Consider the following 57,671-nt stretch of genomic DNA (forward strand, 5'->3'; position numbering starts at 1 on the left):
TTCGGAACGTTGGCACGTTCCTCATGATCCCAGGTGGGGGTCCTTGCAAAGAAAACCGGATCTTGCATGGCAAGACCCTCTGTTTTTTTATGCCCAATCTTTCGCTGAAGCTAGCTTCGCTCAGGAATGGGCATAAAAAAACCGGAACGTTGCCGTTCCGGTTTTCTTTGCGGAGAAAGAGGGATTCGAACCCCCGGAGGTGTGACCCTCAACAGTTTTCAAGACTGCCGCATTCGACCACTCTGCCATTTCTCCTTTGCGGTTGCAAATATAAAAACCTTTTTTATTTCTCAAAAGTAAAAATACACCTTTTTTTAAATCAATTTGTATGTGTCTTTGGATCAGTTTTATACAATTCAAAAAAAATTATAATAGGAAGAGTTTTGACTAATAATGTACATTTGCATGCAAATAATATTTATGTCACCTTTATTAGAAGCAGGCTTACTGATAGCAATAGGTTTTATTGTCGGGATTATAAATACCATTTCGGGTGGAGGTTCGACACTTACCCTTCCTATACTTATATTTTTAGGTTTAGATGCTCCTACGGCTAACGGAACGAACCGGATTGCCATATTAACACAAAATATCACTGCAATAGCCGGCTTTAAGAGCAAAGGAATTAAAGTCAGTAAAATTAGTTGGTGGCTCGGAGTGTCAGCTTTGATAGGATCTTTGATCGGTGCTAAAATAGCAATTGACGTTAAAGATGAAACCTTCAATAGAATACTTGCCGTGGTGATGATTTTTATTGTTGGTCTAATGGTTTTTAAACCCAAAAGAAGCCTTGATGAAATTGCGGAGCGCTTAACCGGGAAATATTTTTGGATGTCGCTTGTTGCCTTCTTTTTTATAGGGATATATGGAGGTTTTATCCAGGCGGGTACCGGAATACTAATGATGTTAGCACTTTCTTTTATCAATAATATGAGTTTGGTAAAAACCAATGTCGTAAAGGCCGTAACCATGCTGATCTATACGATAGCCACACTCATGGTATTTTGGTTAACCGATAATCTAAACTTTAAATACGGACTTCTCATGGCTATTGGTCAAGCCACCGGTGGGTGGTTGAGCAGTAGATGGTCTGTAGACAAAGGTGATGGATTTGTGAAGCTTTTTCTTATCTTAATGGTGATTGTAATGGCTGTTAAACTTTGGTTTTTCTAATAGCCGGATAACAAAAACCTATTTATTAAATTAGTTATATTCTCGGCGAAGCCCTTATTTTGTTTTAAATAAAGAGAAGTCATTTCGAGGGAGAAAACATTAAAGAGACTTCAGCAGAACATTTAATATTGAACACTATATCATGGATATCTTAAATAAATTACAATGGCGTTATGCTGTTAAAAAATTTGATTCGGATAAAAAGTTACCGGCAGAGAAACTGGAAGTACTAAAGCAGGCTTTCAATCTAACAGCCACTTCCTATGGTTTACAACCTGTTAAATTATTAATTATTGAAAACCAGAAACTAAAAGATCAACTGGTAGCTCATTCCTGGAACCAGCCTCAGGTGGCGGATGCCTCGCATTTGTTGGTGTTTTGCATTCATAATGATGTTGATGAAAACTATATCAAAACGTATTTTAACAGGGTTAAACAGGTAAGAGAAACTCCGGATGATGTTTTAGAGCCTTTTAGAAATTTCCTGATAGATGACTTTGGAAGTAAAACACAAGAGGAGATTGATACATGGGCGATTAAACAGGCCTATTTAAGCATGGGTAATCTGTTAACCGTTTGTGCAGCTGAAGACATTGACTCTTGTCCAATGGAAGGATTTGTTTCAGAAAAATATGATGAAATTCTGGAGCTTCAAGCAAAGAATTTAAAATCGGTCTTAGTAATGCCTGTTGGTTATAGAGCTGCAGATGATATGTTTGCAGATTTTAAGAAAGTAAGGAAGGAACTTTCAGAAGCTATTGAGGAGATTATTTAAGTAATATTGTCGAATATTTCCTCAGATTGATTTTTTTTAGTTATTTAGGTGGGTAAATCAGAACAGACCAATACCCAAATAATACATCAATGAAAAAATCAATCTCCTACCTTTTGTTTTTTCTATTCATTAGTTTATCGCTTCATGCCCAGGTTAAACCGAATAAGTTCTGGGATGCCATACTACAAAACAATAGAGATCAGGCCGAAAAACATATAAATTCTTTAGGGAAATCAGATATAGAAAAGGCACTTCAAAAGCAATTATTAAGTATTGAAAAAGGAAATATACTTCCGGAAAATACTTTTTATAAAGATATTGCTAAGTACGATCTGGAAGAATTGGAGTATTATTTATACGCCCTCTGGAACCAGCCATACTTCTTTGACAATTATCTCGAACAGGGCTTTTCTAAATATAATGCCAATGCCGTAATTACCCTGAGTAAATTGAACTTCCCGGCAGGAACGGTTAAAGAGGCATTGAAGTATTTGAATGCAATCATTCATCGTAATAATAATGAATGGGAGGCTTATTACGCATCAAATAATAGTGTAAATGCTATTAGAGGATGGCAATATTGTGGAGTTTTTGAGAACCTTAATCAAAGTGGTCATGAGGTGGTGTATCCTCCGGAATCCATAGCACATACCACCACAGATTTTAATGCGAACAGCAATGGATTTATAAATTGGTATGATGCTAAAACCGACCCAAGAGAAGCATATCAGTTTTTTATTAATCACAATGAGTATGGAGCTGGCGTAAGTTATGCCCAGACATTTATCACTTCGAATGAAACTAAAAGAGTGACCTTGCGATTGGGAAGTGGATCGAGTTATAAAGTATGGGTGAATGATGTATTATTATTGGAGAATAATAAAGATGTTCAGCGAGAGATGGATGATGCTCAGGTAGCTTTTGAGTTACCATCAGGAACCAACCGTTTACTCATAAAGTTATCTGAAAGTAACGATCAAACTTATTTTATCGCCCGTTTAACTGATACTTCGGGAAATCCGGTTTCAGGAATAACATCTGCTCCTACATACAAGGAATATAATAAGAGTACACAATCTTCCCTCGAGGCAAAAGTGTTACCAAATAAGTACCATGCTTTTTTTGAAAACAAATTAGCTGAAGATCCCAATAATATGTTCTATGCATTTTGCCTGGCAAATGCTTACTTAAGGGTTTCGAAATATGAAGATGCAAAAAGGGTGATCAAGCCATTTATTGAGGTGTATCCACGAAGTTCATTCCTCAGAAAAACACTTATAAACTGCTATACGATAGAAGGCGATGCTTCTTCAGTAAATAAGATCAAAGAGAATTTGGATAAAGATGATCCGAATTATTATTTGCCACTACTGTTCAAGTTTACAGACCAAGGGGAGTTAACCAGGATGGATGTGAACGAATTGGAAGATTTTTTAGTGCGTTTTCAGAATAGCTGTAAATCTCCCATTATTGCAAAGACTGCCGAATTTATGCTAAACGCCAAGAGACTTGATAAATCGGCAATGAAAAAGAATCTTGATGATCTGCTTGAAATAACCAAAGACAGAATAAGTTTAAGGGTAACATTTGCTCCTGCGTACGAACAGGTGTTTAATGATAAAGAGCGGGCCATTGGAATTTTAGAAGAAGTGAATCGTAATTATTTTGACTATAGTGCATTACTCAGTCTTTCTAATTATTATCAAAAGGAGAATAAAAAGGATAAAGCACTGCAGCTGTTTGAAGATAAATACGAATACTTTAAAACCGATAATACTATTATTTCAGACTATGTAGCACGCCTGTTGAAGTATGAAATGTATGAGGAGGCCATACCTTATCTGGAACGATCCCTATATAACTTTCCCTATGCGTTTACCGCCATGGAAGAACTTGGCGATGCCTACCTGCAACTGGGCAAAAAGGAGGAGGCAATCAAATGGTTTCAAAAATCACTTTCCCATAATAGTAGCAGCGCTGCATTACGAACGAAAATAAATAACATTAAAAAAGTTGGGGATCCAATCAACGACCTGGTAAGTGAAGGGGTATATGAGCTTTTAGCGGAAGAAAGAAATAAGATATCAGAGAATCATTACGGGTATAATATTTTATTAGATGAAGTCGCAGTTCACCTGTTTGAGGAAGGAGGCGGAAAGTATCGATTTAGAATGGCTTATGAGATTACGGGTCAAAATGGGATCGATACCTTTAAAGAGTATAATATAGGACTAACCGGCAGCTTTACGGTGCATAATTCAGAAATTGTTAAAAAAGACGGATCTTTAGTGCCAGCCGATAGGAGTGGAGCTAATTTAGTCTTTCAAGGTTTGGGTATAGGTGACGTAGTGTATATAGATTGTGAATATATCTTCAGTGAGTATGGTAGGTTTTATAAAGATTTTATTGATACTTTTCAAATAGATGCTTCACACCCGGTAGTAAAACAATCATATAAAATCCTTGTTCCTAATTCCATCTCGTTAGGTTATAAAGTTGTGAACGGTAGCTTGAAGGAACATACCAAAAAGTATGGCGATTATAAACTGATTGAATGGACCCTCGAAAATAATGAAAGTAAGCCCCGCGAAGAATCGTATATGCCACCTTCATCAGATGTGTATCGAACATTGCATCTAAGCACCGTAAAAGATTGGAGTGTTATTGCTAACTGGTATTCGGACCTGGTAAGGTCTACAATGGAAATTAATGATGTCGTTTCCCAGACCTTTAAAGAGATCTTCCCGAACGGATATAAAGGACTCACAGAAAAGGAGAGAGCTGAGAGGATATATGCATATATGACTACTAATTTAAATTATAGTCATGTGAGCTTCAGACAAAGTGGATATGTACCCCAAACCCCGTCCAAAACCTTAAAAACCAAATTAGGAGACTGTAAAGACTTTTCGTCTTTATTTGTTACGTTGGGGGAGATGGCAGAACTCGAGAGTATAATGGTGCTGATCCTTACCTCCGATTATGGTAAAAGAGCTATGGTGTTACCGAATAAAAACTTCAATCATTGTATCGTCAAAGTTAAATTCGATGGGGCATATCAATATTTGGAGTTGACGGACAAAAACCTGCCGTTTCAAGCCCTTCCAAACTCTTTAATAGGTGCTAGTGCTCTTGATATACCAAGAAAGTCGGAAGCGGGTAAAGAGAGTGAATTGTATAACCTCGGGGATGTTAAGCGCGCAGCAACTGTTTTTTATAATGCGGCTGATATTAAGATCGCAGAAGATCAAAAAACATATGATATCACAACGGAAGTTTCCGGGAGCTTGAAATCCAGTTATGCCGATTTATTTGCCTCAAATGGTGATGAAATTGTAAAACAGCACATTCAATCAGATTTCAAAAAGCGAATGGGGATAGACCTTGTTTTAAATGAGATTACGAATGTTCAGAACGAAAGTAAGTCAGCATCCTTGAGCTTTGATTCTAATATAACAGTTAATGAAACAGATAATAAGATAGGAGAAGTTAAAATATTTAAATTACCTACCCTGGCCAATGCGTATACTACCAGTATTGTAGACGAAAAGGAGAGGCAATATCCAATCGATTATATACAATATGAAAACACGGATGAATACATCACCGAATATCATATAAGTCTGCCGCAAGACGGTCAATTTGTGGAGATTCCTGAAAACAAATCATTTCAATTTCAGGATCACCGTTTTAATATTACTTATAAGCGAATCTCAGATGCAGTCCTCGAAGTGAAAATGGTGGCCAAGGTAGATCGCAAAGAAATAGCTACCGATGATTATTTAGCCTTTAAAGAGTACGTAAAGGGCATATTGGAGGCTAAGGAAACGTTTATTGGGTATAAGTTGAAGTAGGTCAGAGAAGGGATGATTATGAGTTTTTTTGATTATGGATTCCGCAATAAATGCGGAATGACAGATTGGAAAAATCAATTTATCCAAATCATCCAATGCGCCAGCTCGCCCCTTCACTAAATTAGTCCACTGGACTAATTTTAAACGCTTGGTCGCCCCTTTAGGGGTGCATGAGGCAAGGAATTTTTTTGTATAACGTCACTGCGAGGAGGATAATAATCCGACTTGGCAGTCTCATCAATTGTAGTTGACAGCCTTCAAATGGATTCCGAAACAAGTGCGGAATGACAAAGGTGGAGTATTCGTGTTCATTTTGACATGGATTCCGCAACGAGTGCGGAATGACAGTGGAATGATAATAGGTATAAAAAAAGGCAGCGATAAGCTGCCTTTTTTATTTCTAATATGAAGTATTAATAATTTTTATAGTCAACAATCTCTAAGCCATACCCAATCATACCCACACGTTTTGTGTGTTCTGAATTACTCATTAAAATAATTTTAGAGATATCAATATCGTGTAAGATCTGAGCACCTATACCAAAATCTTTACTATCCATTTTAATTTTAGGAGCTTTCATTTCACCTTCGGCTTGAAGCGACTTTAATTCTTTTAAACGTCTTAACAAGTCTAATGCACGAACTTCCTGGTTAATAAATAAGATGGCTCCTTTGCCTTCTTCATTTATTTGCTTAAACATGCTGTCTAACTTCTTGTCAGCATCATTGGTTAGCGTTCCTAAAATATCATTGTTTACAAGCGTAGAGTTAATACGTGTAAGTATCGGGTCTCCAAGCTTCCAGCTACCCTTCGTTAGAGCGATGTGTATGTGTCTGTTGGTGGTTTGTTGGTAAGCTCTTAGTCTGTATGTACCGAAACGTGTTTCAATGTCGAAGTCTTCCTTTTTGTCGATCAGACTGTCGTGTTGCATTCTATAACCTACCAGGTCTTCGATAGAAACCAGTTTAAGGTCAAACTTTTTAGCCACCTCTACTAATTCCGGCAAGCGGGCCATGGTACCATCTTCATTCATGATTTCGCAGATAACTCCAGCTGGTTGAAACCCTGCAAGACGAGCAAAATCAATGGCTGCTTCCGTGTGCCCGGTTCTACGTAAAACACCACCTTCTTTGGCAGTAAGTGGAAATATATGCCCCGGACGTGTAAGTGCGTGCGGTTTGGTTTCCTTGTTTACTAAGGCTTTTATGGTTTTAGCACGGTCAGAAGCCGAGATCCCGGTAGTAACACCTTCACCTTTTAAGTCGACAGATATGGTAAAAGCAGTTTCCATGGCATCTGTATTATGCTGTACCATGGGTTGTAATTCGAGCTCACGACATCTTTTTTCGGTGAGCGGAGCACAAATTAATCCCCGGCCATGAGTAGCCATGAAATTGATCATTTCCGGAGAAATCTTATCAGCTGCAGCAACAAAATCACCCTCATTCTCGCGATCTTCATCATCTACAACAATAATCACTTTTCCATTTCTTATATCCTCAATAGCTTCTTCTATCGTATTGAGTTTTATCGTATTTTCAGAAATTGTAGTTGCCATAACAAATTTTGTACAAAATTAAGTATTACTGCAATATTAGGCAGTATCCTTTTTAAAGAAGTTTTTCGTGGCATTAAAAAAGCCAACTATTTTTAGAAATATTTTATTAGAGAAAAGCCTGTCCATACTCATAACTGCTTTATCAGCCGTTGCTCTTCGGGTAAACAAGATGCCTAACGGAAGCATTATAGCGGTTGCTAACCACGAACCAACAAAAGGAGGGATGCTTCCATCCTCAGCATAGTTCTTGGCAAAAATGCCGATAAAGTGATAAGCCAAAAATAGCAGGATGGCAACCACCATAGGCAAGCCGATACCTCCTTTACGGATGATAGCACCTAAAGGGGCTCCAACAAAGAATAAAATAATACACCCTAATGCCAACGCGAATTTATCGTTGATCGCAATCCGGTGTAGCATATAAATTTTATTTCTTCTGTTCAGATCAAATTTTTTATTACTAATGGTGGTAACGGAATTGGAGATATTATTCAAGGCGTACTCAAATAATTGTACTCTCCTGTAGTCTTCGTATTGATTGACAATATCTTCTACTGAATTAATCGCTACCGTATCTTTTATTTCCTCCTTAGGTAGGGAAATATTTAAATTTAAACTGTCCTTTTCCTCCACCGGAGCAGCATTCACAGATTTGTTCAGGTATATGATTCCCGATCTTTTATAGATATTGTCACCAAATTTGGTAATAATTTTATTGTTTTGATCCTTAAGGGAGTCTATAGCCTTTCTAAGTTCAGGAACCGTAAGCATTTTATGGGTGTTATTCACATCACCCTCCTCCAGATCTTCATTGTTTAATTCAGAAAGGTCTACATTAATGGTGTAGGTTTCAAAATGCGCCTTGGCATGCGGATAGTTTGTACTTCTATTATTCTTGGGTTTGATGTCTTCGTAATAGTTTCCATCCTTTAAAACCAATTGTAGGATATCCGATTTTTCACTACTCACCAATTCCCCTTCTTTTGCTTTAATCACGTTAATATTATCACCGGAATTATTCCGTTTATGGATAATGATGGATTTTAGCATTCGGTCATCCTCACCGTATTTATCATCCACTTTGATGTTCATGTTTGATTCACCAATATCCGAGAAGACACCTTCGGTGATGGCCAAAGCAGGTTTTACTTTCGCAATATTCCGTCTCAGGTTATACGACTTGTATTCCGCTGCAGGAATGACATTGTTCGCAAAGAAGAAAGTTCCGACCGCTAAAAATAATATAAATATAATAAGAGGTTTCATGGCTCGTTGTAAAGAGATCCCTGAAGCCTTCATGGCAGCAAATTCATAGTTTTCAGCTAAGGCTCCGAAGGTCATTATAGAAGCCAATAACACCGTTAGTGGAAGTACTTGCGGTACCAAATTAGGCATGAAATAGAATAAGAACTTGCCAATAATGACAAGATCAAGCCCTTTACCAGCCAGTTCATCAATAAACATCCATATGGTCTGGAAGACGAATATGAACATCAGGATAACAAACGAACTAGTAAAGTTGAATAAAAACCTCGCTAGAATATAACGGTCTAATATTTTCATTTAAAACAATCCTAAACTATGGTTGAGTGCTATATAAATATAACTCAACAGCGCTGCTAAATAATTAGTTCTTTATGATATAATATCCTTCATCCTCATATTTAGCCTCGTTAAAGGTAAATAACGATTTTGAAAGAGGCTGGTTCGTTTTAAAAGAATTAACAGTTATCGTTGTTTCCGTTCCGTTTTTACCAGTCTCAATAAGGTTGTAGATGTGCTTAGTCTGTGCGTCTATACCTAAAAGGATTGTTTGTGTTTCCGAGTTTGAATCAATAGGGGTAAGTTTTACGTATTGAATTTGTCTTCCCTTCACATTTTTTGCAGCATCCCAGGCATAGCGATAGCCATCTCTGTAAAAAGTAAGCATCTTCGAAGGAGTAATGGTTCCTTCTTCTTCAGCATCCTTACTTTCGATAACTACCTCTTCATTTTCAGGAATAACGGTATAAATCTTTTGTCCATCGAACATTTTTGTTGCTCCCAGGTAATTAAAAAGATATTTATCACCCGCGATGGTTACATTGCCACGAGTTTCCTGGTGTATACTTTCCTTTTTATTTTCGAGTACGTATTTAAAGTCCACGTATATATTATCGTAACTTTTCACCTTATTGTATACTTCATCCAAAAGCGATTTAGCTTTACCACTGTTCTGAGCAAACCCTGTTAATGTAAACATTACTATCGATACAAAAAGTGCAATTTTCTTCATTGTCATTTAATTATTATTTTGTTCGTTTTCTAATAATTCTTGCAAAGATACAATATCTGGCACTAATACCTGACGAGCTTTGCTTCCTTCGAACGGACCAACGATACCGGCAGCTTCCAATTGATCGATAATTCTACCGGCGCGATTATAGCCTAGTTTTAGTTTACGCTGTAGCAAAGAAGCAGAACCCTGCTGTGCAGTTACAATTACTTCGGCCGCCTCATTAAATAGTTTGTCGCGATCAGAGATATCTACATCAATCCCCGTGCCAGAATCTTCCCCAACATACTCAGGAAGTAAAAGGGCTTCAGGGTAAGCACGTTGCGATCCGATATAATCTGTTATTTTTTCTACTTCAGGCGTGTCGACGAAGGCACATTGTAAACGAACGATATCATTCCCCTGGGTGTAAAGCATGTCTCCACGACCGATTAATTGATCGGCCCCAGGTGAATCTAAAATGGTTCTTGAGTCTATTTTCGAAGTTACTCTAAAGGCCACCCTCGCAGGGAAGTTAGCTTTAATTATACCGGTAATAACATTTACTGACGGACGTTGGGTTGCAATAATCAGGTGAATACCGATAGCCCTTGCTAACTGTGCAAGTCGCGCAATAGGAGTTTCAACCTCTTTTCCCGCGGTCATAATTAAATCAGCAAATTCATCTACCACCAAAACGATATAAGGCAAGAATTTATGTCCATCATTAGGGTTGAGTTTTCGAGCCTTGAATTTGGCGTTGTATTCTTTAATGTTACGAACCATGGCATTTTTCAAGAGCTCGTAACGGTTATCCATTTCAATACACAGAGAGTTTAGTGTATTTATAACCTTGGTATTGTCGGTGATAATGGCATCTTCACTATCCGGTAGTTTGGCCAGAAAATGTCTTTCGATCTTATTGAATAAGGTAAGTTCTACTTTCTTAGGATCTACCAGTACGAATTTAATTTCGGCAGGGTGTTTTTTGTATAGGAGGGAGGTTAGGATGGCATTCAAACCAACCGATTTACCTTGTCCTGTAGCACCAGCCATCAGTAAGTGAGGCATTTTAGCCAGATCGACCACGAAAGTTTCGTTACTCACATTTTTACCAAATGCAATCGGAAGTTCCATTTCTGCCTTTTGGTATCTGGAGGAAGCGATCACCGAACGCATTGATACAATAGATGGATTCTTATTCGGTACTTCGATCCCTATGGTTCCTTTACCCGGGATAGGAGCAATAATACGAATTCCTAAAGCTGCTAAAGACAATGCAATATCGTCTTCGAGGTTTTTGATTTTAGAGATTCGCACTCCGGCCGAAGGTACAATTTCATATAAAGTAACCGTAGGCCCGATAGTAGCCTTTATCTGCGAAATCTCAATTTTATAATCCTTTAGGGTGCGTACAATCGTATTTTTATTTTCTTCCAGTTCTTCCTGGTTGATGGTAATACCGGTATTACCCCCATAATCTTTCAGGAGTTCCAGCGTCGGAAATTTGTAATGACTTAGATCCAGTTTAGGATCAAACTCACCAAAATCTTTTACCAGCCTGTCAGAAAGAATATCAGTTTCTTCTTTTTCTTCTTCTACTTTTTCTACCTGTATTTGAATCTCATCGCTTGACGCTGTCGCCGGTTCAGGTTTAGCGGTAGCAACAGGAGCATCGTCTTTAGCAAGTTTAACCTCAAAAGAGTTTTCGATGTCTACATCCGAAATTTCAGAGGCTTTGGTATCATTCACAATGGAAGTGGTGCCAGCAATTTCGTTGTCTTCATCAGTATCTGCCGGTTCCGTATCTGTATTTTCACCAACATCCTCGTTATTGGACGATGGTTTTTTACTGGCCAATTCCGAGGCAAGGTCCTTTTTGGCAGACTTAAAGAAATTGAGCACTTTTTCCGGCGTTGCTCCCCAGCGTGTTACTGCGTAAATTACAAAGGTGAAGGTCAGTAGGAGAACAATACCTAACTTACCGATATATGACTGTAAGAAGTCATTGAGTTCATATCCGATGACACCACCTAATAAGGGTTCCTGTTGGGCAAAGAATCCAAGAAGGATAGAGAACCATAAAATGATTAAGATGCCCCAGAACCATCGGTTGTATAGTTTTTTCTTCTCTAGGTTTAAAAAATAGAAGCCGCCTGTAATAAACATGAGTACAGGGATTACAATGGCAGTAATACCAAAACCTTTATAGATGAAAAGGTGACTGATAGAAGCGCCAAATTTGCTCAGCCAGTTTTTGGCTTCGGCATTCCTGTTACTAAACTCAGAGAGTATGCTTTGATCTTGCTGCCATGTAAAAAAATAAGAAACAAAAGCCATGAGGAAGGCTATACTCAACAGCATGAGAAGGCTACCAAAAATAATTTTTTGCTTATTAGAGAATGTAAATTTGGGAAGCGTAGTAGTAGTAGCTTTTTTAGTCTTTGGTTTCGATTTTTTTCTAGCCATTAGCAAAGTTAGGTTTGTAACAAAAATACAAATTACAAACGTATAGAATCAATTTATATTTTTAAAATATTTTAGGGAGGTAGATGATCAGTCCTACAACAATAGCGGCAATGGCAGTCATGAAAACCGCTCCGGCAGCTATGTCTTTTATAAAACCGATTTTTTTATGGTGCTCAGGATGTACAAAATCAGCCATTTTCTCAATCGACGTATTCACTCCTTCTACACCCATGATAAGACCAATGGTTAAAATTTGAATGGCCCATTCAGAGGCTGAAATTTCAAAAAAGAATCCGGCTATAGTTACGATAATGGCAATGCCTGTTTGTATTTGAATACTGGATTCGGTTTTAACTAAAAGATACGCCCCGCGAAAGGCGTATCCAATACTTTTTATCCGATCTTTTATAAAGTGATTCATGAATTCTTTAAAGCTTCAATCGCACTGTCATAGTCAGGTTCTTCAGTAACTTCCTGAACTTGTTCGGTATACGTCACTTTACCATTTTCATCGATAATAACAATAGCCCTGGCCAATAGTCCTTTAATAATGCCATCCGTATAGGTCAGCTTGTAGTTTTGCCCGAATCCATTTCTGAAATCAGAAAGGGTAATCACATTGTTCAAACCTTCAGCGGCACAAAATCGAGACATCGCAAATGGGAGGTCTTTGGAGATGCATAGCACTTTTGTGTTGTCTGATTCACTTGCTATTTTATTAAATCGGTGCATGGAAGCCGCGCAAGTGCCTGTGTCAAGACTGTGGAAAATGTTTAAGACCACTTTAGAGCCTTTATAAGTATCCAGGGTTACTTCCTCAAGATCTCCGTTAACCAGGCTGAAGTTCGGAGCTGTTTCTCCTTTTTTCGGCAATTCACCTTCTGTATGTATAGGCGAACCTTTAAAGTATACTGATGCCATAATTTTCATTTTTTTTAATTCCCTTTAAAGGTAGAAATTAATACGAAGGAAATAAATTTTATGGAAAGAAAAATCCCCGAATGTTTCCATTCGGGGATTTTCTTTTTCTATAGCATTTTTCCCTTATTTGTCTATCGACCCAAGTACACGTTCCATAAAAGTATTAAGAGCTTCTTTTTGTGACATACCATCTTTCTTCATTCTATCTACTTCGATGGCTCCGTACATGTTTGAGATAAGTTCGCCAATTACGTCGAGCTCCTCATCTTTTAAAGAAGATACTTCAGTGATCGACTCTAACGTTTCAATTGCTTCGATGACAAAATCTTCGTCGTTTTCCTCAATAAAATTAGTGAGGTGTTTAATTATTGGCAGCTTCATCTACAAAGGCTTTTAATACGTCTGTTTTATTTGTTTGTACCTGGTTTACCAATTCACCACCTTTAAAAGCAGCAAACGTTGGTAAGTTGTCAACTTTAGCCAGTTTTCTGGACTCCGGAAACTTCTCCGCATCAACGATAACAAATGCAGCATTTTCGTGCTCCTGTGAAAACTTTTTAAATTTGGGCTTCATAATACGGCAGTTACCGCACCACCCGGCAGAGAACTGCACTAATACGTTATCGTTTTCAGCTACTATATCCTGCAAGTTGTCTTGCGATAATTCCTGTATCATGATCTTTTTCTTTTTTTAGTTTAAACTTAGGTAATCAGCAACACCTTTTCTGTCCGCAGTCATAGCAGTTTTACCTTCTTCCCAGTTTGCAGGACATACTTCACCGTTTTTCTGAACGTGAGCGTAAGCGTCAATTAATCTTAGGTATTCGTTTACGTTTCTACCTAATGGCATATGGTTGATGCTTTCGTGGAATACAGTTCCTTCCTCGTCAATAAGGTAAGTAGCTCTGTAAGTTACGTTGTCACCTTCGTAAAGGTAAGTGTTTGTTTCCTCGTCAAAAGTCTCATTGGTAAGATCTAAAATACCAAGTACGTTGGCAAGGTTACGGTTACTGTCAGCTAATAGTGGGTAAGTAACACCTTCGATACCACCATTGTCTTTTTCTGTGTTTAACCATGCAAAGTGAACTTCTGCAGTATCACAAGAAGCACCGATAACGATTGTATCTCTCTTTTCAAATTCGCTTAAAGCTTCCTGAAATGCATGTAACTCAGTAGGACAAACAAAAGTGAAGTCTTTTGGGTACCAGAAAAGCAATACTTTTTTGTTGTTCTTTTTTGCTTCTTCTAATACGTTTAGTTTAAAAGTGTCTCCCATTTCGTTCATAGCGTTAACAGCTATGTTTGGGAATTTTTTACCTACGAATGCCATATTCTTTTGTTGTTTTTATGGGTTAATAATTCGAGGGCAAAATTAAAAAGGTTTTCGTTATTGAAAACCTTTTTGAATTGTATTCGCTTATTTAATTATAAGTTTTGTATATGGAGTCTGAAAATCAGATAGTTTACAGTTATGAAAGCACATCTTCGAGTTTAGCCTCTTTTTGTCCAGCCAGCCTTCTTATTTTAATATTCAAAGCCGCATAGAGTAAGGTCATAAACGGACTCAGGTAGTTGAAGAAGGCATAACCTGCAAAGGCGAAGGTGTCAACCCCTAAAACTTTACTATGGTAGGCTCCGCAAGTATTCCAGGGTATTAATACTGACGTTACGGTTCCTGAATCTTCAAGCGTTCTACTTAAGTTTTCAGGCGCCAGTCCTTTGTCTTTATAGGCCTGTGCAAACATTTTACCAGGTACTACAATAGCCAGATACTGATCAGAGGCAGTGGCATTTAGAGCAAGACAAGAGGTTACTGTACTTGCAAACAATCCAAAAGTGGTATGAAATAATTTCAATAATGCCTCTGTTATTTTGCTTAGTGCTCCAATTGCTTCCATGACACCACCAAAAACCATGGCACATATAATAAGCCAGATGGTGCCCAGCATACCATACATTCCACCTGCCGAGAACAAATCGTTCAGATCTGCATTGGTAGTTTCGATAGCGGTATCTACCGTCATGGAATTCATGATCCCAACATAAGCACTTCTAAAGTTTAACTGATCACCACCTCCAATTGTAGCCACTACGTCCGGTTGGAAAATGATAGCAAAAAGGCCTCCTAACAAAGTACCAATGAGTAAGGCTATCAGTGGTTGCGTTTTTCTTATAATCATAAAGATGACCAGTACGGGTACCAGAAATAGCCATGGGGTTATATAAAAAGATTCTTCTATAGAACTTAGTATCCCTGCCGTGTCCGGTGCACCCGATGTATCAATGGTGAATCCAAGTATAATGAATATGATAATTGTAACGGTAATGGTGGGAACAGTGGTAAGTGACATATAACGGATGTGGGTAAATAAGTCCGTTCCGGCCATAGCAGGTGCCAGGTTAGTCGTATCACTTAAAGGCGACATCTTATCCCCGAAATAAGCACCCGATAGTACAGCACCGGCAGTCATACCTAAAGAGATTCCCAAAGCATCTCCAATTCCGATCAGTGCAATACCCACGGTAGCAGAGGTGGTCCAGCTGCTTCCTGTTGCGATCGAAATGATCGCACAAATGATTACGCAGGCTGCAAGGAAAATAGTCGGATTTAATATCTGAAGGCCGTAATAGATCATCGATGGAATAATACCGCTGATAAGCCAGGTTCCGGAAAGGGCTCCAACAAAGAGTAAAATGAGGATGGCTCCGGTGGTAGACTTCACATTTTGCGCCACCTCTTCGATCATGGTGTCATAAGGAACCTTATTAAAGAACCCCACAATGGCAGCCACAGCACCTCCCATCAATAAAATAAATTGGTTCGAACCACTCAATGCATCGTCTCCATAGACAAAAACATTATAGGCCAGCATTCCGATAAGTGCAAAGACAGGAATTAACGCTTCCCATATATTTAATTCCTTATTCGTGATAACTTCCTCGTCTTGAGGTTTTTGGGGTTTTATGTCTTTGCTTTCCATGTATGTTTCGAAATTATAAAGCCGTAATTATACAATAATATTTGATGTTCTGCAAATAGAAAAAAGCCTGAAGATTTCTTCAGGCTCTTGGTTTTTAGTGTGTGTTAAACTAAAGAATATTCAACTCAATCATGCATTGTTTCATGAGTGAATATGTACGTTCTATATCGTTATCTAAGCCGATAGAAAATCTGATCAACCCATCGGTAAGTCCCATTTCTACTTGCTCTTCCTCTGGTATTTCAGAAGAAGTTGAAGTTCCGGGTGCACTGAACAAAGTCTTATAGAAACCTAAACTTACAGCAAGGTAGCCCAGGTTTCTGTCTTGCATAAGTTCCATGAGGTCATTAGCTTTTTCTAATGAGCCAACATCTATGGTGACCATTCCTCCATAGCCATATTCTTTGTTCACTTGTTTCTCCATGAGGGTATGCCCCGGATGAGAGCTCAAACCGGGATAGCTTACTTTTAAACCGTCTTGTTCGAATCGCTCTGCCAGGTAATGAGCATTTTCACTATGCTTTTTGACACGAATGTGTAGCGTACGCATGTTTTTCAAAATAGAAGCTGCTCTGTAGCTGTCCATAGTACTTCCGAGTAACATACCTGCTCCGTCATTTACGTCTTTTAAGCTTAAACAGAATTCGGTAGTACCACAAACCACACCACCGACACAATCACTACTTCCGTTAATAAATTTTGTTAAGCTATGGATTACTACATCTGCCCCAAGTTTTGCCGGAGAGATATTAAGCGGTGAAAAGGTATTGTCTACAACCAGTGGAATATTATGTTTTTTAGCAATTTCAGAAAGTCCTTGAATGTCTGCTACTTCCAAAAGCGGATTACTGATGGCTTCGCAGTACAAGACTTTTGTTTCCTGGGTAATAGCCGCCTCAACGGTGTCAAGTTTAGTGATATCAACAAAGGAGGTGTTAATGTTCAGCTTTGGCAGGAAGTTTTTCATAAAGGCATAAGTTCCCCCATATATAGTTCGACTGGTAACGATATGATCACCTGTGCCGCATAGCTGCATGATCACGGCAGTAATAGCTCCCATACCACTGGCGGTAACATTGGCTGTTTCGGTACCTTCCATGGCCGCAAGAGCCTCACCCAGGTATAGGTTAGAAGGCGAGGAGTGACGAGAATATAGGTAACAACCTTCCGTATTTCCTTCAAAGGTATCGAACATGGTTTTTGCCGATAGAAAGGTATAGGTGGAAGAATCGGAAATCGATGGATTGACCCCTCCGAATTCACCAAAATATTGTAAGTCTTGTATTTTATCTGCCGGTTTGAATTTCATATGTGTGTGTTTAAAATGATCAATAATTAGGTCTTATAATGCGGAGGCCAATTATGATGAGCTAACGCATCTATTTTTCATCAAATTGAATTAAAATCGGTTAAATAATCAATAGTATGTGTGTTATTTAGAAAATAAATCTTTAAATTATTAATATGGTAGATATATATTCATATTTTTGATAAAAGTGTTTTGAAACGATTAAAATATTTCAGCTATGTTGGATGCCACCGATAAAAAATTATTGAAGTTGCTGCAAACCGATGCTAAAAAAACAAACAAAGAGCTGTCTGTTAAGTTAGGATTGTCGGTTACTGCGATCTATGAGCGGATACGTAAGCTGGAGCGTAACGGGGTGATAGATCGCTATGTGGCGCTGGTAGACAGAGCCAAGGTTCGCAAGGGGTTTTCCGTTTTTTGTCATATTAAGCTCATTCAGCATTCACGTGACTATATAAAAGTATTTGAAGCAAAGGTGGCAAAGCTTACCGAGGTGCTGGAGTGTTATCACGTAAGTGGTGATTATGACTATATACTGAAAATTGTTGTCGACGATATGGATGCCTATCGGGAGTTCATGATCAATAAATTAACCACGATAGAGTACATTGGAAGTACCCACAGCATCTTCACGATTGGAGAGGTTAAGAATACGACCATTGTGGAGGTATAGCCTAAAACTATGTTAAGGAATCGGGAGCTTGTTCATTAATAGCGTAACTTAAGAGTTTAAGTAAATCGTTATGAATAGAAAACAATTTATGAGAACCGGTATTGTTACGGCTTTATTTCCGGCTATGACCTTGCGGGCGGGTACTCAGAAGGGTACTGATGAAAAGTTAGATCCGTTATTGGTGAAAGAATTTGTTGGGAAGGCTCATACCGATATCGATCGGGTTAAAGTCTTGTTAGCAAACCATCCTACCTTGTTAAACGCTGCTCATGACTGGAAAAGAGGTGATTTTGAAACCGCTTTGGGGGCAGCTTCTCATGTAGGAAACAAAGAGATTGTGAGTTTTTTAATAGCTAGTGGCGCCCAGACCAATATATTTACCGCATGCCTGTTCGGACAGTTAGATGTGGTAAAGTCATTGATTCAATTATTTCCCGACACCCTTCATGCTTTGGGACCTCATGGATTTACCCTATTGCATCATGCAGAGCGGGGAGGAGATGAAAATCAGGAGCTTGTTAAATATCTTAAAGGTTTAGGGTTAACCAGGACAAAAGTAACTTTATACTAAGAAAATGTAAACATTATGGCTGTCCCGTAAAACATTTGTATTTTTGTTTCCGGTTTGAACTCGTTTGATCTTTGCTAATAAAGATGAGATGAGTTCTTTAAATGTTTAAAACTTACAACAAAATATATTATGAACCAATACGATGTGGCCATAATTGGCTCAGGTCCGGGTGGGTATGTAGCAGCAATTCGTTGCGCTCAATTAGGAATGAAAACTGCTATCATTGAAAAATATTCAACCCTTGGAGGTACATGTTTAAATGTTGGATGTATTCCTTCTAAAGCACTATTAGACTCTTCTCATCATTATCACGATGCTGTTAAACACTTTGAAGAGCACGGTATTGAAATTCCGGGTGAGGTAAAAGTGAACCTTGAAAAAATGATCGCTCGTAAGCAATCAGTTGTGGAGCAGACATCATCAGGGGTGAAGTTTTTAATGGATAAAAACAAGATTGATGTGTACGAAGGTCTGGGGAGTTTTGCAGATGCTACGCACATTGACATCAATAAAAATGATGGTTCTACGGAGCAGATAGAAGCTAAGAATATCATCATTGCTACCGGTTCGAAGCCGTCGACCCTTCCATTTATTGAAATCGATAAGGAACGTATCATAACATCAACGGAAGCTTTAAAGTTAAAAGAGATCCCTAAGCACCTTGTAGTAATTGGTGGAGGGGTAATCGGATTAGAGCTTGGTCAGGTGTATCGTCGTTTAGGTTCTGAGGTAACTGTGGTAGAATTTATGGATCGAATTATCCCTACCATGGATGCAGACCTTTCTAAAGAATTGAATAAGGTTCTTAAAAAGCAAGGCTTTAAGATCAATGCCAGTCATAAGGTAAAAGAGGTGACCAGAGACGGAGATAAGGTGATCGTAAAAGCAGACGACAAAAAAGGTAAAGAAGTAGTGTTTGAAGCTGATTACTGTTTGGTTTCTGTTGGTAGACGTCCGTATACAGATGGTTTGAAGGCAGATAAAGCAGGCGTGAAGCTTAATGAAAGAGGACAAGTAGAAGTAAATGATCATTTACAGACCAATGTTTCTAATATCTATGCGATCGGAGATGTGGTAAAAGGAGCAATGTTGGCACATAAAGCGGAAGAAGAAGGAGTAATGGTTGCTGAGATCTTAGCAGGACAAAAACCACATATCGATTACAACCTGATTCCTGGAGTAGTTTATACCTGGCCGGAAGTAGCAGCAGTAGGGAAAACCGAGGCTGAGCTTAAAGAAGCAGGGGTGAAGTACAAGGCAGGGAAATTCCCGATGCGTGCCTTAGGACGTGCAAGAGCCAGTATGGATATCGATGGATTTGTAAAGATCCTTGCCGACGCTGAAACTGATGAAGTATTAGGTGTACACATGGTAGGCGCTCGTGTAGCTGATTTAATTGCAGAAGCGGTAACCGCTATGGAATTCCGTGCAAGTGCTGAAGATATATCACGTATGAGTCATGCGCATCCAACCTATGCTGAAGCGGTAAAAGAAGCTGCTTTAATGGCAACAGACAACAGACCATTGCATGTTTAAAAGCATTGATGTATAACATAAATAAAAAAGGAGGTGAATATTCACCTCCTTTTTTTATAAGGTTCTTATAATTGAGTCTTAAAACTCAAAATCACGTTTCGTATTGATGACTGCACGCTCTAAATAAGGAATCAGTTTCTTAGAAACCTTCAACTCTTTTAATTGTTTAAGGTGACGTTCGTGGTGTGCATCGGTAGCAATATAATCGATCATGCCGTTCGAAAGCAATTGCTCTGCTTTTTTCTGCACTCCCGATCCGTAATTTCCGCTTAGCGAAAGTATGTTCAGTTGAAAGGCACATCCTCTTTCTTTAATGCGCTCATAACTTTTTAGTCCGCTGATATACATATAGCGTTCCGGGTGAGCAAAGACCATTTCATATCCCTGGTTCCCCATTTCAAAAAGCATATCGTCGAATTGCATCGGTTTTGAAATAAATCCCGTTTCAACCAAAACGGTATTTCCTTTCAGTGGTAACAAGGTTTTGTTGGCTGTCATATTCATGAATTGCTGATCCATTAAATGTTCGGCAGCAGCCATCACTTGAATGCCATGGTCATCAAAGTTTTTGTCCGATGAAAGTGTTTCCAGGGCATTATTGATCTTATGAGCATCCAACTTATAGTAGTCCTCCATCATATGAGGGGTAGCAATAATATTCTTAAAACCAAGCGATTTATAGAGCTCGAGCATTTTGAGGCTTACATTCACGTCCTTGGCACCATCATCAAGAGATGGTAACAGGTGACAATGGATATCTGTAAAATCCTCAAGCAGGTCTGCAACAAAATGTTTTGAAGAAAATATCGATAGCATAAAATGTTTGTTTTGTTGTTTTAAAATATAGATTTGGGGAAATCTTCATTCAAAGTTTCGCAAAGATAATTGGAAAAAATGGAACGATTAAGGAATTAACATAGAATCCTTACGCATGAACTATCCGACACAAATAAACCAAGTTATAGTGAAATCAGCTCGCCATGGCTTAGGGTATTTGGCTTCCTGATTGTTAATAACATATAGGAGCTTTGAACATGTTAAAGTTATAAATATGGGTTTGCTTTTAAATTAAGTGCGTATCTTGAACGCAACCTTTAGATAGAAGTGGCATCTAAATAAAAAAGAGGTGATGTGCTCACCTCCTTTTCAATCTAAACTAACTAACTCAAATTCCGGTAAACGGCTAGGTTTACCAAATGTTTTTAAAAATCAAACTGGGCATGATGTGTGAGAACATTTTTTTGTTTAGTGGATCTAAAAATATGTATACATGTCCAGTTTGATTTACTCTTCTCATACGCTTTATTATTAATAATTTTTATTTATTGATACTCGCAAGTTTTCTTCGAGTGGTTTATTTTATTCTTGATGTTGTTATCGTAATATCGGCAGTGGACCAGCTATCTGCTAATAATTTTTCAAGCTCCGACACTTTATCTTTATTGTTCATTTTTTCATACGCCAGTTTCATCCCCTGTTGCGCCCAACCATTTCTAGGGAGTACCTTCAAGTCCTCTTCATAAGTAGCTATGGCATCTTCATAAGCCCCCGCCTCAATTTGCACAGCCCCCAGGTGATGGCGAACAGAAAAGAACCAATCAGGCGGTTCCTGGTAATTCAGGGCATCTTCGATAGCTACCGCTTCTTTAAGCAGGGCGATACTTTCATCGTATTTTTCTTCACTAGCTAAAAGTTCAGCCTCCAAAACCTTTTCAGCAATTTGAACTATGTTAGACATAGAGTTGATGCCCCAGATGGTCATATCTTCCAGCGATTCATCCTGTGCTTTCAGCTTAAGAGCGGCCAGTTCTTTCTTAGCCTCATCCAAATTCCCTTTTCCTAAATAAGCCATTCCTCTGGCGTAATTTTGTACTGCATTAGGGTATTTCAGGGTATCTGTAACCAATTCCATGGCGAGGATATCATCCCATTTTCCTAATTTCACGGCCACATAATACGGTATCATATAAAAGTGTTGCAGCGTGAACCATTCCGGTTGTTTCATAATATCCGGATGAATTTGTTCAGCCAGTTTTTGAGCACCTACCATGGCCCAATGACTATTCCCTTCAAGGGTAGCCGTAGCAGCCAGGAAGTGATAATTATGCGGGTAGTAGGCTAGCGGATAAATTCCCTGGGCGTGACAAGCCGTTACATAGGCGCTGTCTACCGCTACCGCATTAATATTAGCCACTGTTCCCTTATGGTAATGCCCCGTGCGAATGTAGGTATGCGAAGGCATATGGGTCAGGTGTCCGGATCCTGGCACAAGTCCGTTATCGAACATAGCAGCACTTTTAAGCGATCTTTCTGGGTTGGTAGAGGCCTCGACGGCATGAATATAAAAGTGATGTGCGCCAGGATGGTTTGGGTTTTTTGTCATTATATCTTCGAGCAATGCCACTATTTCCGGGGTCCACGATTTAGGAGACCCGTCTTTGGTATATAGATCCCACGGATGCAGATCCATAACCGACTCTGCATAGAGTGCGGCGATCTCAGGATCTTCCGGGTATTTACTGTATAGTTCCTTCATGGCGTCCGAATAGGCGATATCCAGGTGACTACGATCATCAATAGGTTCAGCTACATATCTTTCGGCTAGGGCAGCAATGAGATCTTTTTCTTTGGCAGAGGCATTAGCCGCTAGTTCTTTAGCTTTTTGAATGGCCTTATAAGCACGTTCGTAATTATCCGGCTCCATCCCGGCATTGTAATTCGGTCCAAGCACATAGGCATAGCCCCAATAGCACATGGCGCAATCCGGATCGAGTTGGGTAGCATAGTAGAACGATCGTGCAGCTTCGGCATGATTGAATCCATAAGCTAATACCAATCCCTGGTTAAAGTATTGTTGAGCTTTTTCGTTTTTGGTGGTAATCGGGTAATTTAAAACATCAAGGCCTTCAATAAGTGGAGCTTTGTTGTTAGTAGTATACCAATCCGCATCCGTAGTTTTAGGCGCACAACCGTATTTGGAAGTAACCTGTTCTTCGACGGTGGCTACGTCTTCACTACTCTTGGATTCTTTTTTACAGGAAAGTAAAAAGAAAAGTACACCTATAATATATAGGGGCGTTCTTTTCATAGTGGTTTAGTTGGATTGGTTAGGTCTTTTAAATTTACAAAAAAATATTTATTAACAAGTTATAAACAATTGATTTTTAAATTTTTATATCAAAAATTTTTTGTTTCAAACGGGGTGTAGATTGTAATAATGCCTAAAATAAAGGGTTCCGGCCGGTTATAATAAGGGGTGAAAAATAAAATAGGTATGATATCTCAAGCCTGTTAGTTATATTTGTTAATAGCCATTAACCAACTTTGGAAACGACAACCATGATAAAAATCTTAGCTTTTGCCGGAAGTAATTCTTCCACCTCCAAGAATTTTCAATTGATCCAGCATACGGTTTCTTTAATAGAAGGGTATGATGTCCAGGTACTTAATATGAGTAAGATGCCTTTTCCGTTATTCAGTGAAGATCTGGAGCGGGAGGAAGGTTATAAGAATTCATTATTGGAATTAAAGGATGAAATTCAGAAAGCCGATGCCTTGATTTTATCAGTAAACGAACACAACGGAAATCCGTCCGCGTATTTCAAAAACCTTATCGATTGGTTATCGAGGGTAGACAGAGATTTTCTGGAAGATACAAGGGTCTTTTTAATGAGTACCTCTCCGGGCAGAAGAGGTGGTGCCGGTTCACTGGCGGTCACCAAAGATCTCTTACCCCGTTTTGGCGCAGAAATTATAACCACCTTTTCGCTACCTTCCTTCAATCATTTTTTCTCTAAAGAAGAGGGCATAACCGAAGAACCATATAAAACAGATCACCACGAGCGATTACAAGACTTTCTTTTCGCCCTGGAGTTCTAGTCATTCCTGTCATTCCGTGTTTATTACGGAATCCATAACCAGAGGAATTAGAATCAGAAAAAAAACATACTTATGTCATAAATATTTTTAAACGGCCTACGAAGGTTTTCCGTTAAATTGGCGGTAAGATAAACGTAAAATTTTAGGCTGTTTGAGCGTAGCGAGTTCCTAAAATTTAGTGTTCGAACAAACAATTTAGGTAAACTTTCGTCAGCCTAGATTTTTTTTGATCCTTTTTTTTATCAATGAAAAAAAAGGATGAATAATAATAATTGATATCAATGTCAATATTATTATGTCTTGTTCATTCTTTATCAGGGAACTATTTAACACATCATGAGAACCTATTAAAAAAATGGAATAGCTGTCGAATAAAAAAATGAATAAAGATTTTTTAGTTTGATGAGTCATTCCCCACTTGTTGCGGAATCCACGAGAAGGAGAAGTCAGAATTTGAAAATGCGATCTTATGTCATTCCGTATTTATTACGAAATCCATTTGTAATGGCGCAAACAATTCCTTGCCCCCTGCACCCCTAAAGGGCCGACCAAGCGTTTAAAATTAGTCCAGTGGACTGATTTAGCGATGGGGCGAGCTGGCGCATTGGATGATTTGGATAAATTGATTTTTTAGTTTGTCATTCCGAATTTGTCTGTCATTCCGCATTTATTGCGGAATCCATGTCTAAATGAACCCGAATGCTCCTCCTATGTCATTCCGTGCTTGTTACGGAATCCATGCTTATTGAGGAATCCCTGGACTTTAAGTTTACAAATATTAAAAACGGTTTTATCAACAGTACAAAACCGAAAACTTATTCACTAACTTATTAACTTTAAGCCTAAAACCATAAAAAAAGGAACTTTTGCTCTGCGTCACGTAAGAAAATAACCTATACGCCGTTATTGATTTTTAAAAGCATTCTTTATATTTGCCGAAATTTAATTCAAATGATCAAAAGCAATACGATGAAAATTGGTGTGATTTGTGGTTTAGTCGCATTAATTTTATCTTCCTGCGTATCGCGACAGAAACTGGCCTATTTCCAGAATATGGAGCGTATCGACGGGAATACCACCCCAAATTATTACACAACCGTTATTGAGAACAACGACCTTTTAAACATAACGGTGTCTCCATCAGGTGCTACAGAGATGGATCTAAAACTGGTACAGCCTTTTAATTTACCGGTTACAGCTGCTCCGAATATGACTGGAAGTATTAATGGTCAACAACGTTTGCAATCTTATTTAGTCGATAACAAAGGGAATATTGATTTCCCGGTCTTGGGACAATTACATGTGGCAGGGTTGACCCGTCAGGAGTTGATTGAGTTATTGAAGACCCGTATTTCTGAATATGTGAACAACCCGATCATTAATGTACGGATTGATAATTTTAAAATATCTGTCTTAGGTGAGGTAAAAATGCCCAGTTCGTATCAAATCGAAGACGAACGAATTACTTTGCCGGAGGCTTTGGCGTTAGCTGGGGATATGACAATCTATGGCCGTCGTGATAATGTTTTGGTCATCAGAGAAACAGAAGGAATAAAAAAATATGCCTACCTTGATCTAACTAAAAGTGATTTTATCGATTCGCCCTATTATTATTTACAACAGAATGATGTTGTGTATATAGAACCCAACAAGGCGCAGATGCAGGCATCCGCTTATAACCGTAACATCCCCATTTTTATTTCGGTAGCTTCGGTATTGATTTCCATAGCTATTTTAATTACCAAGTAAAGAACTTATGAGTAAAGAACCTGTTTATTTAGACGATCAGTTCGAAGACGATATCCATTTAAGAGACCTGGTAGAAAAATACCTGCGTCATTGGAAATGGTTTGCTATGGGTGTATTTGTATCTGTAGTGGTGGCTTTCTTTTACTTAAAATATGCGACCCCAGTGTTCCGTACAGAGGCCAGTATTGTAATCAAAGAAGAAGATAAAGGCGGCATGGGCTCCCAATTATCAGCGCTCCAGGATATAGGTGTTTTAGGCGGTATGGGAGGTGCCAGCGTAGAGAATGAGATTGAGATCATGAAGTCGAAACGCTTGCTGCAAAAAGTAGTAGAAGAGTTAGGTCTTAATGTGAGTTATTATGTGGAAGATGGTATTAAGACGAATGAGGTTTATAACAATATCCCTTTCTATGTTAAGGTGTTGAGATATAATGATCAGGTAAACCTGGCGGAGGTGATGCCTGAGGAGCCTTATGTGTTCAGCTTGATCAATGATAAGGAGGTAAATATAGATAATGGAGAACAAGAGCAAACCTACCAGTTAGGTTCTAAAATTATCTTGCCTTTTGCTGAGATCATGGTAGTGCCTAATATTGTCAAGAAAAAACAATTAATGGTGGAATCGAATCGCTTTTTAGTTAATTTCTCTACCATTGAAGGCGCAGCGATTAGTTTGGAAGAATCGATTCAAGTGAGTTTGGCAGATAAAAATGCGACAGTGATCAATTTAGCCTTGGAGCATCCATTGAAGCGAAAGGCACAGGATATTCTCAATGAGTTGGTAAACCAGTACAATGAAGACGCTATTATTGATAACAATCTGGTGTCTAAGAATACCGCTGAGTTTATAGATGAGCGTTTAAAGATTATAGGGAGTGAGTTGGATTCGGTGGAAACGGATAAGGTAGCCTTTAAAACTGAAAATAAACTTACTAATATAGAGGCTGAATCGGAGTTATTTTTGGAGAATGTGAATGAAGTTACCAAGCAACACCTGGAATTGGCTACCCAGATGGAGGTGACAAATACCATGATTGCCTATTTAAAAGAAGGAGATAATTCAAAACTCTTACCGACCAATCTAAGCGGACAAGAAAGTAAGGGTATGGCAGAGCTCATCAATACCTATAATACCTTGGTGATTGAGCATAATGAAATGCTGAAGAACTCTTCCGAGAAAAACCCGGTAGTTAAGAATATTAACAGTCAGATCGATCAGTTACGTTCCACGGTGTTAAATGGCTTGGAAACCCAAAAGACTGGCTTGCGCATTGCGATGAGCGACTTAAGACGTCAGGAAGCGGTGATGGATAATAAGATTGCCAAAGTTCCAGGTAAGGAAAAGGAATTCCGAGGAATTGAAAGACAGCAGAGTATTAAGGAAGCTCTGTATTTATATTTATTGCAAAAGCGTGAAGAGGCATCCATTAACATGGCAGTAACCGCTCCGAAAGCGAAGATCGTAGACTATGCCAATAGCACCATTAAACCGGTAGCGCCAAAGAAAATGATTGTGTTGGGTGGAGCCTTCTTAATGGGCCTGTTAATACCGTTCTTGGTGATCTATGTGGGAGATGTGTTGAATAATAAGATCGTAACCCGTAAAGATATTGAACGTGCCTTACCTAGCTTACCGATTATTGGAGAGTTGCCAAGTTTAGGAGATAAAGAAGATAAAACGATTGCAGAAGACGATCGTTCCGTTTTGGCGGAAGCTTTCCGTATCCTTCGTACGAACTTACAATATATGTTTGTGAACCACCACAAGGAAGATGGTGCTAAAACGATTTTGGTAACCTCTACCACCAAAGGAGAGGGGAAGTCATTGGTTTCTTCAAACTTAGCGGTAACCTTAGCAGATACCAAAAAGAAGGTAGTCTTGATCGGGGCAGATTTACGTAATCCACAGTTAAAGCAGTACATACAGCATAACAAGCGCCAGACCGGCTTGTCGAACTATTTATATAATGAAGATATAGAGCTAGATGAGATCATCAATCCATCAGGATTGAAGTCCAATCTAGATATGATATCTTCTGGAAGTATTCCACCAAACCCGGCTGAATTGTTAATGGGTGAAAAAATAGGCGTCTTTTTTGAAGAATTGAAAAAGCGTTATGACTATGTAGTGATCGACTCAGCACCGCTACTGTTAGTTACCGATACCTTCCTAATTAACAAATATGCAGATGTAACGGTATATGTAATGCGTTCCGGCTATGCAGAAAGTAAGTTTACTGATTTCGTTGCAGATACCATCAAGCAAAAGAAACTGGATAAAGTAGCCATGGTCTTGAATGATGTAAGTATGGCGAACTTCGGTTATGGTAACAAATATGGTTACAACTATGGAGGTGAAAAGGATAGTATGTTAACCAAGATCAAGAAAGTGTTCATTAGATCATAATTGTGATTTAATAATAGACATAAAAGCCTGCTTCTAGCAGGCTTTTTTTATTTCTATCTGTCATTTCATACCCGTTGCAGAATTCATTATTCTTTGTCATTCCGTACTTGTTACGGAATCCATCTGTAACGGGATCTGAATTAGAGTATGTCATTCCGTACTTGTTGCAGAATCCATTAAAGAAGTGAGTTAAAATCCTCCCATGTCATTCCGTACTTGTTACGGAATCTATAACAAGAGGAATTAGAATCAGAAAAAAACATACTTATGTCATAAATATATTTAAACGGCCTACGAAGGTTTTCCATTAAATTGGCGGTAAGATAAACGTAAAATTTTAGGCTGTCTGAGCGTAGCGAGTTCCTAAAATTTAGTGTTCGAACAAACAATTTCGGTAAACTTTCGTCAGCCTAGATTTTTTTTGATCCTTTTTTTTATCAATGAAAAAAAAGGATGAATAATAATAATTGATATTAATATTATTATGTCTTGTTCATTCTTTATCAGGGAACTATTTAACATATCATGAGAACCTATTGAAAAAGTGGAATAGCTGTCGAATAAAAAAATGAATAAAGATTTTTTAGTTTGATGAGTCATTCCGCATTCATTGCGGAATCCATTTGAAAAAAAACAAATCATCCTCCATGTCATTCCGTATTTATTACGGAATCCATTCTTGATGGGTAACCTATAGAATCACCGTTTAAAAATAGTGCCAAACACCCCCAAAAAAATCCAAGAGAATAGAGAAGAAGAAAAGTAAAATTATACTTACTTTTGATGTCTTTAAAACAGAAGAGAAATACGGAAGTAGTATATCTTGCGTTGTTTTAATGAAAATAATAATATTCAGCTCAAAAAATACATATGAACTATAAGTTTCAGTTAGTTGTACTACTTATAACCCTGCCAATACTATCTAATGCTCAAAACACAGAAATCTCCGGCCGAATAGAACTCGGTGGTTATGCATCGGTTCGTGATTCTCTTCCTTTCTGGATGGTATCCAATACCTACGGAAGAATGGAACCCGATACAAGAGCAATTGGTTTAGCGGAAGCGAGGGTACAGCATAGACTGGGAGAACAATCATTTTTAGAAGCCGGAGGCGGAATATTATTCAATGACGCTGCAGCCCCGGTGTTAAGAGTAGATAGCTGGTATGCCCAATACCAAAACCAATGGTTTGGGGTGATTGGAGGAAAGAAGCAACGCCCAATGACCTATGGTGGATTATCGACTAGTGGAGAAAGTATTTTGTGGAGTGACAATGCACGGCCAATGCCGGGAATGTATGCATATACTTCGGAACCGATTGCTTTGGTCCGCTCAAAGAAGTTATTATTCGATGCGTATTGGGGGGAATATTTAATGGATGATGAACGCTACGTTGATAACGCGCGGGTACATAGCAAAGGCTTGACTTTTGTTTATCGTTTCAATCCACAGACGGAATTGTCTGTAGGTTTGGAGCATGTAGCACAATGGGCAGGAACCCATCCGGTGAATGGAGCTTTACCTGCCAGATTTAAGGATTATTTAAAGATCATTACGGGTTCATCCGGTGGAGAGGGAGCTGTAGAAGGGGATCAAATCAATGCCTTAGGAAATTCTATTGGGTCATACCGAATCCGTTTTAAGAAGCACTACGACAGCTTTAATATGGAGCTGTTTTGGAATAATATCTTTGAAGACCGTTCCGGACGTGAATTGAATAACTTACCAGACGGCCGTTATGGTATCTATTTAGAAAAAAAGCAACCTATTGGCTTAGTTCATAACGTGCTGTATGAATACTATTATATGAAAAGCCATAGTGACGGTGCTCCTTTTATGAGTACCGGGGATGATTATTTTAATAATTACGTTTATCTATCAGGGTGGTCGTATAATCAGCAAACTATTGGCTCTCCTTTATTTTTGACTGGGGGTGACGTGTTTGGAATTGTTAACAATCGTTTCACAGCTCATCATCTCGGGATAGGAGGTAGTGTAAAACAGTTACCTTACCGCTTGTTGTTGACTTATAGTCGAAATTATGGTTTACGTAGAAGAGGAGAGATCTTACAGGAAGGAAAAAATGTATTTTCATCCCGTTTTGATTTGAATATCCCGGTCAATTTCGCAGATCTAAAATTCATCATGGCTTCAGATTTCGCTGAAGTTTCCAAACCTAAATTTGCAGTAGGTCTTCATATGGTGAAACGATTTTAAGAGATTAACTATCCATGGTGTCCTAAGTAGTCATTCAAGACTTCTCTGTCATTCCGCACTTGTTACGGAATCCATTGCAGGCGGAAGTTGAGTTTAACCTATTATCATTCCGTATTTATTACGGAATCCATCAGAGAAGGAACTCGAAATTGACATTCACATGTCCCTAGTGCTCTTGTGTTGAACTTCATTAAAAATTTTAATAGAGGGCCGAGCGTAAAAAATTAGTTCGATGAACTGATTTAGCGAAGGAGCCAGCCGGCGCCAGGAAAAAATGGGTGATAGAAATTAATGCAGGCTAGACTTTTTTTGTTACTTTTTTTTGGCAATGCAAAAAAAGTAAAAGTCATTTAACTCACTAAATATTTTGCCACATCCTAAGGCGGGTGTTGTTGATGGAGATCAATCGTAAATCAAAAACCTTCCAACTTCATTACTCAATAACAAGATAGCATCATAACACGAAATTTTGATAGACGAAACTATAATATAATGCTGAACTTCATTAAAAATTTTATTAGAGGGCCGAGCGTAAAAAATTAGTTCGGTGAACTAATTTAGCGAAGGAGCCAGCCGGCGCCAGGGGCAGAATGGCGCCTAAGCGTGGTGAGTTCGGGTGGTTTAGCGACTAAGAAACTAGTGGATCGTCGAAAACCCAAGGCTTGATTTTTTTGGTTCGTTTTTTTATCAAGCAAAAAATGAACAGAAGATAAATGAATGAACAGAAGTTAAAGGAAAACTAAAATCATGCGCTACACTTCAGCAATCAAACCTAACAGTTCAACCCAATCACCATTATATCTCCCTAACCCCATAACCCCATAACATCATAACCCCATAACATCATAACTCCATCACTCATTAACAATTTAACCCCACCTTGTTAATAACACACTATAAATATTACGGTTTCCCCTACAAGATTTCTGAAATATTATGTAGTTTTGACGCTGTTTTGAAACAGCGTTTAAAGTTAAGTGAGGAGAATGAAGAGGTAGCCGTTGTTTTATTCTTGATAGCTAAGTGGTTTTAGTTATAAAAAATTAATAATTACTCAAAAGGAATAGCTCATTTTAATGAATCAAAATTTAAATATTACAGTAGTGGGGCTCGGTTATGTAGGGCTTCCGTTAGCAGTTGAATTTGCTAAAAAGTATAAAACAATAGGATTTGATATTAATGAGAGGCGTATAAGGGAATTATTGGAAGGTAAGGATTCTACGCTTGAAGTTGAAGATGAAAAACTTCAACAAGTTTTGAGTTGCATTAATACAGACCAGGAAGGTCTTTTGCCTACTACCAATATTGATCATATAACAGGCTCTAATATTTATATTATAACTGTTCCAACACCTACTGATAAAAATAACCGTCCGGTTTTAATGCCTTTAATAAGGGCTTCGGAAACAGTTGGTAAGGTGCTCAAAAAGGGAGATATAGTGGTGTATGAATCTACCGTATATCCTGGAGTAACTGAGGATGAATGTGTGCCGATATTAGAAAAAGTAAGTGGTTTAAAGTTTAACCAAGATTTTTATGCAGGTTATTCTCCCGAGCGTATCAACCCTGGAGACAAGGAACATACTGTGAGTAATATTTTAAAAGTAACTTCGGGATCTACTCCTGAGGCTGCAGAAGTAATAGATCAATTATATAAATCGGTTATTACTGCGGGTACATATAAGGCACCCACTATCAAGGTAGCTGAGGCAGCAAAGGTGATAGAAAATAGTCAACGTGATATTAATATTGCATTTGTGAATGAGTTAGCTAAGATTTTTAACAAATTAGAAATTGATACTAATGAGGTTTTAAAAGCGGCAGCCACCAAATGGAATTTTTTACCCTTTAAGCCAGGTTTGGTAGGAGGGCACTGTATTGGTGTAGATCCGTATTATCTAGCACAAAAGGCACAAGAGGTGGGGTATCATCCAGAGATTATTTTAGCCGGACGTAGAATGAATGATTCTATGGGCGCCTATGTAGGGAGTGAAGTGGTGAAATTGATGTTGCAGAACGATCTAAAGGTGAAAGGTGCTAAGGTTCTTGTGTTAGGAGTGACATTTAAAGAGAATTGTCCGGATGTGAGAAATACCAGAGTGGTAGATGTTGTGAAACAATTGGAAGATTTTGGTACAGAGGTAACGATTTATGATCCATGGGCAAATCCTGAAGAAGTAATGCATGAATATGGATTAAACACAGTTAAATCTCTTAAGGAAATAAATGCTTGTGAGGCTGAGCCTGTCGAAGCCGTAATGGGAAGAAGTTCTGGGAGTGGGCAAAAAGTATCAGATAAGAATGGAATACAGATTTTAGAATCATATAGTCAAAAATTCGACGCCATAGTTTTAACCGTGGCCCACAAAGAGTTTTTGGATTTAGATTTAGATGCTTTAAAGAATGATAATGCGGTGGTTTATGATGTAAAAGGCATTATGGGAGATAAAGCATGTGCAAAATTATAGCATAATATTAGTTGGAGTGTTTTTGCAATAGCAAAAATGTAACGAGAACAAATTAGAAGTTGAAAATAAATATGGATTTGCATAAATTCAAAATACTAAAAGATAAAAAAGTACTTGTTACCGGAGGTGCTGGGTTTATTGGTAGTAACCTTTGTGAAGTCTTGTTAGAAATAGGTGCTAAAGTTACCTGCCTCGACAATTTTGCTACAGGTCACCGTCATAATATAGAACCATTTTTAGGGAATGGTAATTTCATGTTAATTGAAGGAGATATACGAAATTTAGAAGTTTGTAATAAGTCATGCAAGGATGTTGACTTTGTATTGCATCAGGCTGCTTTAGGTTCGGTTCCGAGATCTATTAATGACCCTGTTACTTCAAATGAAGTTAATGTAAGTGGTTTTTTGAACATGTTAGTGGCTTCAAGAGATGCAGGTGTACAACGTTTTGTGTATGCTGCAAGTAGTTCTACATACGGTGATTCAGAAGCTTTACCAAAAATTGAGGAAAACATAGGGAAACCGTTGTCGCCTTATGCAATTACCAAATATGTAAACGAGTTATATGCCGAAAATTTTTATAAAACCTATGGTTTGAATACAATTGGTTTGCGCTATTTTAATGTATTTGGGCGCCGTCAAGATCCCCATGGAGCCTATGCAGCAGTAATACCTTTATTTGTAAAACAATTGATGAACCATGAGAGTCCGATCATTAATGGGGATGGTACGTATTCCCGTGATTTTACTTACATTGATAATGTGCTTCAAATGAATTTATTGGCTATTACAACGGACAATAAAAATGCCATGAATGAGGTTTATAATACAGCAGTTGGAGATAGAACTACACTGTTGGAGTTGACACAATATTTGAAAATATATTTATCTGAATATGATAAAAAAATTGCCTCTGTCGAGGTAAAGCACGGTCCAAATAGAATTGGAGATATCCCACATTCCTTGGCGTCTGTTGAAAAAGCCGAAAGGTTAATGGGGTATAGACCTTCTCATTTTATTAAAGAAGGTATTAAGGAAGCTGTGAGTTGGTATAAGGATAATTTAAAATAGTTTGTTATGAAAATTTTAATCACTGGAGGAGCTGGATTCATTGGTTCACATGTTATAAGACAATTTGTAAATAATTATCCCGAATATCATATTTTTAATCTAGACGCTCTTACATATGCAGGTAATTTAGAAAACCTCAAGGATATTGAACAGAGCTCCAATTATTCTTTCTTAAAAGGAGATATAACAGATGAATCTTTTATTAATACAATATTTGAGGAACATAGGTTTGAAGGGGTTATTCATTTAGCAGCTGAAAGTCATGTCGACCGATCTATAACTGATCCTTTGGCTTTTGCTAAAACCAACATATTGGGCACTATGGTGCTTTTAAATGCCTTTAAAAATCTTTGGAATGACAATTGGGAAGGTAAGCGTTTTTATCACGTAAGTACTGATGAAGTTTATGGAACTTTGGGGAACACAGGATTGTTTACTGAAACTACCCCTTATGATCCAAATTCGCCCTATTCTGCTTCTAAGGCTAGCTCCGATCATTTTGTAAGAGCATATGGGGAGACTTACGGAATGCCTTATGTGATTTCGAATTGTTCAAACAATTACGGACCGAATCATTTTCCCGAGAAGTTGATACCCTTGTTTATTAATAATATAATTAACAATAAATCGCTTCCTGTTTATGGAGATGGGAATTATACTCGCGATTGGTTGTATGTAATTGACCATGCCAGAGCTATTGATTTAGTTTTTCATAAAGGAAGTAATCATGAAACTTATAATATTGGTGGCTTTAATGAGTGGAAGAATATCGATTTAGTGCGATTACTTTGTAAACTGATGGATCAACAGTTGGGGAGAGAAGAAGGAAATTCTGAAAGGCTTATCACTTACGTAAAAGATAGGCCAGGACACGATCTGCGATATGCGATCGATGCTTCAAAGATCAATAAAGCGTTGGGGTGGGCTCCATCGGTAACCTTTGAAGAAGGCCTTGATAAAACTATAGATTGGTATTTAGCTAATGAAGAGTGGTTACAACACGTAACTTCAGGAGCGTATCAAGACTATTACAAAAAGCAATATCAATAGTCTATTATCACGATAAGTGATTTTATGAGGAACGAAAAATAATGTATCGATAATTAACAAAAAATCAAAACCTGTTAAAACCATGAAAGGAATCATTTTAGCCGGCGGCTCCGGTACTAGGCTGTATCCGATTACGAAAGGCGTATCTAAACAACTATTGAATGTTTATGATAAGCCAATGATTTATTATCCTTTATCGGTATTGATGTTAGCGGGTATTCGAGAAGTTTTAATCATTTCCACACCACAAGATCTACCGAGTTTTGAGAAGTTATTAGGTGATGGTAAAAACTTGGGGATGAAGTTTAGTTATAAAGAACAACCCAATCCGGATGGATTGGCTCAAGCTTTTATTATAGGTGAGGAGTTTATAGGAGATGATGATGTGTGTTTGGTGTTAGGAGATAATATTTTTTACGGACATGGTTTTACGGATTTATTAAAGCAATCTGTACAAAATGTAGAACAAGAAGGAAAGGCAACTGTGTTTGGTTATTATGTGAACGATCCTGAACGTTATGGAGTGGCTGAATTTGATGAAGCTGGTAATGTAACCAGTATTGAAGAAAAGCCTAATGAACCTAAGAGTAACTATGCTGTGGTTGGCTTGTACTTTTACCCTAATTCGGTGGTGGGAATTGCTAAAAATGTAAAGCCGAGTGGCAGGGGAGAACTGGAGATTACATCGGTTAACGAAGCCTATTTAAAACAAGGTAATCTGAAAGTAGAGTTAATGGGACGAGGCTATGCCTGGCTAGATACCGGTACACATGAATCCATGTTGGAGGCTTCAAATTATATCCATACTATAGAAAAAAGACAGGGTTTGAAAATAGCCTGTTTGGAGGAGATTGCTTTTGAAAAAGGGTATATCACAAAAGAACAACTAAAGGCCTTGGCCGAACCTTTAAAGAAAAACGGCTACGGACAATATTTATTAAAAAGAGCTGAGAAAAAGAGATAATAAAAGTTGCTAGTTTAAATAATTTATGAAAAAATATTCCTTTTCCGCAGGAAAGATTTGGTAAAGCTCTGATATTCAGCGGAGCATAGTGAAACGCGGAGTTTACAAATCGTTTCAGTCAGTTTCAAATAAGCTTAATACTATTATCAAGTTTGTTTTGACTGAATTTCCTTGGAAAAGATGCCTTTTCTTTGATTCGTTTCTTTGGGCGAGCAAAGAAATGAATAAACGTAAGAGAGAAAATGAACTTTATAAGAACTCAAATCCCCGATGTTATTATCTGCGAACCAAAAGTATTTGGTGACCATCGAGGCTATTTTACAGAAACGTTCAGAGAAGATCTATTAACCGAGTTTTTAGGTTATAAAATTAATTTCTGTCAGGATAACGAATCCAAATCTTCCAAGGGAGTATTAAGAGGCTTGCATTATCAGTTAGCTCCTTTTGCTCAAACTAAGTTAGTAAGGGTAATTGGTGGAAGTGTTTTGGATGTAGCCGTAGATATACGAAAAGGGTCCCCAACTTTTGGACAGCATGTAGCTGTGGAGTTGTCGGAAGAAAATAAAAGACAATTATTAGTGCCTCGTGGTTTTGCTCATGGTTTTGTTGTTTTGAGCGAGGAAGCAGTTTTTGCATATAAGGTTGATAATTACTATAGTCCGGAAAATGATAGGGGAATATTATTTAGCGATCCGGCATTAGCAATCGACTGGCAACTGTCTAACAATATATTACAATTATCGGACAAAGACACTAAACAGCCATTGTTAAAGAATGCTGATCTTTTTGATTTTGAAATGAGTTTGTATGAGTAAGATATTGGTTACGGGAGCTTCAGGGCAATTGGGTTCTGAATTGAGGGTATTATCAAAAGGAAGCGTCGACACTTTTCTGTTTACGGATAGAGATGAGTTGGACATTACAGATAGGGAGGCGATTGATGCCTTTTTTGAGCAAAATACACTTGATGTATTGATCAACTGTGCGGCTTATACTGCTGTTGATAAGGCTGAATCAGAAAAGGATTTATCAGATTTAATTAATCATACAGCGGTTGGTTATTTGGCGGAGGCATGCAAGGTGCACGGAGTAAAAATGATACATATTTCTACTGATTATGTGTTTAACGGTAAACATTACAAGCCCTATAAGCCCGATCACCCGGTAGATCCTGTTAATGTATATGGTAAAACCAAACTTGCAGGTGAACAGGTAATGAAGCAAATAAATCCCTCTGATAGTATTATTATCCGAACTTCATGGGTGTATTCTTCCTATGGAAATAATTTTGTAAAAACCATGTTGCGTTTGGGGAAGGAGCGTGATGTTTTGAAAGTTATTGTTGATCAGGTTGGAACCCCAACCTATGCCCGGAATCTGGCGGAGGCAATTTTACAAATTATACCACAATTAAATAATAATACAATTAAAACGTATCATTATAGTAATGAAGGGGTATGTTCCTGGTATGATTTTGCTAAGGAAATAATGATTATTAAAGGTTTAGATTGTGTGGTGGACCCAATACCTACCGAACAATTCCCAACTCCAGCGCCAAGGCCGTATTATTCGGTATTGGATAAGGAGTCAATTAAAAAGGATTTTAAACTAATGATTCCTAACTGGAAAGATGCACTTAAGAATTATTTATAAAAGAATAAAATTAGTTTTGTACTAGATTTCAATCTCACTAAGTAAAAAAAATATGGAAAATATTACTGTCTCAAAAAGCGTTTTAAATGGAGTTGTAAAAGTTAGTGGAGCTAAAAATAATGCTCTTAAACTTTTATCAGCTTCAGTTCTTACTGACGAACCCATTGAAATATTTAATTGTCCAAATGGCTTGTTGGATATACAAGTGCATATAGATATGTTAGAAAGAATGGGCAAAAGTTGTGAAGTTAGGGATGGATATTTGAAAATTACAGAGCAAAAGTTAATTCCACAATTAAAATGGGGTGAAAGGTCTATTCGTAACTCACTTTTAATTTTAGGCTGTCTAACTTCCAGGTTCGGTGAGGGGGTAGTACCATTACCAGGGGGGTGTAAACTCGGTGATAGGAAATACGATATACATGTGCAAGTGTTAGAACAATTAGGCGCAAAAGTTTGGGAAGAAGATGGCTATTTATGCACAAAGGTAGATGGACGATTGAAAGGTGCGGATATATACTTACCCATAAGATCAACGGGTGCTACCGAAAACGCAATATTTTGTGCAACACTAGCAATAGGCGAAACTGTAGTTTGGAATCCACATATTCGACCTGAAATAATAGATTTAGTTGAGATGCTAAATGAAATGGGGGCTAATATCGTGGTACATGGTCAAAAATGTATTGTAATAAATGGAGTTGATAAATTAAAAGGTACGGAACATAGGGCGATCCCAGACAATATGGAAGCCTTAACTTGGGCTATTGGTGCATCAATAACTGGAGGAGATGTTGAAATATTAGATTTTCCTTTTGAACATTTAGAAGTACCTCTTATTTACTTAAGGGAAAGTGGTATGAAATATTACAGAGGAGAAAACTCATTGATTGTTAGAGGATCAATTCCGTATCCAATAGAAATAAGTACTGGTCCATATCCAGGTATTAATTCTGATATGCAACCTCTATTTGCAGTTTATGGAGCATGTTCAAATGGAGAGTCTAAAATAGTTGATTTACGTTTTCCTGGACGGTATGGCTATGCTGAGGAATTATCCAAAATGGGAATGAAGTACGATGTTGAAGGGGATTTATTGAAAATTCATGGAGGATCCCAATTAATTGGTTCAAGAGTAAAGGCCTTAGATTTGAGAGCTGGTATATCATTACTACTCGCTGGATTGACAGCAGAAGGTGAAACAATAATTGAAAATGCCTGGCAAATACAAAGAGGTTATGAAAATCTAAATGAAAAGTTAGCACATTTGATTAAATAGATAATCAGAATAGAATTGGGTATCATAGGTGTTTTTGAGGAATATAAAAGGAGACTAAAAGATAATATTTTTATTCAGAATATTGCTTTAGTTGCAGGAGGAAATGCTGTTGCAAAACTTGTCGCTGTGATAAGTGCTCCTGTTATCACAAGATTGTATTCAACAGAGGAATATGGAATCTTTTCCGTATTAATTTCAATTATAACTGTCATCGGATCATTATCAACTCTTCGTTATTCAGTAACAATACCTATTGCACAAGGAGAGAAATTAGCATATAATCTACTTAGGTTATGTTTTTTAATAACCACTGGAATTACATTTCTATTGGTGGTTGGTGTTATTATATTTGGGGATTACCTAACAATTCATTTTTCTGCTGAGGAGCTAAGGCCATTTCTATGGTTGATTCCTTTTTCGATTTTCTTTAAAGGTATATATGAGTCTTTAAATAATTGGGCAATTAGAGTCCAAAAATTTAGGTTAATAACAAGAACCAAAATTAGCCAAGGAATATCATCTGCGGTGGTTAAAATTAGTTTTGGATTTATAGGGATTACACCCTTAGGACTTTTTTTAGGATTTTTAGCTCAAGAAGCTATGGGAATTTTAAGTATCTTTTTAAAGTTACTTAAATTAAATCCTAGATTGCTTTATAGCTTTTCAATTAAAGAAATTAAACTCGCTGCTTTACGATTCAAAAAATTTCCTTTAATACAATCTTGGTCTCAGTTGTTATTGGGTTTAGGGGCCCAGTTGCCTGTTATTTTAATAGGTTTTTTTTATGGAGTTGAGGTTGCTGGTGTATTTGGTTTGGCGCAAAATATGATTAATATGCCAATGGATTTGATAGGTCAGTCAGTTGCTCAAGTATATTATTCAGAAATATCGAGGCTTGGAAAAAGTAATTCCCGTAAGATTTATGACCTTTCAATCTCTATTGTAAAAAAAATGTTTTGGATAGGGCTTATCCCGGTTATAGTGATCGCGGTTATTGGACCATGGTTGTTTTCATTTGTTTTTGGAAATGAATGGGAAGATGCAGGCCATTACGCAAGGTTTTTTTCATTAATTATATTAACGAGGTTTATTTCAAGTCCTATTACAAATGTTTTTAATGTTATGGAAAAACAGAGTTTGCAATTGATTTTAAATATTATTAGAGTTTTTATTGTTTGTCTTATTTTTGGGATTAGTCATTGGTTACAACTCAGTGCCAAAAATGCAATATTAGTTTACAGTTCAATTTTTCCATTATATTCAATTTTAGGGTTGATTATAGCAATTAAGCTACTTAAAAGTAATTTAAAAGAAATTTAATTTATAAAATTAAAAATGCAATTATTCATTGTATTAACAGGTTATTATTACAGAGATATAGGTCTGTATGATAAAATCAAATCAGAATTAGAACTTTTTAATAATGAAGTTACTTTTTCACTATATATTTTATCTCATAAACCTAAAGAGGAAATCTCGATAGAGATGCTAAATTATTTGGAAATAAATAATTGGAAGATTATATATGAACCCAATATAGGATGGGATTGGGGGTGTCACGTCCAGTTTATTCAATGGTTTTTAAAGCAAAACTTGACTAATCCTGACTATATTTTATTTTTACATGATGACATTCAAATTCTTAAGAATGGTTTTATAAACGCCTTTTTAAATAAGGTACAAGTAGGCTATGAACTTATTGGTAATAGTAAGCCATTTTCCGAGATTAATTCATATTTAGAAGAGTATAATGATGAGGTTGCTATTTTAGCTAAAAATGGATTTGAATTAAATTTATCAAGAATTGAAATAGTTAGAGGTTCCGCTTTTTTTATTTCATTTGATTTAGCCAGAAAGTCTTTATATAGGCTTCCATATCAAAAATGTGGAGATATTAATTTAGCAAATCGTTCCTTAAGAATGTTTGGTGCTATTACTACTACGCTTGTAGGTAATAATAAAATTAGTCACTTATCTAATGACCATTTCACTAGTGAATTTATTAGTGAAGAAATGCGAGGTAAAAAAATATCTAACCTCTTCTTTTTAAAAAGAAGAATTTTTTTAATTGCCTCAAAACTTTTTCAAATTTTAGATGTTGTTCTATCAAAACAAGTACTAAAACATAACTATTCAAGTAAAGAGCCGATTAAATTAAAAGTTAATGTAAGTGAAGATAAATTAATAGAAGGATATTTAAATATATGTCCAAGTAAAAGGAATTGTTCAGATATAAATTTAGAAGATTTAGATGATTTGTTTTTGAAAGATAAAATATTTAGACTACTTGTGTCGTTTGATTTGGTAAAAAATAAGAACTTTTTTCAAAATCAAATACTAGATAGAGTTAAATTGACTAGTATTCCTGTTGATATTATTATAGATTCAGAACGCGTAACAAAGAATGAAATTAATACGTTTATTAAAGAAAATAGTCAACTAAACCTAACAAGGGAAAAATCACCAATTAAGAAGGGAACCAAATGGATTAATAGAATTTATTTTAACTACCAATAACGAAATTTACATTACCATAAATGAAAACAATTAAGAACTTTAATCTTACGGAATATAATTCCTATGGTATAAAATCATTTTGTTCTCGTGCTTTTTTTCCAGAATCTGAAGATGATATAATTGAAATTTATAAGAATAGTAAATCTAATATTATTGTATTAGGAAATGGAAATAACACTATTTTAAGTAAAGATTATTATGATGAAGAGTTTATAATTTTCAATAATAATTTTGATAATATATCTGAAAAGGATAATATAATTGAGGCTGAATCTGGGGCAACGTTATATCAATTAAGTAATTTTGCTTTGCAAAATAGTTTAACTGGAGCTGAGTTTTGTTTTGATATACCTAGTTCTGTTGGAGGAGCAGTAGTAATGAATGCTGGAACTAAGGAAGGTGAAATAAAAAATATTTTACAAAAAGTTCGTTATTTAGATTTAATTAATCTAGAAATTAAAGAAAGGAATAATACAGAAATTGAATTTGGTTATCGAAATAGTTTTTTTCAGGAAAATAGGAATAAAATTATCTTAAAAGCTTGGTTTGGTTTGGGGATAGGAGACAAGTGTAAAATAAGGGCTAATATGGATAAATCAAGAAAAAGAAGATGGGAGCGACAACCTCGAGAATATCCAAATTGTGGGAGCGTATTTAAAAGACCTCCTGGAAGATTTGTGGGTCCAATGATTGATGAGCTAGGGTTGAAAGGTTTTACTATCGGAGGCGCTCAAATTTCACAAAAGCATAGTGGCTTTATTATCAATGTAGGATGTGCTACTGGTAAGGATATTTTGGCAGTTATTAATGAGGTTAAACTCAGAGTTAAGGAGAAACACGGGATTGAATTGGAAGTTGAACAAAGGATCGTATAATGAATATTCTTTATATAATTACCACGTTTGAAAAAGGAGTAGGAGGACATTACTATTCTATGAAATCGACAATAGAAGCTTTAAAACCTCAAATTAATCCAGTAGTAGTAAATATCGGTAGAAACGAAAGTCCAATTATAGAAACCATTGATTGTGATAAATATCAGATGTTATATAAGGTTTATAATTTTGTTTCGATTCAAATAAGATTAAAGGAAATCATAAATAAACATAATATTCAAAAGATACACTGTTTTGATGATCGAGCTTATTTATTTCTTAGAAGTATTAGATTTAAAAATGTTCAATTAATTTTAACAAAATGTGGTGGTCCTAATCTAAGATTTTATCCCAAGATTAACACCTTAATTGTTTATAGCAAAGAGAATTATGAATTTTTTAGGTCTTTGGGTAAAACCGAAAATTTGTATTTAGTACCGAATAGAGTTTCTAGTTTTTATGGTTCTGATGAAAGAGTAAAGGATTTAAAAACTAGGTTAAGAATAAAATCTACTGAAAATGTCTTTTTAAGAATTTCAAGAATAACAAAATATTATCAAAAAAGTTTAGTTCAAAGTATTAATCTTGTTAAAAGTCTTGAAACTAGTAGGTTAATTATAATAGGACAAGTGATGGATGAAGAGGTTTTTGAAGAGCTTAAACGTATAAAAAGTAATAAAATACATTTAGTGACAGATTCTTTATATTACCAAAATGCTAAAGAAATAATACCTATTTGTGATTTTTATATAGGAACAGGTAGAGGCCTGATGGAGGCATCATCGATGGGAAAGGTTTTGTTATCCCCAGTTAAAGATAGTAAGTTTCCAGCCATAATTAAGGAAGGGAATTTTAATTCATTTTTTTCAACTAATTTTTCTGAACGTAATAAACTGGATTGTGACGAAATTGATTTTTTAAACGATATAAGGAATTTACTAGAGTCAAAGGCGGAAATGCTTAAACTACAAAAATTCAGTAAAAAATTATTCGACGAACATTTTAACATTAATACAAAAAAGGAATGGTATTTAAGAATTTATACCTCTCAACTTAAGGGTCCTAATCTTAATGTTCTTGATAGGATAAAACACTTTTTAATTTTTCATTACCATTACTTAACTCAAGGATAAAAATGTTTAGTCAAAAATTGTTCTTCAGTGTAATGATAATCTTTCTGTTCTTGCAGGTTGGATATCATTACAGTCAGTATGATCTAATCAAATATATATTATATAGCCTAGAGATTACTTTATTGTTCATAGGTTTTAATTTTTTTTTAAAGAATAAAGTAGGAAAAGAAGCTTATGGTGGTTTAAAGTATTTAATGCTAATAAGTTCAATTTTTATTGTCAATTATACTCTTAATGGATTAGATGGTATAGTAGATTCAATTAAAATTTTTGGAGCAATAATAATTTTTTTAGCAACCACACTAATTAAACTTAAACCCAATATTTTAAAAAGGGATAAGATTAAAGTTATAATAATGTCAGGTATTCCATTGTTAGTTGTAATAATGGATAAGATAATAGGTTTTCAAGAATCTGATAAGTCTTTATCAATTTTTGTTAATTCAAATAACTACATTTTTTTTGCTATTTGTTGCTGTTGGTTGATGCTTTTATGTAATGTATCCAAAAAGATAGTTCTTGTATATATTTTAATAAGTTTCGCAATAACATCAACCTTAGGAGCTCTTCTATCTATATGCATAGCGACTTTGTTTTATTTAAGAAAAAGAGTTTTTAAGTTAAAGTACTTTTTATTAAGTGTTTTATTGATTTTAGTAGGTATGATTTTATTTGATAATTCGGATCTTTACTTATTTCAGCGAGTAAGAGGTACAATGAATGTAGTTTCTAATTTACTATCCAATTATAAGTTTTCCCAACTATCAGAAGTAGGGTTTGGTGAAGCAATGAAGATCTCGGGCTCCTCTGATGGAAGTGATGTGTCTTTTTTGTTTAGAATAAAGATATGGACAGAAATATTAGCGCATTTTCTCAATCAAGGAATCGAAAATATTTTATTTGGTATTGGCTTTGGCCAAATACCAAACGTTAATAGTTTTGGATTAGTGGCTCATAATGATTATTTAACATGGCTCGTGGAATTTGGTCTATTTGGATTCCTTACCATAATTGTTGGTTTAATAACCTGTTTTAAAAAATTAAAAAATACAGTTTACATTATTCCATATCTAACGATTTTAATTTATTTTTTCTCAGAAAACTTATTTTATAACTTTTTTGGGATAGTCTTATTTGCTTATTGTACGGCATTGTCAATAAAAAAAAACAGAAATGAAAGTATTACAAATTAATAATTATCATTTTATAAAAGGAGGGTCTGAAACCGTATATTTAAAAACGGGAGAATTATTGGAAAAAAGAGGTCATGATGTGGTGTATTTCAGCTCTCTTGTAGGAATAGATAAGGATAATCTTTTATATAAATCTAACGTTTATTTGACGAAGGGTAATGATTTTAAAAAAAGTGTAAGAAAAAAGGTTTCCTCAATTATATCATATTTTTATTCCAAAAGGAGTTATAAAGACTTAAAAGCCTTACTGAGAAAGGAAAAACCAGACATAGCACACTTACATATTTTTTATGGAAACTTAAGTTCTTCTATATTAAAAGCTTTAAAAGAGGAGTCTATTCCAATTGTAATGAGCGTTCATGAATACAGAATGTTATGTCCAGTTTCTGTACTATACAATAAAAATGGAAATATTTGTGAGAAATGCGCAGGGGGAAATTATATACCTTGCGTAAAGTATAAATGTAAAAATGACAGTTATTTGCAAAGCTTTATACAAGCTTTGGAGGCCAAGTTTAGAGATGAATATTTTGATTATAAAAATTTTATTGATCATTTTATAATGGTTAGTGAATTTATTTATAATAAACATATTCAATATTACCCTCAACTTAGAGATAAAAGCAGTAAGCTTTATAACTTTCAATGTATTGATTTTCAAAAGGTAAATTCATTTTTAAATAAAAAAGTTGATTTAGTTTATTTTGGTAGACTGTCTAAGGAGAAAGGAATAATAACTTTAATTAATGCAATACGTAATATGAAGGATGTTTCACTTAGAATAATTGGTGATGGACCGGAATATGAGAATATAAAAGAATTAATAAACAAAAATGATCTTAACATACGTGTAAAATTGATTGGTTATAGCTCGGGGGAGGAGTTATGGAATTATATCAGTGAAGCAAAATTTGTCGTAGTTCCTTCGGAATGGTATGAGAATAATCCGATGACCGTTATAGAAAGCCAATTAATGGGTATTCCAGTAATAGGCTCTAAAATCGGAGGAATTCCAGAAATTATTCAAAATGGCCAAGGTTTTTTATTTAAGGCTGGAAGCGAGGAGGATTTGATGGATAAAATTTATCTAGCGCTTGGGATGGAGGAAAATGAATATAATAAAATGACTAAAAGAGTTAGGGATTTTGCTAATTCAGTTTTCTCTGAAGATAAGCACTACGAAAGTTTATTAAATATTTATACCGATGTTCAAAAAAATTACAATTTGAATATTGAAAATTAAATAATGAATGGGTAGAGTTGCAATTATAGGCACAGTAGGTATTCCTGCCAAATATGGAGGGTTTGAAACTTTAACGGAATACTTAACTAAGGAACTTGGGGAGGATTACAATTTTACGGTATTTTCGAGCTCTAAGGTGTACAAAGAGAAAATAAGTAAATATAATAATGCAGTAATAAAATATATACCTTTAAATGCTAACGGTTTTCAAAGCATCCCATATGATATTGTTTCTATTTTTAGAGCTATAAGGTTTGCGGAGGTATTGTTAATCTTGGGTGTTTCTGGGGCTATTGTGTTGCCATTCATAAAGCCATTTTTTAAAGGTAAAATTATAGTAAATATTGATGGACTTGAGTGGAGGAGGGATAAATGGAATAACCTAGTTAAATGGTTTCTGAAATTTTCAGAAAAAACGGCGGTAAAATTTTCAGATACTGTGGTTTCTGATAATAAAGTTATACAGGATTATGTTAAGAGTGAATATAGTAAAGATAGCAATCTAATTTCTTATGGAGCAGATCATTCAGTTAAACAATCAATATCAAACTTAAAACTTGTTGACTATCCCTTTATTAGCGGCCCTTATGCATTTAAAGTTTGTAGAATTGAACCTGAAAATAATATTCATATTATTTTGAAAGCCTTTAAGGATATTCAAAATATGCCGTTAGTTATTATCGGCAATTGGAAGAATAGTGCCTATGGAAAAGAATTGAAAGAAAGGTTTTATGATTATAATAATCTATACCTGCTTGATCCAATTTATGATCAGGAAAGATTAAATGCCCTTAGAGGTAATTGCACTTTATATGTTCATGGTCATAGTGCTGGTGGAACTAATCCATCTTTGGTAGAGGCTATGTATCTTGGATTGCCAGTAGTATGTTATGGAGTTAATTATAATAGGGCAACGACTAATAATAAAGCAATTTATTTTGAAAATGATAATGATTTAAAGGGAGTTGTTGAAGGTTTCACTGAGAACCAACTTGAAGAAGTAGGTAAGGCTATGAAAGAAATAGCAGAAAATGAATATACTTGGTCCATTATTTCTAAGAAATATGCTGAATTGTTTTAAAAAAATATTAAATACACCACCAAAAACAGCCATTCATAGTGAATGGCTTTTTGATTTTATAAGTAATTAAGTTATTTCTCAACAAAACCTTCCACAGAAAAATCGAAATCAAAATCAAAAAGAACTTTCATTTCGATTCCCAGGCCTTTGGCGATGGGTAGGAGGGTAGTGATCTTGGGTTCATTTTCAGCACTGATGATTCGGTATACTTGTTTACTTTCGATATTACCAATAGAGGCAACGGTCTGCACATCGGTATTATGGCGTTGAATTAATTCCTTTAAATGTTCTCCGAATTTCTTTGTGTAAGCAGCCTTTAGTTCTTTCATAACAACAAGATCATGGCTTTTAATCGAAAATAATTGTCAAGTTTGACAATATGTAAGAAAATTTATTATATTAGCTACGTATTACATATTTTTGCGATTCTTCTATAAGAAAAATATTAGAGGCAATTGCTTAGAGTCTTGAACTGAAAACTGGTAATTTTTGCACACAAGACAATAAGTACATTAGCTCACAACCCGGGTGTGGGCTCACTTATTCGTGTGCGGGTATACCAGTACCTCAGTTCGGTAGGTAGAGTTCCACGCCCATCAGTTTAAAACAGTCCGTGTTACTTTACTTCTAAGTTTTGGTTTCTTGGTTTTCATTCGAGGTTTTGCATTAAGAGGTCAATTCTTAGTCGAAATGACTATTTGGAAAATATTAAAGGATAGGATGAAACAACAAACAAAACAAAGGATGACTACCGTATATGAATTGCAGCTTACTGTATTTTATATATTATTTAAAAAGAAACCGAAGAACCCGGTTTAAGATTATTATAGTTACAGGAGTGACGCTAAACTATAATTCTGCACCCTTTTGCTGAACTCGTTTCAGTATGTCGCAGAATCCAGATACAGAAAATAATTATGCTGTGTCCCGGAAATTCGAAACTCTTTTTCTCCTGTAACTGACGACTACATATAACACAGTATCCGGCTGTCCGTGTTCAAATAGATTATTTATTGAATTATTGTTCATTTCTTTTGCTTGTCCAAATGCATTGCATTCATGAGTATTTGTATAAAATGGATAACAACGTGAGCAAAAGAAATGAATCAATAGATCCGTCCGAATGTTATGTTTGGTATGGGGTGAATTTCTTTTGCCTTTACAAAAATGAACATAATAAATAATTGAGTTAGTCGATGGGTGTCAATCAAGCCTGTGGTTTGTTTATAAGATAATTAAGTGTTCCGCAGGCTTGTCCACCTGGTTACTATTAGAGAAAACTAAGGAACTCATAAACTAAAAAAACCTGCCGTAGGGCAGGTTGTAATAGGATTAAAAAAATCTATTCCCAAGGGTATAGATCCTGTTTGGGTAAACGAACAATTAAGCATTGATCATAATGTTCATCATAAAGATATGAAAATTAAAACAACATTTAAAGTAAGAATTGTTACTAAAAAACGAAATGTCCATGAAAGCCCCCTAGGTAAATGGAATCCACAAGAAGTGCGGAATGACCAATTGGAAAAATCAATTTATCCAAATCATCCAACGCGCCAGCTCGCCCCATCGCTAAATCAGTCCACTGGACTAATTTTAAACGCTGGGTCGCCCCTTTAGGGGTGCAGGGGTAAGACATTGTTTGCACCCTTGCAAATGGATTCTTTAACAAGTACGGAATGACAAAAAAGATGGATTCCGCAATAAATGCGGAATGACAAAGAATTAAAAAACCCTCTGACAACATTGGCGTGGAGGCAGAGGGCAAATTCAATTAAAACCAAGTTTAATTAAACCATTCAAAATTATGGAAAATAATTTCTTGAACAAGACCAGGATCGTGCTTTTACTTATCCTGTTTTTATGTATCATGCTATTAGGCTATACCGCTTTTGGCAAACCCAGGACTCCCTTACCTATAGTCCAGCAACAAATAACCGGCCTCGTAACCGATAAGCAGGGTAAACCCATTCCGGGAGCTACAGTAATTATTAAGGGATCTACAGATGGTACTTTTACTAATGATAAAGGTGTTTATAACATTACGGCAACGTCCAATGATGTCCTGGTGTTTTCATTTATAGGATTTAAAAGCGAAGAGGTCCCGGTAGAGAATCAGTTGCAACTCGATGTAATCCTTACCGAAGATGTAACCGCCCTTGGGGAGGTTACGGTCAATGCAGGATATTATACCGTGTCTGAAAAGGAGCGTACAGGGAGTATAAGTTCAATAAAAGCAGAAGAAATCGAAAAGCAACCGGTCAACAATCCACTCGGGGCCATGCAAGGTTATATGTCCGGGGTCAATATTCAACAGACTACCGGAGTACCCGGAGGAGGATATAATATTGAGATACGAGGTAAGAATTTTATAAACGGAAACACCAATCCACTATACATCATAGATGGGGTTCCATTCAATGCAAATTCACTGGCATCAGCCAGTGTATCCGGAAGTATCAATAATGGCAATGTGAGTCCGCTTAATGCATTAAATCCATCAGATATCGAAAGTATAGAGGTGTTAAAAGATGCCGATGCTACCGCTATATATGGTTCAAGAGCGGCAAATGGAGTGGTATTAATTACCACCAGGAAAGGAAAATCCGGTACCACACAGTTCCAGGCAACCATTAATAGTGGCATGGGACATCTTTCTCATTTTCTCGAGCTGATGAATACCCCACAATACCTTGAAATAAGGAAAGAAGGGGTGGAAAATGACGGATTTGGTAGTTTTTTAGAAAACCCGGCCTTTGATTTTGTATGGCCCGATCTAAAAACATGGGATCAGGACCGATATACCGATTGGCAACAAACCTTATTGGGGGGTACCGCCTATCGAACGAAACTACAACTATCAGTTTCAGGAGGTAGTGATCAGACTCGATTCCGGATCAGTGGTGCTCATTTAAATGAAACTACAGTTTTTCCCGGAGATTCAAAGTATCGGAATACTGCAATACACAGTAACCTGAATCACCGTTCAAAGAACAAACTATTTGCTCTGAACTTAACGTCGAACTATACTGTTGAAACCAACAATTTACCTCGTACTGACCTAACCCTATCCGCTTACAAATTGTCTCCAAATGCCCCAGCGTTATATGACGACGAAGGACAGCTAAACTGGGAGGATAATTCCTGGGATAATCCATTGGCCATGTTATTAGAGAAATATAAGGCACAAAGTAATACCCTCATGGCGAATGCCCAGGTGTCTTATCAGATCCTACCAGCACTGCAGGTTAAAACCAACCTTGGCTATAATAACTATCAGATGGATTCGTATAAGCTCATGCCTAGTACCGCCAGGAATCCGAAATATGGATTCACCCCTGAGAATTATTCCTCTCAAACCCGCAATAGGGCTACCAATACTTCCTGGATCATAGAACCGCAATTAAGTTGGAACCATCAATGGGATGACGCCAGTATCAGTGTTTTGGCAGGGGCCACCTTTCAACAACAAACAACCGATCAAATGGTGCTTAAAGCAACAGGGTTTCCTAATAATCTGATGTTGGAAAACCTTGCTGCCGCCAATACCATAGAAATTTTAAATGATGGCCAAAGTGAATATCATTACCAGTCAATTTTTAGCAGGCTGAACTTTAATTGGAGAAACAGTTATATCCTCAACCTAACCGGTCGAAGAGATGGATCATCGAGGTTTGGGTCGGGCAAACAGTTTGGTAATTTCTGGTCATTAGGTTTGGCTTGGATCTTTAGTAACTCGTTGTCCTTAGATGAAAATGGATTTCTGAATTATGGTAAACTAAGAGGGAGTTACGGGACAACAGGGAGCGATAATATTGGAGATTATAAGTTCTTGAATACCTTCGGTGTATCGGGAAATGATTACAATGGAATTACCCTGCTATACCCTACAGGTATATATAACCCGGTTTTTGGTTGGGAAACTAATAAAAAGCTCGAATTAGCTTTAGACCTCAATTTCTTTAAAGATCGTATTATACTGAATTCAGCATGGTATCAAAATCGCTCCTCCGATCAGTTGGTAGGAATACCATTGGCAGCTACCACCGGTTTTCAATCTTTGACAGGTAACTTTGAAGCAACCGTTGAAAATACAGGCTGGGAATTCGATCTAAGAACGGTAAATATTGCCTGGGAGGATTTTAATTGGACAACTACACTTAACCTGACACTACATAAAAACAAGTTAGTAGCGTTTCCCGACCTTGCTACCTCTACCTATGCCAATAAATATGTGATAGGAAAACCGTTGACCATTGTTAAACTTTATGAATCTCTGGGTGTGGATCCTCAAACAGGAATTTATCAGTTCAGAGACTTTAATGACGATGGTGTTATCAATGCTATTGATGATAAACAATGGATAGAGGATTTAGCACCGGAACTCTATGGGGGGATTGGGAATACTTTTATCTACAAGAATCTTTCTTTAGAGGTATTCTTTCAATTCAAGAAACAAAAGGCCTATAATTTCTATAGATCTTATCCAACCCCTGGGTATAACTATAATATGCCGGTTGAATTATACGATCGCTGGAGAAATGAAGGTGATGATGCTTCGATTCAGCGAGCCACATTCGGTCAATTTCCCGGAGTCTGGGAGGCAGGGCAAAGGCAAAGTGATAGCAATAAAGCAGTTTCTGATTCCTCTTTTCTTCGTATGAGGAATGTAACCTTGTCTTATCAACTTCCTGGATCACTTAGTAAAGTAATGGATGTGACATTATATGTACAGGGTCAGAATCTGCTCACCATCACCAACTATGACGGACCCGACCCTGAACAACCCCGAAATTATATTTTACCACCGCTGAGACAAATCACCTTAGGGGGGCAACTTAGATTTTAACCATTAATATTTCGAATGATGAAAAAGCATAGATATATAAATAAAAAGAGCAGGATACTAAGCGTTTTTCTGCCGGATCGTAACAGTACATTAAAAATAGGAATTATCAGCCTGTTGGCACTGATAATGATAGGATGTGAGAAGTTTGTCGAAGTGGATCCCCCTAAAAATGTATTGATCGCAGAGGAAGTTTTTCAAGATCCTAACACGGTAGCCTCCACTATTGCAAATATGTATTATCAAATGCGTGAGCAAGGAATGGTTTCCGGACTGAACGGTTTGAGTATCGTTATGGGGATTTATTCCGATGAACTCGATTACTATGGCTTTAGTAATGATTATTTGGCCATGTATACGCATAATGTAAACGCCTCGAACGGCCTGGTAGATGAATGGTGGCGTAACGCTTATCAAATAATTTACCTGGCAAATAATATCCTAGAAGGGGTCAATAATGCAACAGAACTCAGTTCAAACGATAAAGAAAGATTTATGGGGCAGGCCTATTTTGTACGCGCTTACCTTCACAGTTTATTGGTAACCATGTATGGAGACGTTCCCTATATAACTTCTACCGATTACCTTTTGAATAACAAGGTGGCAAGGGATGATGAAAATGAGGTGTACGAGCATATTATTGAAGATTTAAAAAAGGCCTCTGAATTATTACCCGTTGAAGATGAGAGTGGTGAGCGAGTGATCCCCAATCAAATAGTGGCAAAAGCCTTGCTTTCAAGAATGCATTTGTATAGGGGTAATTGGGAACAGGCACAAACGATGGCCACTGAAGTAATTAATACAACAGGATATCATTTACAGGAGGATCTCGACAAAGTATTTTTAAAGAATTCACCGGAAACCATCTGGCAGTTTAAACCTGAAGGTATTATACAGTTAAACACCTATGAAGCAGCTCAGTTAATTATAGAGTTTATTCCGGGACAATCCTATTCATTACATAACAATTTATTAGCTGCTTTCGAACAAGGCGATTTAAGAAGAGTTCATTGGGTTAATAGTATTTCAAGTACAGCAGGCGATATCACCTTGTATTTTCCATATAAATACAAGCAAACAATAAATACTACCAATGAATCTTTAGAATTCTCCATCGTATTCCGAATGGCGGAACAACACTTAATTCGCGCCGAGGCCAGGGCGCATTTAAATAATATAGTGGGAGCACAGAATGATTTGAACACGATTAGAGAAAGGGCAGGCTTACCGCCAGTGAATATTGGAAGTTCAATTGGACTCATAGAAGCTATTACCAGGGAGCGGCGGGTAGAACTGTTTACAGAACACGGACACCGCTGGTTCGATCTTAAAAGATTAAAGAAGGCCAATCAGGTTCTTGAGAGTCTGAAGCCTAATTGGAGAAGTACTGATACTTTATTCCCAATTCCCATTAATGAATTGGAAATGAATCCGAAACTACAACCACAGAATAGTGGTTACTAAAAACCAATTTTATTAAATAAATATAAAAAAGGACCATGAAATTACATTCAATATTATTCATCATACTTTCATTGATACTGACGAATAACAGGGGATACCCTCAATCGCAAAGTAGCCAGGAGGAAAAGGACTGGAAAGAATTTAATGAACTAAAGCTCCTGTATTACAATACCCCGGAGCAGGAAGCTAAAGCCAAAAGCCCAAGTTTATTGGTATATAAGAGATATGAAGATGAAGTGTATAGCAAAAGGTCTGTTATGGCTGAAAAATTTATGAATAATTACCCGGAGTCGAAGTATTATAAAGAGGTACTGCAGTGGTATTTAAGCGCATTCTTTTTACCGGTATTTATCCCGGAAACTATAGAAAAAGAGCGACTTGAAATTCTTAATGCATTCTATGGTCCTGATAAATGGAAAGGAGCTGACCGTTTTCGAAGGGTCCTACCCATTAACAAAAGCGCAATGGAGTTGTGGTTGGAGAAAGGAAACAAGTATGTAGAAAAATTTTTAGCATCAAATGCCTCGCCACAGGATAAGTTTGAAATCGAACAGTCACTGATTAATCGGGATGTTTTTATAGCCAATAGGTGGTTTGTTGGATTGGAGAGAGAATCACTTGAAGAGGATTTTTGGGAACAATTTTATCAATTCTATTGGGAAAGTATTTATCAGCGCATAGAACAATTATTTTACAAATATTCCGAATTGGAATCCATGACTCACTATGCAAATCGGTTTGTGAAATATGTAACAGATCACTCAAAGGTTCCTTCTCTTAGGAAATATTATTGGCAACGCTTTTATGAATTTACCAATGAAAAAGAACATGCGAAGCATAAAGGTATAAGTGCTTTACAAAAAGTGGCTCTTGATAATCTAAAGGCACTAAACACCCAGGATATGAACGATAATAAGGCCAAATCAAAGGCTTTAGAAATGAGTTTTACTGCTATGGATGGCACGAAGGTAAACCTGAAGAATATGAGAGGCAAGGTGGTATTAATTGATTTTTGGTCAACTTACTGTCCTCCGTGCATTAAAGAAATGCCCCATGTGAAAGAACTCTATGACAAGTATAAAGACAATGGGTTTGAAGTAATCGGGATTATTGCCAATGGAGAAGAATCCCGAGAACAGATAATGAAGATTATGGAAAAAACCAGGGCTACCTGGCCGCAGCGTTTAGATAAAGCTTCAAATGTGTCGGTTAGTTATCATTCACTATATAACATCAATAGTTTGCCGACAGTTTGGTTATTGGATAAAGAAGGAAGAATAGTAGATAGAAATGCCAGGGGAGAAAGGTTGGAACCTTTGATACGTAAATATTTAGAGTTAGATTAGTAAGCGTAATATAAATAGGCTGCCTTAAATTAAAAGGCAGCCTTTTAATTTAAAATAAACTACTATTCAACCCTTTTTAAAGGATTCTCCAGTGATGGCTCGTCGTACAATTGGTAACCATTATGAGTACATAATTCACCCGTTGCCATTGGCGAACATTGAGTTTGCACTTGCTGAATTCCGGGAATAAAAGGATCGTCGTAATAACCAATCTGACTACTACTGTTTGCATCTGCTGCAAATGCAATACCTATTGCTACTAAAAAAGCAAAGGCTGGTAGGGCGGTTTTAAAAACTTTTGTCTTCATTTTTATAAATTTTAAATAATACCTACTCTTTAAGGTTTTCGGCTTCCCCTTCCTTAATTGCGCAATTAAGTTTTTATGTATTGTTTGATATTTTTCTCATGTATTGTAGAGATATTATTTGATTCAAGGATTATTGCGATTACTGCCAGAAACATAAATACTATATTAAATACCAAGTGTTCCGTCCACCCCAGTTGTTCGAGCACCCCGCCACATGAACAAGGGATATGGTCACTAAAGTTTAAAATAGCAATGATGTACATACTGAAAGCCATCATAAGACCAAGACTCGCATATAAAGCTGGGATGCGAAATTTTTTGACTATGAGTAGCAGCGCAAGTGCAAGTTCAATAGAAGGAACACCATAGGCCACCAGCCCCTTAAAATTGGTGAGCATGGGAGACTGCCCCAACTGCACCCTGAAGGTTTCAAAATCCAATAGCTTACTTACCGCAGCATATACAAACAACAGGATGTAGAAGAGGCAGATGATATCAATAATAGTGGCTTTTAGTTTCATTTTTCAGGCATTAGTAGTGTATATTTTAATTATTATGCCTTGTAAGTGTAGCTTTTGAAACCATTGCTAAAGTATTGCAAAGGATTGAATAGACACTTTTAAAAAACCTTTAAATAGATAAGAATACTATAAAAGTTGGATTTTATATGTTTTGAAATTCAAGCGGAGGAGGTTTTGAACGTGCTAAAATTGATTTATTGAACATTAAATGGTTCCAAACAGACAGTCATTCATTAAAGACCCCGTTTAAGTTCTTCGAGAAAGTAGGAGGTGCTAATCCCCGTTTTTGATTTAAAGGCTCTCGTAAACCGTTGTGTAGTGCTAAAACAAGCTTCTTTGGCCAGGGCAGCATTGGTGTATTTTCTTAAAATGGGTTCCTTTTTTAATCTCGCCACGATAAAATCTATTTTGAGGTCATTGATGTAGTTGGCAAAACTTTTACCTCGGAAACGAGCTATAATTTTAGATAGGTACTTGGAGTTTACATCAAATTGAGCGGCTAATTTACTTACAGATAAATTTTCATCCAGGAACTGCTGCTTCTCCTCAAAAGTTTTTAGCTGCTTGATGACTGTACTCACAACATCTTCACTAATATTTAGATCCGAATAGCTAAGGGGTGCAACAGGAGATACTACAGATTCCTTCGGTTCCTCATCCATCAGTTTTTTAAACTGCTCCTCATAGCGTTTTCTGATTTTTAAATGCCTAACCACAAACAAACCTAATAGCGAAAAAACGATCCCCAACCCTGCAGTGAGGTATCCTCTTCTTTTGTGTTCCTTGCGGAGCTGTATTTCCAAATTAGATTTCGTACGCTCCAGTACTTTGGTATCATATTCTTTGAATATTTTTTTGTAGAGGTAGTAGTTATGTTGGTTAAGAACACTATCTAGGCGCTCCAACTGATCAATATAATAAAGTTGTTGCTCGGTATCATCAGAAGAAATAGCCTGCTTTAGCAGGATCTCAAAACTTTCTCTTAGGTCTGCCCGGATATAATGATGCGCATTAAAGTTTTCATCAACGGTTTTGAAATCATCCATAGCCTTATCCTTTATACCCAGTGCCAAGTAACTTTTTCCACGATAAAAATACCCGATAGCACTATTAGCGAAGTCATCCCTTTTAGCAATACCTGGTAATACTTCATTAAGTAAGGTAAGGGCATTGTGGTAATTGTCTCTGTAGTATTGATTAACCCCTTCCGAAAGCTTAAAATAGATTTCCATGGTTGCCATACCCAATCGCCTGGATGCTTCTAGTCCTACTTTGTTAGTCTCAGAACAATCCCCGTAATTTCCCATGCGATTCTGGCATAGACTTATTTGGTGTAAGGTGTTCAGGTAGGCTCTTTCTTTATGATGCTTAAAATAAGGAAGGCATTCTTTGAGTAATGACAATGCTTCCATATAATAGCCCAGATAGTACTTTACCTGTGCGATGAGGTATTGGTTCTTGTAATATAAATAGGGTGTTTTATCCAGGGTAAGATACTCTGTTGCTTTGAGGTAGTTATTAAGAGCTGCAGTATGGTCTTTCGCTCCATAATGAACAATTCCTCGGGTGAGGTAACTACTCGCAATTAAACTACTGTCTTGAATACGTTTGGCGACCATGAGCATACTATCTGAAAATCGGATTTTTTGAACATGATCGGTGCGATGGAGGTAGTATTTGTAGGCATAAAATTCTTCAGTATCGTTTTTTTCTGCTCTTGCCTTCATTAAATAGGCCTTTAAATACGCTTGCTGTGAAATACTGCCTTTGGACGAAAGTTTAATTTTATGAGCTAAGGTAGCGTAGTCGATTGACACTAAACTATCGAGGTTGTTTAGACCCTGAGTTTGTGCACTGGCGGTTACGAAGTGTAAAGGCCACAACAGTATATAAAGTAATATTTGAACTGATATTTTCAAAATAAATGATATCGAATACAGGGTATTTACTTATATCTGTAATCTTTATAAATGTATTGAATTATTGCTAAAAATAGCGGTAAAAAGATTAATTATTTACAGAAAATACGTATTTAAATTTACGAAAATGCATTTGTATTCATTTGATTGATGTATGATTCTCTTCTAGCTTTGATTCGAATTCAAAAGCCAAATAGGCCCATAAACAGGGCTTTGGTTCAACCTTTCCGGAATACTGAACTGATTCACAGATTAAAACAACATTAAATCAAAATCATGAAAAATTTATTTAAATATTTTATATGCATTCTTTTTGTTTCCTGTAGCAATAATGAAGGAGACTATACTGATAATCCGGAACATAAGGCCTCTAAATCTATAATAACCAATGAAACTAAATCGCTTTATACATCA

The 57,671-nt window shown here is 36.6% G+C and carries 46 protein-coding genes and 1 tRNA gene (1 of these 47 running past the window's edge); 28 read left to right on the forward strand and 19 right to left on the reverse strand.

What is annotated here, in order from left to right; genetic code table 11:
- Positions 1-170: 170 nt before the first annotated feature.
- A tRNA-Ser gene (locus BM361_RS03915) sits at positions 171-255 on the reverse strand.
- Positions 256-420: 165 nt separating this feature from the next.
- Between BM361_RS03915 and BM361_RS03920 the strand changes: the two genes are divergently transcribed.
- From BM361_RS03920 to BM361_RS03930, 3 genes are all read left to right on the forward strand, one after another.
- Entirely contained in the window at positions 421-1,173 is a 753-nt protein-coding gene (locus tag BM361_RS03920; RefSeq protein ID WP_074977046.1) for a sulfite exporter TauE/SafE family protein, read from the forward strand.
- A gap of 142 nt (positions 1,174-1,315) precedes the next feature.
- On the forward strand, positions 1,316-1,948 hold the full coding sequence (locus tag BM361_RS03925) for an NAD(P)H-dependent oxidoreductase (RefSeq protein WP_038264518.1): 633 nt from the start codon (positions 1,316-1,318) through the stop codon (positions 1,946-1,948).
- An 89-nt stretch (positions 1,949-2,037) separates the two neighbouring features.
- Entirely contained in the window at positions 2,038-5,802 is a 3,765-nt protein-coding gene (locus BM361_RS03930; protein ID WP_074977048.1) for a transglutaminase domain-containing protein, read from the forward strand.
- 413 nt (positions 5,803-6,215) lie between these two features.
- Here the strand turns inward: BM361_RS03930 and ribB are convergent, their stop codons facing one another.
- The 11 genes from ribB to BM361_RS03985 form a co-directional block, all read right to left on the reverse strand.
- On the reverse strand, positions 6,216-7,361 hold the full coding sequence (gene ribB, locus BM361_RS03935) for a 3,4-dihydroxy-2-butanone-4-phosphate synthase (RefSeq protein WP_139226601.1): 1,146 nt from the start codon (positions 7,359-7,361) through the stop codon (positions 6,216-6,218).
- A gap of 36 nt (positions 7,362-7,397) precedes the next feature.
- Positions 7,398-8,924: an LptF/LptG family permease gene (locus BM361_RS03940; protein ID WP_074977050.1), complete on the reverse strand. Its 1,527-nt coding sequence runs from the start codon at positions 8,922-8,924 to the stop codon at positions 7,398-7,400.
- 64 nt (positions 8,925-8,988) lie between these two features.
- Positions 8,989-9,636, reverse strand: a complete 648-nt coding sequence (locus BM361_RS03945) for an outer membrane lipoprotein periplasmic chaperone LolA1 (RefSeq protein WP_038265441.1) — start codon at positions 9,634-9,636, stop codon at positions 8,989-8,991.
- Positions 9,637-9,642: 6 nt separating this feature from the next.
- Positions 9,643-12,084, reverse strand: coding sequence for a DNA translocase FtsK (locus tag BM361_RS03950; protein WP_074977053.1), 2,442 nt, complete (start codon positions 12,082-12,084; stop codon positions 9,643-9,645).
- 61 nt (positions 12,085-12,145) lie between these two features.
- On the reverse strand, positions 12,146-12,505 hold the full coding sequence (locus BM361_RS03955) for a diacylglycerol kinase (protein ID WP_074977055.1): 360 nt from the start codon (positions 12,503-12,505) through the stop codon (positions 12,146-12,148).
- The gene (gene tpx / locus BM361_RS03960) at positions 12,502-13,005 is read right to left on the reverse strand and encodes a thiol peroxidase (protein WP_038265438.1); all 504 of its coding nucleotides are present in this window, start codon (positions 13,003-13,005) and stop codon (positions 12,502-12,504) included. Before tpx ends, BM361_RS03955 begins: the two co-directional genes overlap by 4 nt.
- Before the next feature lie 123 nt (positions 13,006-13,128).
- Positions 13,129-13,386 (reverse strand): DUF6952 family protein, encoded by a 258-nt coding sequence (locus BM361_RS03965; protein WP_074977056.1) that lies wholly within the window; start codon positions 13,384-13,386, stop codon positions 13,129-13,131.
- Positions 13,367-13,681, reverse strand: a complete 315-nt coding sequence (locus tag BM361_RS03970) for a thioredoxin family protein (protein WP_074977058.1) — start codon at positions 13,679-13,681, stop codon at positions 13,367-13,369. The genes BM361_RS03965 and BM361_RS03970 overlap by 20 nt, the downstream gene beginning before the upstream one ends.
- A gap of 15 nt (positions 13,682-13,696) precedes the next feature.
- A complete protein-coding gene (locus tag BM361_RS03975) occupies positions 13,697-14,335 on the reverse strand; it encodes a peroxiredoxin (RefSeq protein ID WP_074977060.1) in 639 nt (212 codons plus the stop codon).
- A 139-nt stretch (positions 14,336-14,474) separates the two neighbouring features.
- Complete coding sequence (nhaC, locus tag BM361_RS03980) at positions 14,475-15,986, reverse strand: Na+/H+ antiporter NhaC (RefSeq protein ID WP_074977061.1); 1,512 nt, start codon at positions 15,984-15,986, stop codon at positions 14,475-14,477.
- Positions 15,987-16,095: 109 nt separating this feature from the next.
- Entirely contained in the window at positions 16,096-17,295 is a 1,200-nt protein-coding gene (locus tag BM361_RS03985; RefSeq protein WP_074977063.1) for an aminotransferase class I/II-fold pyridoxal phosphate-dependent enzyme, read from the reverse strand.
- A 217-nt stretch (positions 17,296-17,512) separates the two neighbouring features.
- Here BM361_RS03985 and BM361_RS03990 point away from each other — a divergent pair, with 217 nt between their 5' ends.
- The 3 genes from BM361_RS03990 to lpdA all read left to right on the forward strand — a co-directional run bounded on the left by BM361_RS03990 (position 17,513) and on the right by lpdA (position 20,075).
- Positions 17,513-17,968 (forward strand): Lrp/AsnC family transcriptional regulator, encoded by a 456-nt coding sequence (locus BM361_RS03990; protein ID WP_038264492.1) that lies wholly within the window; start codon positions 17,513-17,515, stop codon positions 17,966-17,968.
- 70 nt (positions 17,969-18,038) lie between these two features.
- Positions 18,039-18,539: an ankyrin repeat domain-containing protein gene (locus tag BM361_RS03995; RefSeq protein WP_217643753.1), complete on the forward strand. Its 501-nt coding sequence runs from the start codon at positions 18,039-18,041 to the stop codon at positions 18,537-18,539.
- Between the two features lie 129 nt (positions 18,540-18,668).
- On the forward strand, positions 18,669-20,075 hold the full coding sequence (gene lpdA, locus BM361_RS04000; protein WP_074977065.1) for a dihydrolipoyl dehydrogenase: 1,407 nt from the start codon (positions 18,669-18,671) through the stop codon (positions 20,073-20,075).
- 78 nt (positions 20,076-20,153) lie between these two features.
- Here lpdA and BM361_RS04005 read toward each other — a convergent pair whose 3' ends face one another.
- The gene (locus tag BM361_RS04005; protein ID WP_074977067.1) at positions 20,154-20,891 is read right to left on the reverse strand and encodes a tyrosine-protein phosphatase; all 738 of its coding nucleotides are present in this window, start codon (positions 20,889-20,891) and stop codon (positions 20,154-20,156) included.
- 538 nt (positions 20,892-21,429) lie between these two features.
- Positions 21,430-23,163, reverse strand: coding sequence for a tetratricopeptide repeat protein (locus BM361_RS04010; RefSeq protein WP_074977069.1), 1,734 nt, complete (start codon positions 23,161-23,163; stop codon positions 21,430-21,432).
- 251 nt (positions 23,164-23,414) lie between these two features.
- Between BM361_RS04010 and BM361_RS04015 the strand changes: the two genes are divergently transcribed.
- The 3 genes from BM361_RS04015 to BM361_RS04025 all read left to right on the forward strand — a co-directional run bounded on the left by BM361_RS04015 (position 23,415) and on the right by BM361_RS04025 (position 28,110).
- Positions 23,415-23,954: an NADPH-dependent FMN reductase gene (locus BM361_RS04015; RefSeq protein WP_074977071.1), complete on the forward strand. Its 540-nt coding sequence runs from the start codon at positions 23,415-23,417 to the stop codon at positions 23,952-23,954.
- Between the two features lie 951 nt (positions 23,955-24,905).
- Complete coding sequence (locus BM361_RS04020) at positions 24,906-25,703, forward strand: polysaccharide biosynthesis/export family protein (protein ID WP_074977074.1); 798 nt, start codon at positions 24,906-24,908, stop codon at positions 25,701-25,703.
- Between the two features lie 7 nt (positions 25,704-25,710).
- Positions 25,711-28,110: a GumC family protein gene (locus BM361_RS04025; protein WP_074977077.1), complete on the forward strand. Its 2,400-nt coding sequence runs from the start codon at positions 25,711-25,713 to the stop codon at positions 28,108-28,110.
- A 7-nt stretch (positions 28,111-28,117) separates the two neighbouring features.
- Here BM361_RS04025 and BM361_RS17035 read toward each other — a convergent pair whose 3' ends face one another.
- Complete coding sequence (locus BM361_RS17035; RefSeq protein ID WP_217643754.1) at positions 28,118-28,264, reverse strand: hypothetical protein; 147 nt, start codon at positions 28,262-28,264, stop codon at positions 28,118-28,120.
- Positions 28,265-28,980: 716 nt separating this feature from the next.
- Here BM361_RS17035 and BM361_RS04035 point away from each other — a divergent pair.
- The 15 genes from BM361_RS04035 (at position 28,981) to BM361_RS04105 (ending at position 46,853) form a co-directional block, all read left to right on the forward strand.
- Positions 28,981-30,327, forward strand: coding sequence for a capsule assembly Wzi family protein (locus BM361_RS04035; protein WP_074977081.1), 1,347 nt, complete (start codon positions 28,981-28,983; stop codon positions 30,325-30,327).
- A 1,076-nt stretch (positions 30,328-31,403) separates the two neighbouring features.
- The gene (locus tag BM361_RS04040; protein ID WP_074977083.1) at positions 31,404-32,795 is read left to right on the forward strand and encodes a nucleotide sugar dehydrogenase; all 1,392 of its coding nucleotides are present in this window, start codon (positions 31,404-31,406) and stop codon (positions 32,793-32,795) included.
- 71 nt (positions 32,796-32,866) lie between these two features.
- Positions 32,867-33,865, forward strand: coding sequence for an SDR family oxidoreductase (locus BM361_RS04045; protein ID WP_074977389.1), 999 nt, complete (start codon positions 32,867-32,869; stop codon positions 33,863-33,865).
- Positions 33,866-33,871: 6 nt separating this feature from the next.
- On the forward strand, positions 33,872-34,915 hold the full coding sequence (gene rfbB, locus BM361_RS04050) for a dTDP-glucose 4,6-dehydratase (RefSeq protein WP_074977085.1): 1,044 nt from the start codon (positions 33,872-33,874) through the stop codon (positions 34,913-34,915).
- An 82-nt stretch (positions 34,916-34,997) separates the two neighbouring features.
- On the forward strand, positions 34,998-35,879 hold the full coding sequence (gene rfbA / locus BM361_RS04055) for a glucose-1-phosphate thymidylyltransferase RfbA (protein WP_074977087.1): 882 nt from the start codon (positions 34,998-35,000) through the stop codon (positions 35,877-35,879).
- 242 nt (positions 35,880-36,121) lie between these two features.
- Positions 36,122-36,694, forward strand: a complete 573-nt coding sequence (rfbC, locus tag BM361_RS04060; RefSeq protein WP_074977089.1) for a dTDP-4-dehydrorhamnose 3,5-epimerase — start codon at positions 36,122-36,124, stop codon at positions 36,692-36,694.
- Positions 36,687-37,532 (forward strand): dTDP-4-dehydrorhamnose reductase, encoded by an 846-nt coding sequence (gene rfbD, locus BM361_RS04065; RefSeq protein WP_074977091.1) that lies wholly within the window; start codon positions 36,687-36,689, stop codon positions 37,530-37,532. Before rfbC ends, rfbD begins: the two co-directional genes overlap by 8 nt.
- A gap of 52 nt (positions 37,533-37,584) precedes the next feature.
- A complete protein-coding gene (locus BM361_RS04070) occupies positions 37,585-38,811 on the forward strand; it encodes a UDP-N-acetylglucosamine 1-carboxyvinyltransferase (protein ID WP_074977093.1) in 1,227 nt (408 codons plus the stop codon).
- Positions 38,812-38,826: 15 nt separating this feature from the next.
- Entirely contained in the window at positions 38,827-40,131 is a 1,305-nt protein-coding gene (locus tag BM361_RS04075) for a lipopolysaccharide biosynthesis protein (protein ID WP_074977095.1), read from the forward strand.
- A gap of 15 nt (positions 40,132-40,146) precedes the next feature.
- Positions 40,147-41,328 carry a hypothetical protein gene (locus BM361_RS04080; protein ID WP_074977097.1) on the forward strand — a complete coding sequence of 394 codons (1,182 nt, stop codon included), beginning with the start codon at positions 40,147-40,149 and terminating at the stop codon, positions 41,326-41,328.
- A 20-nt stretch (positions 41,329-41,348) separates the two neighbouring features.
- Positions 41,349-42,203 carry a UDP-N-acetylmuramate dehydrogenase gene (gene murB / locus BM361_RS04085; protein WP_074977099.1) on the forward strand — a complete coding sequence of 285 codons (855 nt, stop codon included), beginning with the start codon at positions 41,349-41,351 and terminating at the stop codon, positions 42,201-42,203.
- Positions 42,203-43,336 (forward strand): glycosyltransferase family protein, encoded by a 1,134-nt coding sequence (locus BM361_RS04090; RefSeq protein WP_074977101.1) that lies wholly within the window; start codon positions 42,203-42,205, stop codon positions 43,334-43,336. The genes murB and BM361_RS04090 overlap by 1 nt, the downstream gene beginning before the upstream one ends.
- 2 nt (positions 43,337-43,338) lie before the next feature.
- Positions 43,339-44,529 carry an O-antigen ligase family protein gene (locus tag BM361_RS04095; RefSeq protein WP_074977103.1) on the forward strand — a complete coding sequence of 397 codons (1,191 nt, stop codon included), beginning with the start codon at positions 43,339-43,341 and terminating at the stop codon, positions 44,527-44,529.
- Positions 44,510-45,772: a glycosyltransferase family 4 protein gene (locus tag BM361_RS04100; protein WP_074977105.1), complete on the forward strand. Its 1,263-nt coding sequence runs from the start codon at positions 44,510-44,512 to the stop codon at positions 45,770-45,772. The genes BM361_RS04095 and BM361_RS04100 overlap by 20 nt, the downstream gene beginning before the upstream one ends.
- Before the next feature lie 7 nt (positions 45,773-45,779).
- A complete protein-coding gene (locus BM361_RS04105) occupies positions 45,780-46,853 on the forward strand; it encodes a DUF1972 domain-containing protein (protein ID WP_074977107.1) in 1,074 nt (357 codons plus the stop codon).
- Between the two features lie 71 nt (positions 46,854-46,924).
- On the opposite strand, the gene BM361_RS04110 is transcribed toward BM361_RS04105, so the two are convergent.
- Complete coding sequence (locus tag BM361_RS04110) at positions 46,925-47,182, reverse strand: hypothetical protein (protein ID WP_074977109.1); 258 nt, start codon at positions 47,180-47,182, stop codon at positions 46,925-46,927.
- A 1,478-nt stretch (positions 47,183-48,660) separates the two neighbouring features.
- Between BM361_RS04110 and BM361_RS04120 the strand changes: the two genes are divergently transcribed.
- From BM361_RS04120 to BM361_RS04130, 3 genes are read left to right on the forward strand one after another with little or no spacing between them, the layout of a single operon-like run.
- On the forward strand, positions 48,661-51,702 hold the full coding sequence (locus BM361_RS04120) for a SusC/RagA family TonB-linked outer membrane protein (protein ID WP_074977113.1): 3,042 nt from the start codon (positions 48,661-48,663) through the stop codon (positions 51,700-51,702).
- Between the two features lie 15 nt (positions 51,703-51,717).
- Positions 51,718-53,163: a RagB/SusD family nutrient uptake outer membrane protein gene (locus BM361_RS04125; protein ID WP_083425847.1), complete on the forward strand. Its 1,446-nt coding sequence runs from the start codon at positions 51,718-51,720 to the stop codon at positions 53,161-53,163.
- Positions 53,164-53,198: 35 nt separating this feature from the next.
- Positions 53,199-54,509 (forward strand): TlpA family protein disulfide reductase, encoded by a 1,311-nt coding sequence (locus tag BM361_RS04130; protein WP_074977116.1) that lies wholly within the window; start codon positions 53,199-53,201, stop codon positions 54,507-54,509.
- Between the two features lie 62 nt (positions 54,510-54,571).
- Here the strand turns inward: BM361_RS04130 and BM361_RS04135 are convergent, their stop codons facing one another.
- From BM361_RS04135 to BM361_RS04145, 3 genes are all read right to left on the reverse strand, one after another.
- Positions 54,572-54,817: a DUF6520 family protein gene (locus tag BM361_RS04135; protein ID WP_074977118.1), complete on the reverse strand. Its 246-nt coding sequence runs from the start codon at positions 54,815-54,817 to the stop codon at positions 54,572-54,574.
- Between the two features lie 65 nt (positions 54,818-54,882).
- Positions 54,883-55,338, reverse strand: coding sequence for a MauE/DoxX family redox-associated membrane protein (locus tag BM361_RS04140; RefSeq protein ID WP_038264409.1), 456 nt, complete (start codon positions 55,336-55,338; stop codon positions 54,883-54,885).
- 233 nt (positions 55,339-55,571) lie between these two features.
- A complete protein-coding gene (locus tag BM361_RS04145; RefSeq protein ID WP_139226602.1) occupies positions 55,572-57,257 on the reverse strand; it encodes a helix-turn-helix domain-containing protein in 1,686 nt (561 codons plus the stop codon).
- 276 nt (positions 57,258-57,533) lie between these two features.
- Between BM361_RS04145 and BM361_RS04150 the strand changes: the two genes are divergently transcribed.
- Positions 57,534-57,671, forward strand: partial view of a hypothetical protein gene (locus BM361_RS04150; protein WP_074977120.1) — the start only. The gene runs 504 nt beyond the window's last position; only the first 138 of its 642 coding nucleotides appear in the window; its start codon is at positions 57,534-57,536; its stop codon lies off the right edge, out of view.

The sequence above is a fragment of the Zhouia amylolytica genome, from assembly GCF_900116365.1.
GTDB lineage: Bacteria > Bacteroidota > Bacteroidia > Flavobacteriales > Flavobacteriaceae > Zhouia > Zhouia amylolytica.

What these genes read in the sequence shown, in the direction of transcription:
- BM361_RS04125 (WP_083425847.1), top strand. Translation starts at nt 51,718, where the DNA reads ATGATGAAAAAGCATAGATATATAAATAAAAAGAGCAGGATACTAAGC.
- BM361_RS04070 (WP_074977093.1), top strand. Translation starts at nt 37,585, where the DNA reads ATGGAAAATATTACTGTCTCAAAAAGCGTTTTAAATGGAGTTGTAAAA.
- BM361_RS04090 (WP_074977101.1), top strand. Translation starts at nt 42,203, where the DNA reads ATGAATATTCTTTATATAATTACCACGTTTGAAAAAGGAGTAGGAGGA.
- BM361_RS04020 (WP_074977074.1), top strand. Translation starts at nt 24,906, where the DNA reads ATGATCAAAAGCAATACGATGAAAATTGGTGTGATTTGTGGTTTAGTC.
- BM361_RS04025 (WP_074977077.1), top strand. Translation starts at nt 25,711, where the DNA reads ATGAGTAAAGAACCTGTTTATTTAGACGATCAGTTCGAAGACGATATC.
- BM361_RS03975 (WP_074977060.1), bottom strand. Translation starts at nt 14,335, where the DNA reads ATGGCATTCGTAGGTAAAAAATTCCCAAACATAGCTGTTAACGCTATG.
- BM361_RS03940 (WP_074977050.1), bottom strand. Translation starts at nt 8,924, where the DNA reads ATGAAAATATTAGACCGTTATATTCTAGCGAGGTTTTTATTCAACTTT.
- BM361_RS04010 (WP_074977069.1), bottom strand. Translation starts at nt 23,163, where the DNA reads ATGAAAAGAACGCCCCTATATATTATAGGTGTACTTTTCTTTTTACTT.
- BM361_RS03965 (WP_074977056.1), bottom strand. Translation starts at nt 13,386, where the DNA reads ATGAAGCTGCCAATAATTAAACACCTCACTAATTTTATTGAGGAAAAC.
- murB (WP_074977099.1), top strand. Translation starts at nt 41,349, where the DNA reads ATGAAAACAATTAAGAACTTTAATCTTACGGAATATAATTCCTATGGT.
- BM361_RS03995 (WP_217643753.1), top strand. Translation starts at nt 18,039, where the DNA reads ATGAATAGAAAACAATTTATGAGAACCGGTATTGTTACGGCTTTATTT.
- BM361_RS04015 (WP_074977071.1), top strand. Translation starts at nt 23,415, where the DNA reads ATGATAAAAATCTTAGCTTTTGCCGGAAGTAATTCTTCCACCTCCAAG.
- BM361_RS03945 (WP_038265441.1), bottom strand. Translation starts at nt 9,636, where the DNA reads ATGAAGAAAATTGCACTTTTTGTATCGATAGTAATGTTTACATTAACA.
- lpdA (WP_074977065.1), top strand. Translation starts at nt 18,669, where the DNA reads ATGAACCAATACGATGTGGCCATAATTGGCTCAGGTCCGGGTGGGTAT.
- BM361_RS03925 (WP_038264518.1), top strand. Translation starts at nt 1,316, where the DNA reads ATGGATATCTTAAATAAATTACAATGGCGTTATGCTGTTAAAAAATTT.
- rfbB (WP_074977085.1), top strand. Translation starts at nt 33,872, where the DNA reads ATGAAAATTTTAATCACTGGAGGAGCTGGATTCATTGGTTCACATGTT.
- BM361_RS04100 (WP_074977105.1), top strand. Translation starts at nt 44,510, where the DNA reads ATGAAAGTATTACAAATTAATAATTATCATTTTATAAAAGGAGGGTCT.
- BM361_RS04130 (WP_074977116.1), top strand. Translation starts at nt 53,199, where the DNA reads ATGAAATTACATTCAATATTATTCATCATACTTTCATTGATACTGACG.
- rfbD (WP_074977091.1), top strand. Translation starts at nt 36,687, where the DNA reads ATGAGTAAGATATTGGTTACGGGAGCTTCAGGGCAATTGGGTTCTGAA.
- BM361_RS04035 (WP_074977081.1), top strand. Translation starts at nt 28,981, where the DNA reads ATGAACTATAAGTTTCAGTTAGTTGTACTACTTATAACCCTGCCAATA.
- BM361_RS04040 (WP_074977083.1), top strand. Translation starts at nt 31,404, where the DNA reads ATGAATCAAAATTTAAATATTACAGTAGTGGGGCTCGGTTATGTAGGG.
- BM361_RS04005 (WP_074977067.1), bottom strand. Translation starts at nt 20,891, where the DNA reads ATGCTATCGATATTTTCTTCAAAACATTTTGTTGCAGACCTGCTTGAG.
- BM361_RS03985 (WP_074977063.1), bottom strand. Translation starts at nt 17,295, where the DNA reads ATGAAATTCAAACCGGCAGATAAAATACAAGACTTACAATATTTTGGT.
- BM361_RS04080 (WP_074977097.1), top strand. Translation starts at nt 40,147, where the DNA reads ATGCAATTATTCATTGTATTAACAGGTTATTATTACAGAGATATAGGT.
- nhaC (WP_074977061.1), bottom strand. Translation starts at nt 15,986, where the DNA reads ATGGAAAGCAAAGACATAAAACCCCAAAAACCTCAAGACGAGGAAGTT.
- BM361_RS03990 (WP_038264492.1), top strand. Translation starts at nt 17,513, where the DNA reads ATGTTGGATGCCACCGATAAAAAATTATTGAAGTTGCTGCAAACCGAT.
- tpx (WP_038265438.1), bottom strand. Translation starts at nt 13,005, where the DNA reads ATGGCATCAGTATACTTTAAAGGTTCGCCTATACATACAGAAGGTGAA.
- BM361_RS04105 (WP_074977107.1), top strand. Translation starts at nt 45,780, where the DNA reads ATGGGTAGAGTTGCAATTATAGGCACAGTAGGTATTCCTGCCAAATAT.
- BM361_RS04095 (WP_074977103.1), top strand. Translation starts at nt 43,339, where the DNA reads ATGTTTAGTCAAAAATTGTTCTTCAGTGTAATGATAATCTTTCTGTTC.
- BM361_RS03930 (WP_074977048.1), top strand. Translation starts at nt 2,038, where the DNA reads ATGAAAAAATCAATCTCCTACCTTTTGTTTTTTCTATTCATTAGTTTA.
- BM361_RS03950 (WP_074977053.1), bottom strand. Translation starts at nt 12,084, where the DNA reads ATGGCTAGAAAAAAATCGAAACCAAAGACTAAAAAAGCTACTACTACT.
- rfbC (WP_074977089.1), top strand. Translation starts at nt 36,122, where the DNA reads ATGAACTTTATAAGAACTCAAATCCCCGATGTTATTATCTGCGAACCA.
- BM361_RS03955 (WP_074977055.1), bottom strand. Translation starts at nt 12,505, where the DNA reads ATGAATCACTTTATAAAAGATCGGATAAAAAGTATTGGATACGCCTTT.
- ribB (WP_139226601.1), bottom strand. Translation starts at nt 7,361, where the DNA reads ATGGCAACTACAATTTCTGAAAATACGATAAAACTCAATACGATAGAA.
- BM361_RS04045 (WP_074977389.1), top strand. Translation starts at nt 32,867, where the DNA reads ATGGATTTGCATAAATTCAAAATACTAAAAGATAAAAAAGTACTTGTT.
- BM361_RS04135 (WP_074977118.1), bottom strand. Translation starts at nt 54,817, where the DNA reads ATGAAGACAAAAGTTTTTAAAACCGCCCTACCAGCCTTTGCTTTTTTA.
- BM361_RS04120 (WP_074977113.1), top strand. Translation starts at nt 48,661, where the DNA reads ATGGAAAATAATTTCTTGAACAAGACCAGGATCGTGCTTTTACTTATC.
- BM361_RS04110 (WP_074977109.1), bottom strand. Translation starts at nt 47,182, where the DNA reads ATGAAAGAACTAAAGGCTGCTTACACAAAGAAATTCGGAGAACATTTA.
- BM361_RS17035 (WP_217643754.1), bottom strand. Translation starts at nt 28,264, where the DNA reads ATGACATACTCTAATTCAGATCCCGTTACAGATGGATTCCGTAACAAG.
- BM361_RS03920 (WP_074977046.1), top strand. Translation starts at nt 421, where the DNA reads ATGTCACCTTTATTAGAAGCAGGCTTACTGATAGCAATAGGTTTTATT.
- rfbA (WP_074977087.1), top strand. Translation starts at nt 34,998, where the DNA reads ATGAAAGGAATCATTTTAGCCGGCGGCTCCGGTACTAGGCTGTATCCG.
- BM361_RS04140 (WP_038264409.1), bottom strand. Translation starts at nt 55,338, where the DNA reads ATGAAACTAAAAGCCACTATTATTGATATCATCTGCCTCTTCTACATC.
- BM361_RS03970 (WP_074977058.1), bottom strand. Translation starts at nt 13,681, where the DNA reads ATGATACAGGAATTATCGCAAGACAACTTGCAGGATATAGTAGCTGAA.